Annotated in this window: 39 protein-coding genes and 1 pseudogene (1 of these 40 running past the window's edge); 22 read left to right on the top strand and 18 right to left on the bottom strand. The window is 68.8% G+C overall.

The features are described from left to right. From ACZ5IK_RS17330 to ACZ5IK_RS17320, 3 genes are all read left to right on the top strand, one after another. A protein-coding gene (locus ACZ5IK_RS17330; protein ID WP_465488588.1) for a WXG100-like domain-containing protein crosses the window boundary here: on the top strand, positions 1-8,279 show its 3' portion. 6,226 nt of this gene lie to the left of the window's left edge; the window shows 8,279 of its 14,505 coding nt (coding positions 6,227-14,505); its start codon lies beyond the left edge, outside the window; its stop codon occupies positions 8,277-8,279. Between the two features lie 110 nt (positions 8,280-8,389). After that, on the top strand, positions 8,390-8,815 hold the full coding sequence (locus tag ACZ5IK_RS17325) for a hypothetical protein (RefSeq protein ID WP_465488587.1): 426 nt from the start codon (positions 8,390-8,392) through the stop codon (positions 8,813-8,815). Between the two features lie 66 nt (positions 8,816-8,881). After that, positions 8,882-9,130, top strand: coding sequence for a hypothetical protein (locus ACZ5IK_RS17320; RefSeq protein WP_465488586.1), 249 nt, complete (start codon positions 8,882-8,884; stop codon positions 9,128-9,130). A gap of 10 nt (positions 9,131-9,140) precedes the next feature. Here the strand turns inward: ACZ5IK_RS17320 and ACZ5IK_RS17315 are convergent, their stop codons facing one another. Both ACZ5IK_RS17315 and ACZ5IK_RS17310 read right to left on the bottom strand, forming a co-directional pair. Next, positions 9,141-11,582, bottom strand: a complete 2,442-nt coding sequence (locus ACZ5IK_RS17315; RefSeq protein WP_465488585.1) for an ATP-binding protein — start codon at positions 11,580-11,582, stop codon at positions 9,141-9,143. A gap of 140 nt (positions 11,583-11,722) precedes the next feature. Next, positions 11,723-12,841, bottom strand: coding sequence for a BTAD domain-containing putative transcriptional regulator (locus ACZ5IK_RS17310; protein WP_465488584.1), 1,119 nt, complete (start codon positions 12,839-12,841; stop codon positions 11,723-11,725). Positions 12,842-12,911: 70 nt separating this feature from the next. Here ACZ5IK_RS17310 and ACZ5IK_RS17305 point away from each other — a divergent pair, with 70 nt between their 5' ends. Continuing rightward, the gene (locus tag ACZ5IK_RS17305; protein ID WP_465488583.1) at positions 12,912-13,937 is read left to right on the top strand and encodes a hypothetical protein; all 1,026 of its coding nucleotides are present in this window, start codon (positions 12,912-12,914) and stop codon (positions 13,935-13,937) included. Further along, positions 13,937-15,163, top strand: coding sequence for a hypothetical protein (locus ACZ5IK_RS17300; RefSeq protein WP_465488582.1), 1,227 nt, complete (start codon positions 13,937-13,939; stop codon positions 15,161-15,163). The genes ACZ5IK_RS17305 and ACZ5IK_RS17300 overlap by 1 nt, the downstream gene beginning before the upstream one ends. Position 15,164: 1 nt before the next feature. Here the strand turns inward: ACZ5IK_RS17300 and ACZ5IK_RS17295 are convergent, their stop codons facing one another. From ACZ5IK_RS17295 to ACZ5IK_RS17280, 4 genes are all read right to left on the bottom strand, one after another. After that, positions 15,165-16,547: a serine/threonine-protein kinase gene (locus ACZ5IK_RS17295; RefSeq protein ID WP_465488581.1), complete on the bottom strand. Its 1,383-nt coding sequence runs from the start codon at positions 16,545-16,547 to the stop codon at positions 15,165-15,167. A 27-nt stretch (positions 16,548-16,574) separates the two neighbouring features. Beyond that, positions 16,575-17,189: a DUF2238 domain-containing protein gene (locus tag ACZ5IK_RS17290; RefSeq protein WP_465488580.1), complete on the bottom strand. Its 615-nt coding sequence runs from the start codon at positions 17,187-17,189 to the stop codon at positions 16,575-16,577. Positions 17,190-17,623: 434 nt separating this feature from the next. Beyond that, positions 17,624-18,544: an SMP-30/gluconolactonase/LRE family protein gene (locus ACZ5IK_RS17285; RefSeq protein WP_465488579.1), complete on the bottom strand. Its 921-nt coding sequence runs from the start codon at positions 18,542-18,544 to the stop codon at positions 17,624-17,626. A 53-nt stretch (positions 18,545-18,597) separates the two neighbouring features. Continuing rightward, entirely contained in the window at positions 18,598-19,239 is a 642-nt protein-coding gene (locus tag ACZ5IK_RS17280; RefSeq protein ID WP_465488578.1) for a TetR/AcrR family transcriptional regulator, read from the bottom strand. Between the two features lie 76 nt (positions 19,240-19,315). Between ACZ5IK_RS17280 and ACZ5IK_RS17275 the strand changes: the two genes are divergently transcribed. The 4 genes from ACZ5IK_RS17275 (at position 19,316) to ACZ5IK_RS17260 (ending at position 24,327) form a co-directional block, all read left to right on the top strand. Continuing rightward, positions 19,316-21,082, top strand: a complete 1,767-nt coding sequence (locus ACZ5IK_RS17275) for an AMP-dependent synthetase/ligase (protein WP_465488577.1) — start codon at positions 19,316-19,318, stop codon at positions 21,080-21,082. Between the two features lie 64 nt (positions 21,083-21,146). Then, entirely contained in the window at positions 21,147-21,626 is a 480-nt protein-coding gene (locus tag ACZ5IK_RS17270; protein WP_465488576.1) for a MarR family winged helix-turn-helix transcriptional regulator, read from the top strand. A gap of 74 nt (positions 21,627-21,700) precedes the next feature. Then, positions 21,701-23,146, top strand: coding sequence for an MFS transporter (locus ACZ5IK_RS17265; RefSeq protein ID WP_465488575.1), 1,446 nt, complete (start codon positions 21,701-21,703; stop codon positions 23,144-23,146). After that, a complete protein-coding gene (locus ACZ5IK_RS17260; protein ID WP_465488574.1) occupies positions 23,143-24,327 on the top strand; it encodes an FAD-dependent monooxygenase in 1,185 nt (394 codons plus the stop codon). The genes ACZ5IK_RS17265 and ACZ5IK_RS17260 overlap by 4 nt, the downstream gene beginning before the upstream one ends. Here ACZ5IK_RS17260 and ACZ5IK_RS17255 read toward each other — a convergent pair. Continuing rightward, entirely contained in the window at positions 24,320-25,099 is a 780-nt protein-coding gene (locus ACZ5IK_RS17255) for an isocitrate lyase/PEP mutase family protein (protein ID WP_465488573.1), read from the bottom strand. The genes ACZ5IK_RS17260 and ACZ5IK_RS17255 overlap by 8 nt on opposite strands. Positions 25,100-26,026: 927 nt before the next feature. Beyond that, positions 26,027-27,832, bottom strand: coding sequence for a glycoside hydrolase family 76 protein (locus ACZ5IK_RS17250; RefSeq protein ID WP_465488572.1), 1,806 nt, complete (start codon positions 27,830-27,832; stop codon positions 26,027-26,029). 172 nt (positions 27,833-28,004) lie between these two features. On the opposite strand from ACZ5IK_RS17250, the gene ACZ5IK_RS17245 reads away from it, so the two are divergent. Next, complete coding sequence (locus tag ACZ5IK_RS17245) at positions 28,005-28,337, top strand: effector-associated constant component EACC1 (RefSeq protein WP_465488571.1); 333 nt, start codon at positions 28,005-28,007, stop codon at positions 28,335-28,337. A 133-nt stretch (positions 28,338-28,470) separates the two neighbouring features. Continuing rightward, a complete protein-coding gene (locus tag ACZ5IK_RS17240) occupies positions 28,471-31,026 on the top strand; it encodes an ABC transporter substrate-binding protein (protein ID WP_465488570.1) in 2,556 nt (851 codons plus the stop codon). A gap of 16 nt (positions 31,027-31,042) precedes the next feature. Here ACZ5IK_RS17240 and ACZ5IK_RS17235 read toward each other — a convergent pair whose 3' ends face one another. Continuing rightward, a complete protein-coding gene (locus ACZ5IK_RS17235) occupies positions 31,043-32,287 on the bottom strand; it encodes a PucR family transcriptional regulator (RefSeq protein ID WP_465488569.1) in 1,245 nt (414 codons plus the stop codon). 89 nt (positions 32,288-32,376) lie between these two features. On the opposite strand from ACZ5IK_RS17235, the gene ACZ5IK_RS17230 reads away from it, so the two are divergent. The 3 genes from ACZ5IK_RS17230 to ACZ5IK_RS17220 are packed head-to-tail and all read left to right on the top strand — an operon-like array spanning position 32,377 to position 35,614. Continuing rightward, positions 32,377-33,870, top strand: a complete 1,494-nt coding sequence (locus tag ACZ5IK_RS17230; RefSeq protein WP_465488568.1) for a flavin-containing monooxygenase — start codon at positions 32,377-32,379, stop codon at positions 33,868-33,870. After that, positions 33,867-34,766, top strand: a complete 900-nt coding sequence (locus ACZ5IK_RS17225) for an alpha/beta fold hydrolase (protein WP_465488567.1) — start codon at positions 33,867-33,869, stop codon at positions 34,764-34,766. Before ACZ5IK_RS17230 ends, ACZ5IK_RS17225 begins: the two co-directional genes overlap by 4 nt. After that, positions 34,763-35,614 carry an SDR family NAD(P)-dependent oxidoreductase gene (locus ACZ5IK_RS17220; RefSeq protein WP_465488566.1) on the top strand — a complete coding sequence of 284 codons (852 nt, stop codon included), beginning with the start codon at positions 34,763-34,765 and terminating at the stop codon, positions 35,612-35,614. The genes ACZ5IK_RS17225 and ACZ5IK_RS17220 overlap by 4 nt, the downstream gene beginning before the upstream one ends. Here ACZ5IK_RS17220 and ACZ5IK_RS17215 read toward each other — a convergent pair whose 3' ends face one another. Together ACZ5IK_RS17215 and ACZ5IK_RS17210 are read right to left on the bottom strand one after the other, a co-directional pair. Then, a complete protein-coding gene (locus ACZ5IK_RS17215) occupies positions 35,615-36,259 on the bottom strand; it encodes a TetR/AcrR family transcriptional regulator (protein ID WP_465488565.1) in 645 nt (214 codons plus the stop codon). A gap of 90 nt (positions 36,260-36,349) precedes the next feature. Continuing rightward, the gene (locus ACZ5IK_RS17210) at positions 36,350-37,660 is read right to left on the bottom strand and encodes a lipase family protein (protein WP_465488564.1); all 1,311 of its coding nucleotides are present in this window, start codon (positions 37,658-37,660) and stop codon (positions 36,350-36,352) included. Between the two features lie 278 nt (positions 37,661-37,938). On the opposite strand from ACZ5IK_RS17210, the gene ACZ5IK_RS17205 reads away from it, so the two are divergent. Beyond that, the gene (locus tag ACZ5IK_RS17205; protein ID WP_465488563.1) at positions 37,939-38,307 is read left to right on the top strand and encodes a helix-turn-helix domain-containing protein; all 369 of its coding nucleotides are present in this window, start codon (positions 37,939-37,941) and stop codon (positions 38,305-38,307) included. A 324-nt stretch (positions 38,308-38,631) separates the two neighbouring features. Here ACZ5IK_RS17205 and ACZ5IK_RS17200 read toward each other — a convergent pair whose 3' ends face one another. Continuing rightward, positions 38,632-41,715 (bottom strand): AfsR/SARP family transcriptional regulator, encoded by a 3,084-nt coding sequence (locus ACZ5IK_RS17200; RefSeq protein ID WP_465488562.1) that lies wholly within the window; start codon positions 41,713-41,715, stop codon positions 38,632-38,634. Between the two features lie 157 nt (positions 41,716-41,872). Between ACZ5IK_RS17200 and ACZ5IK_RS17195 the strand changes: the two genes are divergently transcribed. Next, a complete protein-coding gene (locus ACZ5IK_RS17195) occupies positions 41,873-43,084 on the top strand; it encodes a hypothetical protein (RefSeq protein ID WP_465488561.1) in 1,212 nt (403 codons plus the stop codon). A 325-nt stretch (positions 43,085-43,409) separates the two neighbouring features. On the opposite strand, the gene ACZ5IK_RS17190 is transcribed toward ACZ5IK_RS17195, so the two are convergent. Further along, the gene (locus tag ACZ5IK_RS17190; protein WP_465488560.1) at positions 43,410-45,413 is read right to left on the bottom strand and encodes a tetratricopeptide repeat protein; all 2,004 of its coding nucleotides are present in this window, start codon (positions 45,411-45,413) and stop codon (positions 43,410-43,412) included. A 258-nt stretch (positions 45,414-45,671) separates the two neighbouring features. Next, positions 45,672-46,791: pseudogene (locus ACZ5IK_RS17185) on the bottom strand (MFS transporter). 54 nt (positions 46,792-46,845) lie between these two features. Between ACZ5IK_RS17185 and ACZ5IK_RS17180 the strand changes: the two are divergent. Further along, positions 46,846-47,589, top strand: a complete 744-nt coding sequence (locus ACZ5IK_RS17180) for an AraC family transcriptional regulator (RefSeq protein ID WP_465488559.1) — start codon at positions 46,846-46,848, stop codon at positions 47,587-47,589. A 125-nt stretch (positions 47,590-47,714) separates the two neighbouring features. Here the strand turns inward: ACZ5IK_RS17180 and ACZ5IK_RS17175 are convergent, their stop codons facing one another. Then, positions 47,715-48,872, bottom strand: a complete 1,158-nt coding sequence (locus tag ACZ5IK_RS17175; protein WP_465488558.1) for a thioester domain-containing protein — start codon at positions 48,870-48,872, stop codon at positions 47,715-47,717. A gap of 325 nt (positions 48,873-49,197) precedes the next feature. Here ACZ5IK_RS17175 and ACZ5IK_RS17170 point away from each other — a divergent pair, with 325 nt between their 5' ends. Then, positions 49,198-50,382 (top strand): PQQ-dependent sugar dehydrogenase, encoded by a 1,185-nt coding sequence (locus ACZ5IK_RS17170; protein ID WP_465488557.1) that lies wholly within the window; start codon positions 49,198-49,200, stop codon positions 50,380-50,382. 41 nt (positions 50,383-50,423) lie between these two features. On the opposite strand, the gene ACZ5IK_RS17165 is transcribed toward ACZ5IK_RS17170, so the two are convergent. Further along, positions 50,424-51,575: a sensor histidine kinase gene (locus ACZ5IK_RS17165; RefSeq protein WP_465488556.1), complete on the bottom strand. Its 1,152-nt coding sequence runs from the start codon at positions 51,573-51,575 to the stop codon at positions 50,424-50,426. A 120-nt stretch (positions 51,576-51,695) separates the two neighbouring features. On the opposite strand from ACZ5IK_RS17165, the gene ACZ5IK_RS17160 reads away from it, so the two are divergent. The 3 genes from ACZ5IK_RS17160 to ACZ5IK_RS17150 all read left to right on the top strand — a co-directional run bounded on the left by ACZ5IK_RS17160 (position 51,696) and on the right by ACZ5IK_RS17150 (position 54,274). Next, on the top strand, positions 51,696-52,235 hold the full coding sequence (locus tag ACZ5IK_RS17160) for a DUF1453 domain-containing protein (RefSeq protein WP_101606168.1): 540 nt from the start codon (positions 51,696-51,698) through the stop codon (positions 52,233-52,235). A 14-nt stretch (positions 52,236-52,249) separates the two neighbouring features. Next, a complete protein-coding gene (locus tag ACZ5IK_RS17155) occupies positions 52,250-52,909 on the top strand; it encodes a response regulator (protein WP_465488555.1) in 660 nt (219 codons plus the stop codon). A gap of 72 nt (positions 52,910-52,981) precedes the next feature. Next, positions 52,982-54,274, top strand: a complete 1,293-nt coding sequence (locus tag ACZ5IK_RS17150; RefSeq protein ID WP_465488554.1) for an SON protein — start codon at positions 52,982-52,984, stop codon at positions 54,272-54,274. 9 nt (positions 54,275-54,283) lie between these two features. On the opposite strand, the gene ACZ5IK_RS17145 is transcribed toward ACZ5IK_RS17150, so the two are convergent. Then, positions 54,284-54,979: an SDR family oxidoreductase gene (locus ACZ5IK_RS17145; RefSeq protein WP_465488553.1), complete on the bottom strand. Its 696-nt coding sequence runs from the start codon at positions 54,977-54,979 to the stop codon at positions 54,284-54,286. Positions 54,980-55,082: 103 nt separating this feature from the next. On the opposite strand from ACZ5IK_RS17145, the gene ACZ5IK_RS17140 reads away from it, so the two are divergent. Then, a complete protein-coding gene (locus tag ACZ5IK_RS17140; RefSeq protein ID WP_465488552.1) occupies positions 55,083-55,778 on the top strand; it encodes an MmyB family transcriptional regulator in 696 nt (231 codons plus the stop codon). A gap of 86 nt (positions 55,779-55,864) precedes the next feature. Here ACZ5IK_RS17140 and argG read toward each other — a convergent pair whose 3' ends face one another. After that, positions 55,865-57,313 carry an argininosuccinate synthase gene (gene argG, locus ACZ5IK_RS17135; RefSeq protein ID WP_101606174.1) on the bottom strand — a complete coding sequence of 483 codons (1,449 nt, stop codon included), beginning with the start codon at positions 57,311-57,313 and terminating at the stop codon, positions 55,865-55,867. Between the last annotated feature and the right edge of the window lie 358 nt (positions 57,314-57,671).

The raw sequence follows: 57,671 nt of genomic DNA, 5'->3' as shown, positions 1-57,671 counted from the left end.
CGACCGGCGGGACGGCCGTGTCCGCCGCCGCGAACCTCAAACCGGCCGGGCGGACCGCGCTGGTGCGGTTCGACGTGGACTACCGGGTCGTGGTCAAGGTCGGCGGCCGCACCGAGGTCGTCGATCTTTCGCTGCCCGCCTCGGCGGACGTGCGGATGCCGGTCGGCGATCTGACGGAGTTCACCGGCCAGAAGCTTTCCCGCACGCTGAAAGCACGGCAGGGAAGGGTCGCCAGGACGGCGAAGTCGTGGCGGGAGGCCGAGACCGGAGCGGAGCGTCACCGTCTCCAGGCTCAAGCCCTGGTGCGGGAACTGGGTGTCGGCATCGACTGGCGGGCCACGGTCGCCGCGGCACGGGCGGAGCGTCCCGGCACCCTCGCGGAACGGCACCACAGGTACGCGCGCTCGACCGAACAAACCTTGCGGGACGCCGAAAACGTCGCCGAGGCCGCGCGGACCCGGTTCGACCAGCTGACGAACACCACGGACACGCTGCAAGCCGAACTGGAGGCCATGGCGGCCGAGAACGACGACCCCGAGCAGCAGACGGCGGTGGTCGAAGCGTGGGAAACCGTGGTGGAGGCCCGGGTCCAGCGTGACACCGCGGCCGAAGAGGTGGCCAGGACCCAAGCGCTGGTGCAGGCCGCGTGGCTGGACTTCGCCGAGTCCAAACAGGACGCTTGGTGGCTGGCGAAAGACGCGCTGGACCACGAATTCACCCGGCTGGCGGCGCAGCCGAAATCGTCTGAAGACGAGGCATGGCGGCACAGCCGGGCCACCGACGCGCCGTGGTTCACGGTGACGGATCCGCTCGACCCGGAGCAGTGGGAGCCGATGCGGGCGAAGACGCCGAGGCGGGCTGTGGCCACCGAGACCGCCGACGTGCTCACCACGCTGCTCACCGGGAAGGACAAGCGCTACGACGGCGTGATCCGGTACGGCGTCAGCAGGTTCAAGGTCGGCGACCGCCAGGTCACCGAGTTCACCGTGCCGATCAACCTCGTGCCCGGCCCCGGCGTCACCGACGAGCAGCTCACGCGGTTGCGCGAACGGGCGCGGACGGGCATCGAAACCCTGATCAACAAACGGCACGGCCTGCCGAACGGCGACCAGTTGCACGTCCGCGTCGAGTTCACCGATGACAGGCTGCCCAGTGCGAACGGCGAACCCCGGTACCGCGCGTACGACGTGGTCGCCCGCGACGACGAGCGCACCACCCAGACCACCTGGCGGCCGGACGCCACCCAGGAAGAGCTGGCCCACGAACTGCTCCACTACCTCGGCGCGCCCGACGAGGAGCACGATCCGGACCGCGTGTTCCTGAGCAAGGAAGACGACGGCACGTCCGGCGTCGTCACCGGCGACGGCGGCATCATGGGCGCGGGCGTGGTCGCACCGGGGAAGGCGCCGAAGCTGCTGCCGCGACACGCCTGGCAGATCCAGCACGTGCTGGAAAGCCAGCTCGGGGTGGAAAGCCGGGTCGACGACCCCGGCCAGGACGACCTTCCGGGAGCGCCGCGGTCCCCGCTCACCGACCTCCAGCGGACGATCCTGACCCGGGACCGGCGCGAGGTCTTCACGGTCGGCGGCGACACGCTGCAGGCGAACCTGATCGAGGCGATCGCCAGGACCCTGGCGCCCGATGCGCCTTCGCGCCAGGCGGAACTGCGGGAGCTGGGTGCCTCGCTGCGGCACGCGACCCCGAAGGAGGTCGCGCGGGCGCTGAACGTCCGGTTGCGGCTGCTGACCGAACGCGGAACGACCGTCTTCCTCGGCCCCGCCCACGGCGAGCCGGTGCGCGTGGTCCTTTCGTCCTCGGCCGACTTCCTGGCCACCCGCCGCATCCCGGCGGAGGCCGAGACGAGGACGCCGACGAGGCAGGCTCCGGTGAACCACACGTTCGGCGAGTCGGACGGCGGCGGCCAGGCCGAAACCACCGGCCTCGGTGACGAGGACGTCGAGCCCGCGTTGCCCGGCACGGACGAGTACGCGGCGCGCTACGAGACCGTCTTCGCCGGATTGCCGAACCTGGTGACCGCCGACACCGGACTCGGCGGGCTGTCGCGGATCGCCGCGGGCGGACGGCTCGAGAATCACATCGACGCCGTCCTCGGCTCGGACGAGATTTCCGGCTTGCTGGGCCGGATCGACGCGGGCCTGACCGATCCGGACGTCCGCGCGCGGGTGCGGTCGCTGGTCAACGACGCCGTGCTGGTGACGTCGCTGATGCCGTCGCGGGAGCGGGACGTCCGGGACAATTCCCGGCTCGGCCTGGGAACCGTGCGCGATCGCCGGGTCGTGCAGCCGCTGTCGATCGACAGGCTGCGGCAGGTGCTCGGCGACCTCGCGGTGAACCTGGAGGCAGGCCGCGACCCGTTCACCGTCGAAGGATCGACGGTGCGGGGGATCGACTACCGGCCCGAGGAGGAACTGCCGTCCCGTCTGGCCCGGCTGGGACTCACCAACGTCGCACCGGAGTCACGGGCCACACTGCGGGACAGCCCGCTCTTCGAGGCGCTGCTGGCCGATCCCGCCGCGATGACCGAGGCGCTGTTCGCCACCACCGGTCACGACGAGCAGCACTTCATGAACACCTGCGAAGCGGCGGCCACGAACACCGACCTCCGGAGCACGGTCCCGACCATCGCGGGCCTGATCCTGGTGGGCCGTGGCGTCGCCGACGCGGTCCGGGAGCAGTTGCGCACGGTCCCGAGGGATCAGCTGGACAAGAAGGACCGGCCGTTCGGCAGAACCATCGGCGACCTGGCGGCGAAGCGGATCGCCGATGCCGAGAACCGGTTCGACGCCCTTGAGCGACAGGCGCTCCGGCTCGCGACTGCGGACGCCTCCGATCCCGACGTCCGCAAGGAATGGGCCCGGCTCACCACGCAATGGGGCCGGACCCTGCAGAAGCTCGCCGGGGTGGTCCGGCTCGACCGGCGCGACGGTTCTTCCGTGCCCATCCTGACGAAGAAGATCATTCCCGGCGCGTGGGCACTGAGTGCTCCGCTCCTGCTGCCGCTCGCCGTGGATCAGCCGATGCGGCGCGCGACCGGACTCGACGACAACCCGTTCCGTGCCGCCGTCTCCCGGCATCTCGCGCTCGCTCCCCGCGAGCGTTACGAAGGCCAGCTGCGAAACGAGCCGGAGGTGTCGTTTTCGTCGCGGCTCGGGGATCCCGATTCGTTCTGGCAGTGGCTCCGGTCCGGTACCGGCGTCCGGGTCGGCACGGAGTCCCATCAGATGTTCCTCAAGGCGGCCGAGGTCGGCGGCGAGCGGATGTTCGTCCTCGGTGATCCGAAGAAGTCCCAGTACGACTACCTGTCGGTCGACGGGTTCGTACGCTGGGCCAGGCGCAACGACCTCGTGGTCGGCCGTGACGTACTGCAGGATCGCGCCGTCGTGGTGCCTTCGCAGCCGGATGCGGTGCAGGCCGAGCCGCTCGCTCCGGAGACCCCCGAGGCGCCCGAGCCCGAACCCGCGGACAGGCTGGCCGCCGACGTGCTGGCCGAAGCGGAGCGACAAGGCTCCGGCATCTGGCTCACCGACCCGTCGGCCACCGCGACCGCGACCGAGGCGCAGCGGACCGCGTTCCGCACCCTCCGCGAGGATCCGCGGTTCTTCACCGTGGTCGCGCACGTCGGCCCCGAGGGTGTCCCGGAGTTCGGCGGGCGGCCGATCACCCCGGAGGTGATGACCGCTCTGCTGGCGCGGCTCGCCGAGGACGGAACGTGGACCGACGGCAGGACCCTGCGGTTCGTCGCCTGTGGACTCGGTTCGCCGGACATCCAGGGCTACGTGTCCACCGTGTTGCACGGACTCGCCGAAGAGGGCATCGAGACCGACGCCCTCGCGGGCGACACGGCGGTCTGGTCCACGCCCGATCAGGAAACCGTGACCGGGCCGGGCGAAGTGGTGGTGGCGAGCAGGATCGGCTTCCGCGCGGACGGCAGCCCGGTGGTCACCGGCGACGGTCACTGGCTGCGTTTCCGGTTCGCCGGGAACGCCGAAATCGAGGTGACGGAGCACGGCGCGTACCTGGTCGCCGGCGACGACGACCCGCCCGTCTTCCGGCAGGCGCCAGGAGGTTTCGACGTCGTGCCGTCTGACGGCGGCGACCTGATCGAGAGGTCCATCCCGGGCTCCATGCCGTTCGGGGACGAAGACGACGACGGGGCCGGAGCCGGGAACCCGGAGACCGTGTTGTCGAACCTGGCCGAGTTCTCGGAGGTGGTCGCCGCCCAGCCGGTCCCGCCGCTGGTGGAAGTGCGCGGGCGGGCGGACGATCCGCGGGTCTCGACGATCGCCCAGGAATTGCGGTCCACCCTGCCCGAAGACACCCCGCTGACGACGATCGCCTCCGACACGGAACAGGACGTCCTCGTCTCCACGGTCGTCCCGCGCGAGGGAACCGGCCCGGTGAAGTTCGAGATCCATTTCGACCAGGGCGGAAAGCACTTTCCCGTGTCGGGACGCTCCACTTTGGACGAAGCGGCGAATCTCGTGGTGTCGGCGGTCCACAACGGCCGTCCCACCGTGAGCGTCGTCGGATACGGCAACGGCGGTTTCCTGGACAAGGCCAGGGCGACGAGGACGGGGCAGGAACGCGCCGAAACGGTCGAGAAGGAACTGCGCGCCGCTGTCGGCGGCAAGATGCCGGTTGACTCGCCGATTCCCGCGTCGGACATCGACATCGTCCCGATGTCACGAGGGCGTGATCTCGGCGACGAGCCGTTACCGAAGAACCTCACCCAGAAGCAGGCTCGCCGTCGCGCGGTGATCTCCGTCGATCTCCACCCCGCCGCGGCCGTGCCGCCGAGGCCGTCGCCCGGAAGCCGGAACCCGTCCGGGATGTCTTCGAAGTCGGCGGTCACCGTCAACTCCGTCGTGATCAACGACCCGTATCCGGGCATGATGCTGTCTCGCGACGTCGTGTCCGGGGAGCAGCGCCGGGTACTGGGCATCCACGGTATGGAAACGATCCTGGTCGAGGAAGACGCTCCGCATGACGCCTTCCGTGAAGCGATCGCGGCCAGCCTGTCGGAAAGGGCGCCACTCGAGTACGAGCGCATCACCCGCAAGCTGAAGGACTTCGCGGAAGAGCACCCCGAAGACACCGATTTCGACCGGATCGCCGACCACGCCGGGGTCCACGTGCACGTTCTCGCCCCGGACGGCACGTGGACGAGCCACGGTGAGAACAACGGACGGATCGTGCACATCCTGCGAGCGGACATCGACGGCGAGGAGGCTTACCTCGGCACCAGGGAGAACGTCCACATCGGACGGCCGTACGTGAGCTACCCCGGCTCCTCGGTGCTCGTGACCGGCGACGAGCGCAAGGTCGTGCATCGCGGCGAATTCGAGGTCGAGACCGTCAAGGGAGAGCATCACGTCCGCCTCTACACGGCGGTTCTGGCGCCCGCCAAGAAGGGAACGGAGTTCAAGGACGTCCACCAGGACGCGAAAGGCAAGGTCGAGCCTTTCAGCGGTCAGGGTCGCGAGGGCGACAAGGAGGTCTTCTGGGTCGGTGGCGGACGCCCCCTCCGAGCGGTGCAATGGATCTCCAAGTACGAGACGGACGCCCATCGCGTGCCCGGCGTGCCGTCGGCTCTGCGGTCGTTCCTGGTCCCGCTCGACACCTTCTTGGAAGCCAGCCGTCAGGCCACCGTCGAGTCGAAGTCCGACGGCAACAAACTCTCGATGAACGTCGACCAGAACGGTGACACCAACCAGTTCGGGTTGCGCGGTGGCGACTTCGCCCGGTTGAAGGAGCTGGCGCTCGACGGCTCACTCATCACCTATACGCACGGCGCGTCCGAGAAATCGATGCCGGAGGTCGCCGGCCGCCAGGAGGACATCGCCGATCTGTATTCCCGGCTCGGTCTCCGCCCGGACTTCCGGTCCGACCGGCTGGGCCGGAAGAACGACCCGTGGTTCACCTGGTCGGCGGACGGCCGCAAGTACTTCCGCAACGATCCGGTCGCCTTGCGGAGCTTGGCGAGGACGCTCGGCAATCACTACCACACGAGGAACAAGTCACCCGAGGTCTTCTTCGGCCCGGCGGCCGACGCCATCCCGGGGACCGAAGCCGACAAGACCGCGGACAACGCGACCCGCCGCGAGGAGGAGATGAACGCCTTCCTCAACACCGAAGGTCCCGGCAAAGCGGCCGTCGATCAGCTGAAGTCGAAGATCGGCGAAGCGATCGACGCCGCCGTCACACGGCACGCCCCCGACGGTGTGCCGGTGGGCCCGGCGGAGTTCAAGGAAACCGTCCTGAACCAGGTCAAGGCCACCTTGCAGGTGCCACAGTACGTTCTGGTCGAGGCGATGCAAGCCGTGGTGGGAGACACCGTGCGACCCGGAAACCTGGAGAAGATCCGTGACGCGCTGCTCGACCATCCGGAAATACCGGTGCGGGCGGCCGGGATCGTGACCAAGGCCGTGGAAGAAACCCTCGAAGTCCATCTCGGACAGAAGGCGATCCGCGAAGAGTTCACTCAAGTGGTCCTCGGCGCCGTCCACGAGTCCGTGCACACCCAGTTCGTGCGGATGGCGTCCGGCTGGGGCGAGCAACTGGACGCGGTGGCACCGGCGAAGCGCGGGTATCTCAGCGGTGCCCGCGGTGAGGCGTTCACCAAGAGCGTCGTCGACAGACTCGGCGTCGCCCTCAGAACGCAGTTCGCGGCCCCGGAACTGCGGATCTCCCGGGAGGCCTTCGCGGCACAGCTCAAAGAGCACGTCGTGCCCAAGGCCATCCGCCCGGTCACCAAGAACAAGCTGGTCGGTCTCGAGCCCAAAGCACTGAAGGAGCTCTTCGAGGCCAAACTGGGGGAGGTCGCGACCGAACTGACCAAGGAGATGAAGGGCAAGAACGCCGGCAGACTCGCCGGTTCGGCGTCCAGGGCCGCCGTCTCGGCCTCGGTCACCCCGGTGGTGCGAACGCTGGAACTGGACGAGAAAACGTTCGACATGGTGAGCGAAGAACAAGCCGACGAGTTCATGGACCTGCTTCCGGAATACGCGACGCAGGCGGAGATCGGTTCCCTCATCGCCACCGACGAACGCCGGATCAAGGTCGACTTCAACACCCGTCAAACGCGGCTCGAAAACGGCCGGATCCAAGGTGATCCGTTCTCGAACGACTACGGCCACTGGCTGGAGCGGCAGGACGACGGCTTCACCCAAAAACACGATCGAGACGTGTTCGCCGCACACCAGCGGATCGGCGGTGAGCTCGCCGTGGCGATCGACACCGAACTGAGAAGGCCGGACGACCGCTCCGCCAAGAGGATCCTCGACCTGCTTATCAGGGAGGTGGATGCGGGAGTCACCGACCCGTTCGCCAAGCTGTCGCGCAAATTCGCCGAGACGGTCAAGGCGGGCGCCGGTCCCGCCCGCGCCGACGGCGAAGACACCCCGAACAGCTTCGGTGAGCACGCGCAGATGGTGATCAACCAGTACCTCAAGATCACCAGTGGCCATCACGACGGCGCCCGCTTCGTGCCGAGGAGCGCGATCGTCAAGGCGATCCTGTTCCACGACATGGAAAAGGTGAACTCCAAGAACCTGTACGGCGACGCGCAGGTCCGGCACGACAAGGAGCCGGAGCACCGAGGCGCCATCGAACAGATGCGCCGCCACGAGGGCCTCTGGACCGACGAACGCGAATTCGCCCTGGCCTGCCGGTTCGTCGACTCCGATCCGTTCGGCTACTACTTCCGCGACATCGGCGCCGAGAAGAAGGGCAAAGAGAAGAAGGGAAAGGAGAAGAAGGACGGGGGCAAGGCCGGCGAGGACAAGACGGCCATGGACAAGCACGCCGTGTACCGCTTCGTGCGGGATCTCGCGCACTGGGCGAAGCGGCCCGACGGCACGGCCCCGGACGCCCGCGACGTCCGGGAGCTGTTCCGCGAGTTCCACCAGTACTACCAGGCGGACTTCTCGTCCTACAGCGCTCAGGCGAAGTTCGTCCACGACCGTGAAAACAAAGTGTGGAACGGCTACGACAAGCTGATCGGCATGGAGGTCGTGGACGAAGCGCACGTGCTGGTGCCCGAGGAGCACCGGCTGGCGTACTCCAGCGCCGACCGTGGGAACGGCAAGCTCCCGTACGAAACGAAGTACCGGGAACTGGCGGACCTGTTCGACGAGGCCGTCGCCGTCGAGGACGCATCGCGCCCCCGGCCCCGGCCGGACACCACGCCGGACGAGGAGTCCGGTAGGGAGTTCAGCTCCGACGACGTGTTCGGCGCGCTGGTCCCGTCGGGCCACTGACCCGCGGCCGGGAACTGCCGGAAGGTTCTGCCGCTCCTCCTGCATGGTGCCCGGCGCCCCGATCCGGTGTGCTGATGAGGTCGAGTTCGCACCCACGGTAGGAGAAGCCGGTGACCACAACGGAGGAGTTCACCCTGGCCAGGGTGTTCGACCTGGTCGATCCCGAGTCCGGCCCCGCCTTCGCGCCCGGCCACCCGCGTGTCGACGACGAGGACGAACGCCGCGCCCTGGTCGAGTACCTGGTGGCCGGTACCCCGGTCCTGGCCACGCCGATGGTGATGGACGACGTCGTCGACCCGGCCCGGACGGCGGTCGTGCCGGCGAACTTCCTGACCGACGGCGAATGGATCTGGACCGACACCGTCACCTACTACCTGGAGCACCACGGCCTGGCACCCGATCCGGGGTTGCTGAGCCGGATCCGGGCGCGGGGGAGGGGGGCGGACCGGGTGCCGCCGGAGGTCGTGCGGCGTGCCGCCGGGTTCGTGCTCGAACCGCCGTCGCCCGGGCGCCGTCCGGTGTGGAGCCAGGGCTGAGCCCCGATCTTCCTTCCGGTCCTTCTGCCGGTCGTTCTTCAGAACCGCTCAACCAGAGGAGTCGACGTGTCGCTACGAATCCACGGTCTCACCGGTCGCCCCGCCAGCGCGGACGAGGACATGGTGGCCGTTTACGTGTCCCGTGACGAAATCCGCGGCATGGACGCGAGTGAGCTCGGCGTCCGGATCGCCGCGGCCGCCGGTCGTCCGGAGTGGACCACCATCGCCGAATTCGAACCCGCGCCCCGTTACACCATCCAGGACGTGCTGCTCGGGAACATCACCTGGGAGGAACTGACCCGTTCGTCGGCCTGACCGGGCGCGGTCACGACGCGTTGGGATGCCCGGCGAGCCTTTCGCGCAGTTTGGCGGCTTCGGAGCGGCCCAGACTGTCGCAAAGGGACAGTGCGTGTGCCCGCGAGTCGCGGGCGGACGCCGGGTCGCCCACTTCCTCGGAGAGGGCCGTCAGATCGCACAGAGTGTCCACTTGGGACTGTGGTTGCCCGACGCGCTCGAACAGCGAAAGGGCCTCGGTCAGCCTGTCGCGCGCGGTCGCGTGCTCTCCCTGCCGGTGCAGAAGCCTGCCGCTGGCCTGGAGCGCGCGTGCCTTGCCCATGATCGCGCCGTGGCTGCGGAACAGCTCGAGTGCTTCTTCGCATTGGCCGAGCGCCGTGCCGAAAGCGTTGAGCGCGGCCAGGTTCTTCGCCGAGCGCAACAAAAGATACGAGTAATTGGTGTCGTCGACGGGCGTGCGGGGGCTTTCTTGAGGCTGCCTGAAGTAGCGGACACAGAGGTCGAATTCCGTGGCCGCTTCGTCGAAGTCCCCGCTCGCGTGCCGGTACGTGGCCCGCATCGACCGCGCCACGTGCAGCCCGAGCGGGTAATCGGCCTCGGCGAACAACGTGATCGCTTCGTCGAACGGCCCCCGCGACTCCGGCGGACTGCCGCCTTGAAGCCGTGCGTTCGCCAGATAGACCCGCGCCCAGCCCTGTTCACGCAGGTCGCCCGCGTCCACCGCGGCTTCCCACGCGAGCTGGGCCATCCGGACAGCGTCGTTCGTGTGCCCCATGAGGGTGGACAGCACCCAGGCCAGATAGTTGCGCTGCACGGCTTCGTCGCGTTTGCTGCCGATCGCGAGCGCCGATTTCAGGGCGAGGCCGAACACCTCGTGCCAGGTGGCGGCGTTGCCGCCGATCTCCGAGTACCAGTGCATGGACTCGGCCAGTTCGAGAACCTGCCGGTGTTCACCGCGCGCGGCGACGCTCCTCAGGGCGGCGGACCAGTTCTTCGTTTCGACCTCGAGCCAGCGGCCCGCGCCGGCGTGGCCGTCGAACGACGAGGTCGACACCGCGGGCGCGTTCATCTCGTCGGACGGCTGGAAGTAGCGGCCCGCGGCCGTCGCCGTCCGCACCAGCCAGCGGTTGAGCCGGTCCTCGGCCTCCTGCACCGCTTCGGGGGACTCTTCCCGGGTGAGCCGTTCCGTCGCGAAGACCCTGAGGAGGTCGTGGAACTGGTATCGGCCGTCGTGGAACGACGTCTGCAGCAGACTGGCGTCGGCCAGCTCCTCCAGGAAGATCGCCGCCTCGTCCTCGTCCGGCGCGTCGACGAGTTCCTTCGCCGCACCCACCGAGAAGTCGGCGGCAGGGACGAGGGAGACCCGGCGGAAGACCTTGGCCGCGGTCGGGGTGAGCTGGCGGTAGGACAGTTCGAACACGCTGCGGACGTCGAGGTCGCCCGCGGTGAGCGTGGTCAGCCGCCTGCCCCGGTCCCGCAGCTGGTCGACGAGCCGGGAAAGCGGCCACACCGGCCGGCTCGCGAGCCGGTTGCCCGCGATGCGGAGTGCGAGCGGCAGTCGTCCGCACAGTTCGACCAGTTCGATCGCCGCCGCGCTTTCCCGCGCCACCCGTGCCTGCCCGATGATGCTGGTCAGTAGCGCGACGGCGTCTTCTCGCTCCAGTACGGCGAGCGGGATCCGGCTGGTCCCTTCGAGGCCGACGAGCATCTGGCGGCTGGTGATCAGCGTGAGACAGCGCCGCCCGCCGACCAGCAGCGGACGGACCTGCGCTTCGTCGGCCGCGTCGTCGAGGACGATCAGGGCGGCGCGTTCCTTCAGTAACGCGCGGCACAGGCTCACCCGGTGGTCGAGCTCGGCCGGGATCTGGACCGCGTCGACGCCCAGTGACCGCAGCGCCAGATGCAGGACGTCCGCCGGTTCGCCCGGCTCGGACGACATCCCGCGCAGCTTCAGGAAGAGCAGGCCGTCGGGGAAATGCCCGGCGAGGTCGTTGGCCGTCCGCACCGCGAGGCTCGTCTTGCCGGTGCCGGGAGGCCCGCTCAGCACCGCCACGTGCCCGGATCGCCGTTTGCCGCCGTCCAGCTCGCCGGCGAGCGCGCGCAGGGCACCGAGATCGTGCTCGCGTCCGGTCAGATCGTCGAGGTCGGGCGGCAGCACACCGGCCGAGGGAGGACCGTAGAGCGGAGCGGGTGCCACGTCGGGCGCCGGCACCGCCGCCCGGGCCCGGCCCTGCTTCGCGACCTTCTGCAGGTGGGTCAGCTCGTCGTCGGTCAGGGCCAACGGGGCCGCGAGAGCTTCTATCGTGCGACGTTGGGGGCTTTTGGCGACGCCGCGCTCCATGTCGCTGATCGCCCGGACGCTGACGCCGGAGCCTTCCGCGAGCTCCTCCTGGGTGAGTCCGGCACGAACGCGGTAGTGGTGCAGGAGTGCCTTGAAGGTGGTGGAACCGTTGCCCAAGGCCGCGTTCGTCATGCCGGAATTATCCATGCGGACGGTGTCCGCTCAAGGACGGCCCGCAGTGATCCCGGACGCTCGAAAAGGTGCGTTAACCCCTTTGGACGATCAAGTTTCGGAGGGGTGAAGAGCGGTTGGCCGAAGCACTGAGCCGCCCTTCACGAGCGGGTCGTCCCGTCCACCGCGCTGACCGGCGCGCCGCCGTTCGTCACCGCCAGGACCGTGTCACCGCAGCGCACGAGGTCGCCGGGGGCGAGCGGGACGGGGCCGGCGATCCGCTCGCCGTTGTGGAAGGTTCCGTTGCGGGAACCGAGATCCTTGAGGACGGTCCCGCCCGCGCCGACGGTGATCTCGGCGTGCTCGCGCGATACGGCCCCGTCGTGGCGCAGCGCCACGTCGGCACCCGCGTCCCGTCCGATGACCAGGCGTCCCGGCGCGGGCAGTTCACGCAGTCGTGCCCGCCCGGCGCCGTCGACCCAGGTCAAGGCCGGTTGCCCGGATCCGGCGGCGCCGGGGGCGGCGACCCGCAGCAGGGTCGCCGTTCCGGCGTGGGCGAGGACCGCCCGTTCCAGTTCCCGCAACGCGGGTCCCGGATCGACGCCCGCTTCCTCGGCCAGCACCCGCCGTGCCTGCCGGAAACGTTCCAGCGCCTCCGTCTGGCGTCCTTCCCGGTAGAGCGCGACCATGAGCTGGCCCCAGAACCGTTCCCGCAGCGGATGGTTCTCGACCAGTTCCTCCAGTTCGCGCACCAGTCCGGGGACGTCGCCCGCGCGCAGGTCCGCGGCGATCCGTGCCTCCAACGCCTCCCAGCGCATTTCCGCGTAGAGAGCGCGCGCGGGGTCGAGAGCGGTGTGGTCGGGCAGGTCGGCGCAGAACGGGCCCCGCCACAGTTCGAGGGCCCGCCGGTAGCCGGCCGCGGCGCCCCCGGTGTCGCGTGCCCGTTCGGCGGCCCTCGCCCGGCCTATCCGGTCCTCCGCCTCGCGGATGTCGGCGCGGACGCCGAGAAGCCGGTAGCCCGCCGTCCCGTGCTGCAGCGATTCCCCGTGCGGGCCGAGGGTTTGCCTCAGGTTGTGCACGTGGACCTGGACGGTGCCGCGGGACGCGGGCCTGCCGGTGTCGGAGTAGATCGCCTCCGCCAGTTTGGCCGCGTTCACCGGCGCCCCGCCGGAGGCGGCCAGCACGGCGAGCACCGCGCGAGGCCGCACGCCACCTGGGGTGACGGGCACGCCGTCGACGGCCAGCTCCACCGGCCCCAGCAACCGCACCTCCACCGTCACGGGGCGATCATCCCAGGTTCCTCCGGTTGCTTGAAGCGAGCTTGAAGCGGGATGGGCTTAACTGACCGTCATGACCACATTGACCGCACTCGAGGACGTGGTGGACCGGCACGGGCGCGACGCGCTGTCCGATCCGATCGTGCTCACCGGTGCTCTGCGCAGTCTTCCCGACCCGCCTCCCGACGCCGAGATCAGCGCGCTCGCCGCGGCGGCCGGCGCGGGCGCGGCCGAACGGATGCGCGCCGTCCTCGAAGGCGGTGGCAGCCCGGCCGAAGCCCTCCAGGCGGCGACGGCCGCTTGTGGCGCCGGTGCGGAATGGGCGTGCGGGCAACTCGGCGCGGCACTCGGCTATCTCCCCAGGGACACCGCGGCCGACGAGCCGACCACCGCGTTGACCACCGTGCTGTCCGGGGAGAAGCCGAAGCGCGGCAAGCGGATCGCCGTGATCGCGGGTGCCGTCGTCGTGGTGGCCGCGCTCGCCGCGACAGGAGTGACGTTCGCGCTCAGCGGTGGCGACGAGCCGCGCGCCGCGGACGCGCCACCGTCCACCCAGCCGTCTTCGTCCGCGCCCTCCGCGGGACCGCTGGGGTCGGCGCCGCAGGCGGAACCGTCCCCGGCGCCGGTTCCCGAGGAAGCGATCGCCGCCTTCGAGGATCCCGATTTGCTCGCCGCAGCGAAGCCGTACCTCGACCGCCCCGACGTCCGCTGCAAACGAGCCGAATCCATCGTGAGTGTCCGCGAAACCGTCAACTGCGACCTGGGCTCCGGGATCATCGCCAGCTTCCGCGTGCTGTTCTTCCCGAAGCAGCTCACCTCGCTGCGCAAGGTGCTGCAGACCGACAACGACGGCGCCCGGCCCGGTTCGATCCGGACGCTGCGCTGGGAGCACGTGCCGGGGCGGCCGGGAATCCGCGCCGGTATCCCGGTCGGCACCCCGCGAACCGGCGACGGCACGCGGATCCGTTTCCTGGAGCCGGAAAACGGCTACGCCCGGCTCTACTTCGACGAGGACTCCACCGGGGTCGCCGTCTACATGCAGGCGGGCACCGACGATCAGCAGGTGCTCCGCAAGTTCTGGGCGGACCCGGACGCGTGATGGACGACCGTGATCCCCGGCTCGCCGAAGTCGCACGCCGCTTCGGACGCCACGCGCTGACCGATCCGGTGGCGCTCCGCTCCGCGCTGGCGCAGTCCGGAAACGCCTTCAGCCCAGCCGAAATCGACGCTCTCGTAGCCGCGCTGGAAGCTTCGGGGACGTTGGAAGCGGCTCTGCCTCACGATCCCGAACCGACGGGGCCGCCGCTGAACCCGACGCTCGCGGAGAACCGCCTCACCTGGGAAGGCCGTCAGAACGGCCCGACCCGGCAGATGCCTTCGCGCGGGCGAAGGTGGTGGCTCGTCGGCGGGGCGGTCCTGCTGGTGGCCGCGATCGCGGCCGGAGTGGTGCTCTTCTCGCGGGGCAAGGAGGAGACCGCGGCACCGCCGCCGGACCGGTACGCGCTCGACCAGGTCGCCGGCCGGTACCGGGCACTCGGTGCCCGGTTGCTCGACGGCGCGGTCCGCTGCGCGCAGCAGCCCGCGAAGCCCGGCGAGACGGAGAGAGTCGGCTGCGACGCCGGGTTGTACGCGCTCACCCTGGTCACCTACGACGTGCCGGGCAGGCTCACCGAGTCACGGAAACTCGCGGACGCCGCCGGCGCGCTGCGCTCGGCGAGCAGCGCCGGCTCGGGCGCGGCGTTCGCGATGCGGGAACTGGCCTCCGGTGAATCGACGATCTACTGGGACGTCGACAGCCCTCGCGCGGTCAGCGCGACGTTGACCGCGCGCAAGACGGGGCTCCCGGCCTTGGCGGAGTTCTACGACGCGCGCCAGTTCGGAGTGCTGAAACGTCCCGAGGTCCCCGGGGCCGCGTTCTCCTCCGGAAAGCTGTGGGAGCTCGCGCAGGCGCACGTCCTCAACGAGCGGTCGGCGGACTGCAAGGCGGTGCCCGCCACCACCGGCACGGCCGAGACGGTCAAGTGCCCGCTGGCCGACGGCGCGATGCTGGTGTTCAGCACCGCGTCCGATCACCAGGCGCTGATCGACCTGCGCGCGGAGAACTCGGCCAACGGCGGGGTGGTGCCCGGCACCCTCGAGGTGAGTACCTGGAACCGGCTCGGCGGCCCGGTCATCGGTCAGTTCATCCGGTTCGTCACGGCGGACGACCGCAGCCCGGCCCTCTATTTCGACGACGACGCGAAACTGGCCTACGGCTATTACTTCGGCGCACCGGGTTCTTCTCCGGAGGCGCTGCTGGAGCGCTGGCAGCGCGGCTCGCGGTGACTCAGCCGAAGCGGAGCGCCGCGAAGAAGTCCTCGACGGCACGCAGATCGGCGGGGTAGGGCGTGCCGACCCGGCCGTCGAGCACCGAGACGGTCGCGTGCTCGTCGTCGGTCCAGGCGTACCGGGTGGTCGTGCCGAGCACCGTGCACACGAGCGTGCCTTGGTGCCCGTCACGCGACCAGGACTGCTTGGCGGGCAGGTCGCCGGGACATTTTCCGGCGGTGAGCCCGGCCGGATCCGTTCCCGCGCCGGTGCGCAGGTAGGCGGTGGCCGCGTCGGCGTCGTCCAGCGCGGCGATCCGGAGCTCGCCGGTCTCGCCGCCGGTCGGGCAGACGACCTGCGCACGGACACCCTCGTCGGCCGCCTGCACCGGCGCGCACGTGAGCCCGGTGGGGGTGCTGCGGCTGACGCGGTCGGCGGCGGGCACTCCCGACGGCACCAGGAAGATCGCCGCGAGGACGATCGCGACCACCAGCGCGGCACCGGCTACCAGGCCCGCGACCAAACCGGTCCGAGGGCGGCGGGACGGCTCGACGGCGACGGCCGCCGCCGGTGCGTCGGCGCGGATCGCGCGGATGCGGTCGCGTACCTCGCGCACGGTCGGGCGGTCACGAGGATTCTTGGCCAGCAACGACTTCAGCAGATCGTTGACCGTCACGGTGCGCGGATCGTCAACCGTGAGCTGGGGGATCGGCGCCCTGTCGTGCGCGACGATCACCTCGGCCTGACCGCCGCGATAGGGGAGTTCGCCGGTCAAGGCCACCCACAGCAGGCAACCCACCGCGTAGACGTCCGAAGCGGCGGTGGCGGGCTCGCCGCGAAGGCGTTCGGGCGCCATGTAACCGACGGTGCCGATCACCCCGCTGGTCTCGGCGCCTTGGTCGATTTCGGCGGACCGCGCGATGCCGAAGTCGCACAGATAGGCGAAGTCCTCATCGTGGTGCGCGGCTCGGGGCCGCAGCAGGACGTTGCCGGATTTGACGTCACGGTGCACGACGCCGATGGCGTGCGCGTCGCCGAGCGCGGAGACCACCTGGTCCACCACCGCCAGCGCCCGGTCCGGGTTCATCGGTCCGGCTTCGAGCACCTTGGCCAGATCGGGCCCGTCGACCAACTGCATCGCCAGGTACAGGCAGCCGTCCACCTCGCCGTGGTCGTAGATCGCCACGACGTGCGGCGAGTCGAGCCGGGCCAGCGCCGCCGCCTCGCGGCCGAAACGCTCGCGATAGACCGGGTCCTCGGCGTAGTGGGGAGGCAGGACCTTCAACGCCACCGGCCGCCGCATGCGATGCTGCCACGCGCGATAGACCACGCCCATCCCGCCGCGGCCGATGATCCCGTCGATCCGGAATCCGCCGAAGTCTTCACCGACCCGCGGCGTCATAAGGTTCCCCCAGTCACGCGAGCCACTCTAACCCGCGGCGAGGTGCCGATCGTGCACCCGGCGCCAGACCAGCAGGGACAGCACCGCGCCGCACAGGCAGAGGAACATGTCCCACTGCGTGTCCCAGACATCTCCTTGGGTGGCGAGGAAATCGTCCGCGCCGGACCCGGCGATGAGCGCGCTGAACCATTCCACGAACTCGAAACCGGCGGCGATCGCCAGGCAGACGCACACCGTCAGGAAGGCGACCCAGCCGCCAGGCCGCAGCGGCGTCCGGCGCAGGAGCACTTCGCGGACGGCGATCGCGGGAACGAACCCTTGAATGACGTGGGCGAACCGGTCGTAGTTGTTCCGCTGGGTGCCCAGCAGTTGCTGGGCCCATTCCCCGGCGGGCGTTTCCGCGTAGGTGTACTGCCCGCCGTAACACAGCACGATCGCGTGCAGCACCAGCAGCCAGCAGAGCAACCGGGTCAGGGGGAAGCGTTTGCGCAGTGCCAGAACCAGCGGCAGCCCGATCAGCACCCAGACGACTTCCAGCAGCCAGGTGCCGGGCGACCTGGCCTGGACCCCGGTCGCCACCAGGACGGCGAGCACCACGCCGGCCAGCAGGATCCCTTCGGTCCGGCCGACTCCGCGCACCATGGGAAAACCCTACAGCGGGGTGAGCCCTGCCGCCGGTTCGTCAGCCTCGTGGGGAGGATTCCGGACGTTCAACGTCCGGAATCCTCCCCACTCACACACGTCACCGGCACGAGCCTCAGGGAAAACCGAGACAAAACCGGGCTCCAATGGGTAAGCAAACACCGATCCGCCCTAACCGTCCTTACCACTCACGAGACCCACGGCGCTGTTCCTGATCCCTGTTCCCAATGTCGCATTTGAGTCGCTCAGCGACTCAAATGCGACATTGGGAACAGGGATCGCTGAGAGACCACGCGACTCGCCACTCACGATCCGCCCGCTGGCCACTCGACATGGCTGGCGCGCACGGGTCCACACACCCCTCGCGTTCCCGGACCGGTCACGCGGGGGTGTGTGGTCTGACATTCCAAAATCGACACAGTCGGTGTCCGGGTTCAGGCCGGTGGGACCAGTCGCCGTACAGTGCCGTCGAATCCGGTGCTGTACAGGCTTTCCGGGTCCCAGCCCGGTCCCGCCCCGAATCGCACGGACGAGCCGAGGTGGACGCCCGTGGCGATCGCGCAGGTCGCGCCGGAGTCCGGGTCGACGCGGTACACGATGCCGTGCTCGCCCGCGGTGTAGAGCCGGCCGTCGGTGCCGAGGGCCAGGTCGTCGATGATGTTCAGCGGCCACGGCGCCTGAAGCCGGATCTTCTTCGCGGGCGCGGACGGGTTCGCGAGGTCGATCGCGGCGATCTGGAAGTCCGGGCCGCCGGTGTTGGCCACGTACAGGGTGCGCCCGTCGTTGCCGACGACCATCCCGTTGGGACCGAGCAGCTCGGGTCCGTACCGTTCCGGCGCCGACGGATTCTCCTTGCGTACCAGCCAGAGTCCGCGCTTCGGGCCGATCAGGGTGCTGATCACGGCGTCGCCGTTCGGCAGCACCGTGCCGCCGTCGGGCATCGTGAGGCCGGTGGCCCAGGTCCGCCGCGACCCGGTGTCGAGGTCGAAGATGTCGATGGTGCCGGTCTTCAGGCCGAGTGTCCCGTCGAGCGTCTTGTGCCCGGTGTTGACGTACAACTCGTTGCCGCGCACCGTGAGCGCGCCCGGACCGGACACCGGCAGCAGGGTGCTCACCGCGCCGTCCGGGGTCACGCGTTCGACGGATCCGTTGCCCGCGAACAGGGTCTTCGAGACGAGCAGCCCGCCTCGTCCGTCGAAGGCGAGGTTTTCCAGCGGGAGGCCGAGTCCGGTCGCGACGGTGCGCACCTGCCACGGCGCGCAGCCCGGTGCGGCCGCCGCTGTCGCGGCCGGGGCGGTGAAGGCCGCCGCCATCACGATCGTCGTGGCGATGACACCGCGAACGCGTCCGGTCATAGAGGCCTCCCCATCACTGAACTAGTACAGGTGTATCAATTATGGGGAGCGTGTCAATCGGCGAGCGGGACGCTGGTCTGCCGTCGCAGGTCGTCGGCGTCCATGGCGAAGGCGAGAAAGAGGCCTTGCAGCGAGCGTTTCGTGAGCTCGACGTCCTCTTCGACCGGCTGTGGGCTGGCCAGCCGGTGCAGTGCCAGGCCGTCCAGCAGGGCCATGAAGGCCTTGGCCGCGCGCCGGGAATCGGCGATGCCGAGGGAGGCGAGCAGGGGGGCGGCGGACGCTTCGAAAGCACCCATCGCCTCGTCGACCACGGCCCGCATGGCCGGGTTCCTGGCGGCTTCCATGTACAGCTCGTACTGGGCGACGGTCACGCCGAACTTACCCGCCACCAGTGCCTGGGTGAGCCGTTCGCCGACTTCCAGCACGGACTCCGCGTCACGCAGGACGTCGGTGAGCAGTTCGCGCACGACCTCGATCCGCTCGTGGATGTGGAACCGCAGGGCCTCGGCGATGAGTTCCTCGCTGGTCGCGAAGTAGTAGCCCGCCGCGGCCTGCGGCAGCCCGGCGCTGGCGGAGACCGCGCGATGGGTGACCGCCTTGACGCCGCTGTCGCAGATCAGCCGCATCGCGGCCCGGAGCAGCAGTTCCCGGCGCTCCCGGCTCCGTGCCTGCTGTTTGCCGCGACTACCGGTCATTGACTTCCCCTTCGGTCGAACCGATACTAACGTCTCACTCTTAATTGATACGTTTGTATTAATCTTAGGAGAGCGGATGAGCGTCGGCGCGGCCGAACTGCGGGAGATCTCCAGCCTGTGCCAGGTTTTCCAGCGCACGGTCGCGGAGTCCGGCGACGTCGTCGCGCTGCGGACGCCGGACGACGCGGTGTCGCTGACCTGGCGGCAGTACGGCACGCGAGTGCGGCGGCTGGCCGAGGGGCTGCACTCGCTCGGCGTCCGGCGCGGGGACACCGTGGCGCTGATGCTGACCAACCGGCCCGAGTTCCATCTCGTCGACGTGGCGGCGATCCATCTGGGCGCGATCCCGTTCTCGATCTACAACACCAGTTCCACCGAACAGATCGAGTACCTGTTCGCGAACGCGGGCAACCGCGTCGTGGTCTGCGAGGAGCAGTTCCTCCCGCGCGTGCGGAACGTGGACCGCGTCGTCTGCGTGGACGGCGCCCCCGAGGGCACGATTTCCTTGGCGGAGCTGGAAAACGGCGAGTCGTCGGAGTTCGACTTCGATGCCGCGTGGCAAGCCGTCGGGCCCGACGACGTGCTGACGCTGATCTACACCTCCGGCACCACCGGGCCGCCGAAGGGTGTCGAACTCACGCATCGCAACCTCACCTACAGCATGGGCGCGGCACTGGAGTCGCCCGACATCGCCGACGCCGTCCACAAGGGACGCGTGCTCTCGTTCCTGCCCGACGCGCATCTGGCCAACCGGTACTTCGCGCACTACTTCCCGATCGTCTCCGCGGCGACGGTCACCTGTGTCGCGGACCCCAAGGCCGTGGTGGCCACGCTGCCCGCCGTCCGGCCGACGGTGTTCCTCGGCGTGCCCATGCTCTGGTACAAGATCAAGGCGGGGATCGAGCAGGCCCTCGCGGCGCAAACCGGCCTCCGGCGGACGATCGCGGGCTGGGCGCTCGCCGTCGGACTGTCCACAGTGAACGGTCCGGATCGGCACTCGCCCTGGCGGCACCGGCTGGCGCGACGGCTCGTCCTCGACCGGGTGCTCGCCAGGGTGGGACTGGACGCCTGCGTGATCCCGATCAGCGGCGCCGCCCCGATCGCGGTGGACACGCTGGACTTCCTGATGGCCGTCGGGCTGCCGATCTGCGAGGGCTGGGCGATGTCGGAGACCTCGGTCCACGGCACGATCAACCCGCGGCACGCCATCCGTCCGGGCACGGTCGGTCAGGCCCAGTACGGCGCGGAACTGCGGCTCGCCGACGACGGGGAGCTGCTGATGCGCAGTCCCGCGCTGATGCGCGGCTACCGGAACGACCCCGAGCGGACCGCCGAGGCGATCGACGCCGACGGCTGGCTGCACACCGGCGACATCGCCACCATCGACGCGGACGGCTACGTGTCCATCGTGGATCGCAAGAAGGAACTGATCATCAACGCGGCGGGCAAGAACATGTCGCCGTCCAACATCGAGAACATGCTGAAATCGGCGGGCGCGCTGATCGGCTCGGCCGTCGCGATCGGCGACCGGCGGCCTTGTGTGGTCGCCCTGATCACTCTCGACCCGGACGCGGCCGCGGCGTTCGCCGAGCGTCACGGGCTTCCGGCCGAGCCCGCCGCCCTCGCCGGGAACGCGGTCCTCCGTCGGGAGGTCGCCGCCGTGGTCGAACAGGCCAACGGCAGGCTTTCGCGCGTCGAACAGATCAAGGACTTCACCATCCTGCCGGTCTGCTGGGAGCCGGGCGGTGTCGAACTGACTCCGACGATGAAGCTCAAGCGGGCCGCCATCGCGAAGACCTATGCCGCCGAGATCGACGCGCTGTACGGGGGCGCCGCGCGGTAGACGGTGTCGACCGCCACAGTATTTCGCTAACCTAGTTAGTGACTTATCTAGTAAGCTTCCCGGCATGACGTCAGCAGACTCGTGGCAGGTCGACTCCCCAGGCGTGGGCAACTCCGTGATGGAGCGCCTGCAAGAGGTCGGGACGCTCACGCGGGTGATCGAGAAGCGCCTGAGCGGGGCACTGGGGATCAACTCCACCGACCTGTCGGCGATGGAGCACCTCACCAGCGAGGGGCCGCTGACCGCGAAGGAACTCGCGGATCGGCTGCGGGTCTCGACGGCGGCGAGCACCCATATCGTCGACAGACTCGAGAAGGCCGGGCACATCCTCCGCAAGCCACACGCCACCGACCGGCGCAAGGTGCTGGTCGAGCCGGTGCAGGAGTCGATGGCCAGGATCTTCGAGCTGCTTCATCCGCTGCTCAGTGGCCTGGAAGAGCTCGTCGAGGCACTGAGCCCCGGAGACCGTGACGTCGTCGAGAACTTCCTGACCGGTGTCGTGCGGCTCTACACCGGCACCGCGGATTCCCTGCCGGAAAGCTGACCTTCCCCGCCCAAGACCGGAGCGCCCGTGCGCCCCGGCGTACGAACGCGCCCAGGATTCGGAGTGAACGAACCATGTCGGTACCCGAAGAAAAGACGTCTCCACGAGCGGTCTGGTGGCTGCTGGCCACGGTGCTCGTCGTCGAATTGATGGACCTGCTCGACTCGACGATCGTCAACGTGGCCGGCCCGTCGCTGGAACGATCGCTGGGCATGAGCCCGGTCGGCCTGCAGTGGGTGATCGGCGGGTACGCCCTCACTCTCGGTGCGGGCCTCGTGCTGGGCGGGCGGCTCGGCGACCGCTACGGCCGCCGCCCGATGTTCCTGTTCGGGCTCGTGGCCTTCACCCTCGCGTCCCTGCTGTGCGCGATCGCGCCGAGTGCCGGTCTGCTGATCACCTTCCGCCTGGTCCAGGGCGTGGCGGGGGCGATGATGCTGCCGCAGGGACTCGGCATCCTCCGGGACAACCTCGCCCCTCGCGACCTCACCAAGGCGCTCGCCGTCTTCGGGCCGGTGCTGGGGCTCGGCGGCGTGCTGGGGCCGGTGCTGGGCGGCGCGCTGGTCGACTGGGATCTGTTCGGCCTCGGCTGGCGGCTGGTGTTCCTGGTCAACGTTCCGGTCGGGCTCGTCGCGCTGGTCCTGGCCCGGCGGCTCGTTCCCCGAGGTACCGGAACGCCGGGGCTGCGCGTGGACATCGCCGGAGCCGTGCTCGTCGCGGCCGCCTCGGCGCTGCTGGTCCTCCCGCTCAACGAGGGACAGGCGGCGGGATGGCCACTGTGGACCTGGCTCTCGCTGACGGCCGCGGCGCTCGGCTACGTGGTTTTCGCGTTGTGGCAGCGCCGGATCGCCCGTTTCGGCCGGGCTCCGCTGGTCACCCCCGCCCTGTTCGGCAAGCCCGCCTTCACCGTCGGGCTGGCCGCGGTCGCGCTGTTCTTCGGCGGGATGATCGGCACCCAGCTGGTGCTGACGTTCTTCCTCCAGATCGGCCAGGGCTTCACCGCGGGACAGGCCGGGCTGGGCAACCTCCCGGTCGCGCTCGGCACCGCCGTCGGCGGCGGCATCAGCGGGGGACTGCTCGCCGCCAAACTCGGCAGGACCGTCCTGCAGACGGGAGCCGTCGTCCAGCTCGCCGGTGTCGCGTGGCTGTGGATCTCCTTGTCCGGCACCGGTGAGTTCACGATCTGGCGGATCGTGCCCGGTGGCGTCGTCGCGGGGATCGGCGCGGGCATCGTGATCGCGGCGGTGTTCAACACCGTGCTCGGCGCCGTCGCCGACGACGAGGTCGGTTCCGCGTCCGGAGTGCTCACCGCCGTCCAGGCGATCGGGGGCTCGGTCGGGGTCGCGGTGTTCAGCACGGTGTTCTTCGCCGACATCACCCATCCCACCGAGGGGTTCCGCGACGCGCTGGTGGTCCAGACGGTGGTCATCGGGCTGTTCCTGCTGATCTCCCCGCTGTTCCCGCGCCGGGCCCGGCCCGAGGAAACCGAGGCCGTCGTCGTGGCGCAGGCCGGTGCGCGATGAGGAACGTCCTGATCTCCGGCGCGGGCATCGCCGGACCCGCGCTCGCGTTCTGGCTACGGCGGCACGGCATGAACCCGACCGTGGTCGAACGCGCGCCGGAGCCACGTCTCGGCGGGCAGACCGTCGATCTGCGTGGCGCGGGCCGCACCGTCGTCGAACGCATGGGTCTCGAACAGGCCGCTCGCGATCGCATCACCCACGAGAAGGGACTGCGGTTCATCGACCGTCGCGGCCGCGTCCGGGCGTCGTTCGGCACGGATTCCCTCGACGGCGACGGGTTCGTCACGGAACTGGAACTCCTGCGCGGTGAACTCGCCGACCTGCTCCACCGCAGCACCCGCGACGACGCCGAGTACATCTTCGGCGACGAGATCACCGGCCTGACCGAAACCGGCGACGGCGTGGAGGCCACCTTCCGCAGCGGTATCGAACGGCGTTTCGACCTCGTCGTCCTCGCCGACGGCCTGCGGTCGCGGACCCGCGATCTCGTTTTCGCCGACCTCGCCCGCATCCGGTCGTTCGGTCTTTACACGGCCTACTTCACCGTCCCGCGCGAGGAATCCGACGGCCGGTGGGCCCGCTGGTACAACGCCCCCGGCCGACGGGTAGTCCTCCTGCGCCCCGACAACCAGGGCACCACGCGTGCCTCACTGTCGTTCCTGCTCCCGCGTCCTGGCCTCGAACGGCTGGATCTCCCCGCACAGCACGAATTCCTGCGCCGTCACTACGCCGGCGTCGGCTGGGAGGCCCCGCGCGTACTCGACGAGCTGGGCGGCTCACCCGACTACTTCTTCGAATCGGTCGGCCAACTGCGCCTGGAACAGTGGTCACGCGGCCGGATCGCCGTCGTCGGGGACGCCGCCTATTGCGCGTCGCCGCTCAGCGGCATGGGCACCAGCCTCGCCCTCGTCGGCGCGTACGTGCTCGCCGGAGAACTCGGCCGTCACGCCGGACACGGTGACGCCTTCCGTTCCTACGAGACGATCATGCGTCCTTACGTGGCGCAGGCGCAGAAGGTCCCGTGGATCGCGCCGCGGCTGGCAGCTCCGAAGAGTCGCGCCGGTATCAGCCTGCTTCACGCTCTCGCAGGTCTCGCGGCGGGTCCGAGGGCCGGTCGTGTCGCTGCTCGCTTCACCAACCCGCCCTCGGACGCCATCGATCTTCCCGTTTACGTCAGTTGAGTTTGCGCATGTCGGCGGGCAGGCCGCCGCCGGCGTAGACGTCCTCGGCGAGCTTCGCCAGCGCGGTGAGCGCGACGTTCTGGGCGAACGGCCCGTAGGACACCCGGGAGACGCCGAGTTCTTGTGCGGTGGCCAACGAGATCGAGCCCGGGACGCCGATCAGGTTCACCTTGCGGTCGCCCAGCGCCTCGACCAGCCTGGAGACCTGAGTCTCGTCGAGCTTGCCGGGTACGAAGACGTTCGACGCGCCCGCGTCCAGGTACGCGCGGCCCCGGGCGATCGCGTCGGCCAGCACCTCTTCGGGGTCACGGTCGCCCGCCCTGAGGAAGGCGTCGGTGCGGGCGTTGAGCACGAAGTCGACACCGGCGGACTGAGCGGCGGCGACCGCGGCCTCGACGGCCTTGACGGACTCGTCCAGCGGCTTCATCTGGTCTTCGAGGTTGCAGCCGACCGCGCCGACCTCGATCGCCCGGGCGACCGTGCCGCCCGGGTCGCCGTAGCCCGCTTCCAGGTCCGCGGTGACCGGCAGATCGCCCGCGGTCCGGACGATCAGGGCGACCTCGGCGATCATCTCGTCGCGGGGGATCACCTCGCCGTCGGGGTAACCGCGGGCGGCGGCGATGCCGTGACTCGGGGTGGCGAGCGCTTGCGTGCCGGGTGTTTCGGCGACGACCTTCGCGGTGATCGCGTCCCAGACGTTGACGACGAGCAGCAGTTCGGGGGCGGCGTGCAGCTCCTGCAGCCGGGTGGCCTTCTCGGCGATGGAAACCATGCCTTCAATCTAGAGGTTGCGGAGGGGTGGGCGGGGGATGCGGCGGCAGGCGGTCGGTACAGGTGGTCGTGAGTGGCGATTCGGGTTATTGAGGAGGAGGGCAAAGGTGGAGTGTTCGGGCGGGTTGGGCGTTCGCGCGTGATCGGGTGGCGATCGCGTGTGATTGGAGCCGGATCTCGCGTGATTGGGCGACGTTCGCGGAGTTCGGCTTCTGATCACGTGAGATCCGGCTTCAATCACGCGAGTCACGCCCTCGATCACCTTGGGTGCGGACACGACGCCACCTTTGCGTTACCCCTCAATAACCCGAATCGCCACTCACGACCACCCGCCGCGTGGAGGCTCGCTCGCCGATGCGCCGGTATCGGGTGTCGCGAAAGCCACTTTCGGGACATCAGGTGTCCCGAAAGTGGCTTTCGCGACATCAGCGCTTCGTCCCGACTCGCCTGTCGTAGGTACCCAGAACGCTGTCGGGGCCGATGCGAAAGCCACGTTCGCAAACTTCAACGTTGCGAACGTGGCTTTCGCATCGGCGCCTTCCGTGCTGGCAGGTACCTGAGACGCGCCGGGTTCTCTGTGACAGGTAAGGCAAAGGTGGTGTGCCTGGGCACGTTGGTCGTGAGTGACGATTCGGGTTCTATTTGAGCCGAAGGGTAAACGTGGCGTGTCGGATGGCGTGTCCGTGAAGGCCTCCTTGAGGGACCCTGGGTCCCTCAAGGAGGCCTTCACGGACTTGGGAGCCGGGCAGTGGTGTCACAGTGGTACCAGTGTCACCAGGGATCACATCGGCGGGTAGTGAAGGAGGCCTTCACGGACAGCCGAGCGCGTACACGACAGAGCAACCCCGCGCCACCTTTGCCTTACCCTCAATAGAACCCGAATCGCCACTCACGACCACCCCGACCCGCGCCTCACCGCGCGCGGCACTCAAGAAGCCGCGGTGAGCGCCCCCAGCCCGCTGGCTTGGGTCCGCCAGTCGGCCTGGTTCGGCGTCCCGCCCGCCCAGCGCTGCCCGATCCGGTTCAGCGGGTCGCGATCGGACACCCAGAGCGAGTCGGCCTGCCGTCGCGCGAAGTCCCGGTAGGCCGTGGAGTTCGTCGCGTTCGCCAAATCGGCGAGGAAGCGCATGAAGATACCCTTGAACTGCTTTTGGTTGTCGTCACAGGAGTTCTGGCCGACGTCGCAGGATTCGGTGAGCACGCCGTTCCTGGTCAGCACCGGGCCGGTCACCGCGGCGTCGGCCAGCCGCCGGGCGGCGTCGAGCCAGCGGGTTTCGCCGGTGGCACGCCAGACCTCGACGAGACCGCCGATGCCGAGGCCCTGGTTGTACGTCCAGACCGTCTGGCCGTTGTTGCGGCAGTCGCGGGTCAGGCCGTCGTTGACCAGTCCGGCCGCGTTGATCATCCCGCTGGCCAGGTACCAGTCCGCGGCGGTCCGGGATCGTTGCAGCCAAAGCGAATCACCCGGCGTCCGGCGGTGCACGGAAGCCGCGAGCCGCAGGTACAGACCACTGGTGACGGCGTTCTTGTAGGTCCGTTCCCGGTCCCACCAGACACCGCCGCCGCAGGATCCCGTGTCCCAGTACTGGTGCACGTAGGCGGCGATCCTGGTCGCCATGGCGAGGTAACGGGGATCGCCGGTGTGGTCGTAGGCGGCCACCCACGCCAAGCCCCACCAGGCGCTGTCGTCGATGGCACGGCTCTCGAAATTCCCTTCGATGGCGTCGGAACTGCGCTCACCGGCGGGGAAAACGCCGCGGTTCCGCTCGAAGGTGCGCGCGATGACCCAGTCGTGGCGGCGATCCCCGTGGTCGATGACCGCCGTCAGCGTCGCCGCCGAATTCCACCAGCTGCTCGGCCACCAGCCCGGATACGGATCGTAGGAGTACAAGAGCGCGTCGGCCGCCGCCTGCGCGCGCGACGGCGCCGGGCGCGCCCACGCCGTACAGGATCCTTCCTGGTGCCCGGCTTCCCTGCCGCACGCGCGGACGGCGCCGCCGTAGTGACGGCCACGGGGATCGCGGGTCGCGAACAACGCCGTCCCGCCGGTACTCGCGCCCGCGGTGACCGACGTCCGGCCGAGAGACGAACCTCCCGCCCAGCCAGCCCCCGCGTCCCAGGAGCGATCCAGCCAGATCTCGTCGCCCCGCGCACCGGATTCGATGGTGCCCCAAGCCATCGCGTTCCGGTCGACGTGCAGGCGGATCGTGCGCCCGGACAACATCGTCGGAGGAACCGGCTGGGTGTCGCCGTTCGCCTGGGTCGTGCCGTCGCAGACGACATCGCAGACCTTCGGGTGAATCCATTCCGTACAGGTGACACCGGCGGCGTCGCCGCACGCGCGGATCAGGCCGCGCCGGTGCTTGCCGGGGTCGGTCACGTTGTACATCAAGGTTCTCGTGCCGGTCCACGAGCCGGGGATGCTCGCCTTGCCCAGCAATCCTTCCCAGGACGCGCCCCCGTCCCAAGACCGGTCGAGCCAGACCGAGTCGCCCGTCGTGCCGCGATCGATGCTGCCCCAGGCCATCCCGTCGGCATCGGAGACGTGCAGCCGAATCTGGCGCCCGTTGAGCAGTTTGTCCGGAACCGGGAACGTGTCTTGCTGTGCGTGAGAAGGGTCCAGCGTGTCGCAGGAGAGCACGCAGACCGTCGCCGCGGAAGTGACCGGTTCCGCCGCCGGTACGGGAATCGCTGTCAGGATCAGGGAAAGCGCGAGATGGAGCAGCGGTGACATCGTTGTCCGCCCTCGGGATCGGCCAAGCACCGGATCTGGGATGGCTTTCATGATCCGCGTTTGATCACCGGCCGGTCAACGGGAACCACCGGTCAGGTCTCAGGACAGAATTCCTGTTACGCGCCGAGGCCGGGACACGATGTCTAGGGATGTCACTTCGAGTGGAGGTCCCGTGGAGCTGACGATCAACGCCGCAGGCGACGAACAAGCGCTGAAAGAGTTCTACGACTGGCTTCGCGCCGACGCCGACGTGCTCCGATCCGCGACGATCAGCACCGCGGAGTCGCCGGACTTGGGTCACCTGGGGGCCTTCGAGGCCATCTTCATGTCCATCGGCTCCTTGACCGGGCTGGCCAACCTCGGCATCGCGTGGGGCAATTTTCTCCACTCCCGCAAGGACACACCCCCGTTCACCATCACGATCGAAGGTGAACCGACCGGCGAACAACGTGCCATGCTCCGGAACCTGGATCTCCCGCTGGCCCGTCCGGAGGACGTCGAGTGACCGTGTCGCCGTCCACTGTGGATGGCCGTCGAGGCGTGTCACCGGATCAGGGGATGGAGGCTTCTCGATCGGGTAGCCGAGCGCTGCCTACTGTCGGTTCGCCAGTGAACCGACAGTCCCGGAGGTCCGTCCCGTGCCGGAGAGGCCCGACACCGCGGTCACGCTGACCCACCAGGCGGCCAGGCTCGCCGAATCGGATCCCGCGCGGGCCCGTGAACTGCTGGGCGCCGCGCTCGCGACGGACTACGACTACGAACCCGCGTGGCGCTGGCTCGCCGACCTGGTCACCGACCACGGCGAACGGAAGTTCTGCCTCGACAGGGCGTACGCGATCAAGGTCGACCCGGCGACCGCCCGTGCCCGCAAGGCGCTGGCCGCCGTGCCGTCCACGCCGCCCGCCGAGATCGCCGACCTGATCGACCCGTCGCCGCCCGCCGCACCCGCGCCCGGCCGTCGCCGAACCGCGCGGTGGGTCGCGATGGGCGCGGCCGCGGTCGTCCTGCTCTCGGTGCTCGGGGTGTGGTCGGCGGCGGGGGACGATCGCGGCGAGCCCGTCCAGATCGCGCTGGTGGCGGGGATGACCGGACCCAACGCGGTGGCCGCGTCGCATATGGAGCGCGCGGTGCGCATGCATCTCGACACCGTGAACGCCGCGGGTGGTGTCGACGGGCATCCGGTGGAACTGCTCGTTCACGACGACGAAGACACCGTGGACAAGGCGGTCGACATCGCGCGGCGGATCGTCCGCGAGAACAAGGCGATGTTCGTCATCGGGCACGCCGGCAGCGACACCGCGCTCGCGGCGGCGCCGATCTACCAGCGGGCCAGGATCCCGGCCATCACCCCGTCCGCGGGCGCGTCGCGGATCACCGACGGCAGCGACTGGTACTTCCGCAGCATGTTCGGGAACCGGACCCAGAGCGACTTCCTCTCCGTCTACATCTCGCGTGTCCTGGGCTCGGCCACCGCGGCCGTCGTCCACGAGGAGGACGAGGACGGCCGATCCGGCAGGGAGACGTTCCTGGAGTCGTTCGGCGAGTTCGGCCGGGTGACCGCCGATCTGCCGATCGCGCGGCGGCCGGAATCGCACGCGGCGTCGGTCCAGGCCGCGGTCGCCGAGCTGAGGACCCACGATCCGGGTGAGCCGATCCTGCTCGCCGTGAAGGAAAAGAGCGGCCTCGAGCTGATCGAAGGGCTGCGTTCCGCCGGCGTCACCGCGCCCATCGTCGGGGTCTCGTCGCTGAGTTCTCGGGCCTTTCACGCTTCTCTGGTCGAAGCGGAACGGAAGCTCGGCCGTCCGGGTTCGCTCACCGGGAACCTGTTCATGGGGACGCCGATGGCCCACGACTCGCTGTCGGGCACCGCCCAGGTCTGGGCCGACGCCTACGAACGGCGATACGGGGAACGCCCGCAATGGCAGGCCGCGACGGCCAGGCAGGCCGTCAACGTCGGCCTGCACGCGATGCGGACCGGTGGTCTCGACTTCGACGAGGACCACCGCGAGCGGGACCGCGGGCGCGTGCGCGACACGATGGCGTCGTTGAAGGACAAGAAGAACTCCTTCCCGGCCCTGCTGGGACCGCTGTATTTCACGGCGAGCGGGTCGGCGCAGATGGCGGTGTCCATCGTGACCAGCGACGGGGCCCGGTTCGTCTCGGCGCCGACGCAGTTCACGATCCACGAGCCGATGACCGAGGAAGCTTTGAAGGCCGACGTGGCGGAGGGGAACGTCATCGCGGTCAAGAACCGGTATTTGAGCCGCCGTCAGGTGGTGGCCACCGGGATCAACTTCAACGAGATCCGCGAGCTGGACACCGCGGCGGGCACCTACTTCGTCGACTTCTTCGTCTGGTTGAAGTACACCGGAAGTCATGGCGCGGCCGACGTGCAGTTCGTCAACGCGGTTCGCCCCGATCTGGCGTTAGGGGCGCCTTTGCGCGACGTCACCGAGAACGGGCGAACCTATCGCCTCTACCGGGTCGCGGACCGGTTCAAGAGCAGCCTGGAGTTCCGCGACTTCCCGTTCGACCGCCAGCGGCTCACCGTCCTGCTGCAGAACCGGACCCAGACCGCCGACCAGGTGTCGTACGTGACCGACAAGGAGATCCTCGACCAGGATCCCCGGGTCTACCTGCGCAGCGGCGCCGACGCGACCGCCGACATCAACCAGGTCCCGAACTGGGTCGCCTCGTCGGTCCGGTTCTACCGGCAGACCGTCGGCAGCAGCGACGCGCTGGGCGACGGCCAGGCCACGGGAGCCGCGGCGGGCATCCACTACAGCCAGTACGCGGGCGAGATCGAACTCAAGCGGGACACCCTGCCGTTCCTGATCAAGAACCTGCTGCCGCTGGTCTTGCTGATCAGCGTCACTTTCCTGTGTCTGTTCTTCAAACCGGCCGACGACCGGGCGGCCGTGTCGATGGGCGTCACCGCGATCCTGAGCACCGCGGTCCTGCTCAACAACGTGACCTCGCAGCTTCCCTCGGTCAGCTACATCGTGGCGCTGGAATGGGGTTATTACTCGTTCATCCTGCTCGCCGGGATCTGCGTCGGGATCACCATGCTGCGCAAACGCCTCGCCACGACGAAACGCGACAACGCCGAGCAGGCCCTGAGCCGGGCCGCCCGCATCGGCTACCCCGTCTACCTCCTGGCGGTCGTGCTCTGTTTCGCGGTCGCTTACGGGTGAGGTCGTCCGCCGTCGTTCACGCGCCGCTTCCCAGCCACCGCAACGTCTCCAGCGCGACGGCCACCGCCACCGCGTTCTCCGCCAACGGTCGTGGAAGCAGCTCGTCGGCCCGCGCCAACCGTCGCACGACGGTGTTCCGGTGGGTGTAGAGCCGCTCCGCGGTCCGCGTCGTGTTGCCCAGTTCGTGGACGTAAGCCCGGACGGTCTCCCGGGTTTCGGCGTCGGCGTGCCGGAGTTCGCCGAGGGTGTCGGCGACGAATTCGCTCGCCTGCGCGGGATCGCCGGTGAGCAGGGCGAGCAGCTGGATGTCCTGGTAGTGCGCGATCTGCTGCGGTGAGGTGAGCCGGGCGAGCATCCGCTGGGTGGCGGCGGCGTCCAGATGACTGCGGCGGAAGCCGTCGATGCCGCTGCCGGGGCGTCCCAAGGCGACCCGGACGTCGGGGTGCGGCGCGAGCTCTTCGGCGAGCCGGTCCGCTCGCGGCGGGGTCCGGCCGGGCAGCCAGACCCACAGGGCGGCGGCGCTGGCGACGACGGTCAGCCGGTGCGAAGCGTCGCTGGCCCGCATGAGCGTTTCGGCGGCGGTTTCGAGCTGCTGGGACGACGGCGTGACCGAGCCGCTCCAGACGATCGCGGCCGTATGCGGGCCGGCGAGCGGGTAGCCCAGTTGCGCCTCGGCCCGCGAACGGCTGATGGGGGCACCTTCCAGCAGCAGGGTGACCGTGGCCCGCCGTTCGGCGTGGGCGCCGCGGGTCAGTTCCGTGCGTTCGGCGGCCATCCGTTCGGACACCGCGGCGACGGTGTCCTCGATGAACGTGGTGATGGACAGCGACGAGACGTTCAGCAGTTCGCGCAGCAGGACGGGGTCCGACGTGAGGTCGAAGCAGATCTCGATCCACCGGCGCCAGGCCACCCCCTGCGCCCGCCGGTAGGCGTCGAGACCGCCGGAATCGAAGCCTCGCCGCACCATGTCGCGGGCGCCGTCGAGCACTTCCTGGTTCAGGTTGGCCGAGACCCGCCTGCCGGGGTGCTGCACATTGGCGGCCGCCCAGTGCAGCAGATTCGCCAGATTCGCGCGCTTCGTCCCTTCGGTCAGGACGGGGTCCTCGGCGACCGCGCGCATGCTGTCGCCGCCGAGGGAGGCTTCGTGCAGCTCCTCGATCCATTCGGCGCGCGGATGCAGGACGATCTCCGCGCCACGGCGGAAGAGATCGCGTGCTTCAGGGGACAGAGCCGGCCATCGCGCTGCGGCACTTTGCACCATGGGTCCATGATGATGGTGCAGATAGTGCTAGCGCAATTCCCCGGCCGACCCGCATGGTGAGGGGAACCGAGACGAGGCTGGAGTACCGCATGACGACGAGCACACCCGTCGAGCACCTCGACGTGGTCATCATCGGTGCCGGGATTTCCGGGATCGGGGCCGCGCGCTACCTCAAGACCGAGCATCCGGGCAAGAAGTTCGCCATCCTGGAGGCCCGCGGCGCGTCCGGCGGCACCTGGGACCTGTTCCGCTACCCGGGCATCCGGTCGGACTCCGACCTCCACACCTTCGGCTACGAGTTCAAGCCGTGGCGGGACAAGCAGTCCATCGCCGACGCGCCCCGGATCCTGTCGTACCTGCGCGAGACGGTCACCGAAAACGGTCTCGAGCCCAGCATCCGCTACCACCACAAGCTGCTCTCGGCCGCCTGGTCGAGCGACGAGGCGCGGTGGCTGCTCGAGATCGAGCGGACCGACACCGGCGAGCGCACCCGGCTGAGCGCGGGCTGGATGTTCAACGCGGGCGGCTACTACCGCTACGACGAGGGCTTCACCCCGCACTTCGAAGGCCGGGACCGCTTCACCGGCACGATCGTGCACCCGCAGCACTGGCCGGAGGACCTCGACTACGCGGGCAAGCGCGTCCTCGTGATCGGCAGCGGCGCCACCGCGGTCACCCTGATCCCGGCGATGGCGCCGACGGCGGCGCATGTGACGATGCTGCAGCGCACCCCCACCTACGTCATGCCGGTGCCGCGCGAGGACAAGATCGCCAACGGCCTGCGCAAGATCCTCGGCGACGAGCGGGCGTACGCGCTCACCCGCCGCAAGAACATCCGCAAAGGCCTCGCGGTCTGGCAGTTCTGCCAGAAGTTCCCCAAACTCGCCCGCTCGCTCATCCGCTACGTCAACAAGAAGCAGCTTCCGAAGGGCTATCCGGTCGACGAGCACTTCAACCCGCCGTACGACCCGTGGGACCAGCGGCTGTGCGCGGTGCCCGGTGGCGACCTGTTCGCCGCCATCCGCAAGGGCAAGGCCGACGTCGTCACCGACAAGATCGCGACCTTCACCGAAAAGGGAGTCCTGCTCGAATCCGGGCGTGAGCTGGAGGCGGACGTCGTCATCACCGCCACCGGCCTGAACCTCCAGGTGTTCGGCGGAGCCACCCTCAGCGTCGACGGCAAACCGGTGATCCTGCCGGAAACCGTCGCGTACAAGGGAATGATGCTTTCGGACGTGCCGAACGCCGCGTTCGCGATCGGCTACACGAACTCCTCGTGGACGCTCAAGATCGGCCTGCTGTGCGAGCATTTCTGCCGCCTGCTGGCGCATATGGACACCCACGGCTACGACGTCTGCCGTCCCGTCCTCGCCGACCCGGACATGCCCACGAAGCCGTTCCTGGACTTCGCCGCCGGGTACGTGCAGCGTGCGCTCGGCCAGCTGCCGCGTCAGGGTGATCGCATGCCGTGGCTGACCTCGATGAGCTACCACTCGGACATCAAGCTGCTGCGCGGGGACGACATCACCGACCCCGAACTGCACTTCTCCCACGCGAAGGTCCGGGAGGCGGTGGGCTCGTGACCGACAGCTTCGCCGACCTGCCCGACGGCCCGCGGATCTGCTACCGCGAGGACGGGCCCGCCGACGGTGTCCCGCTGGTGCTGATCGCCGGGCTCGGCCTGGACCTCACGTCGTGGCCGCGGCCGATGATCGAGGGGTTCACCGGCCGCGGCTTCCGCGTCATCCGGTTCGACAACCGGGACGCGGGCCGCTCGGATCGCATCAAGGCGCCGAATCCCGGCAAGCTGCGGCAACTGCTGGCCCGGCCCCTGCCGGACGCGTACGACCTGGGGGACATGGCGGCGGACACCGTCGGCCTGCTGGACCACCTCGGCGTCGAACAAGCGCATCTGGTCGGCATGTCGATGGGCGGCATGATCGCCCAGACCGTCGCCGCCGGGAATCCCGGCCGGGTCCTGTCGCTGACGTCGATCTTCTCCACCACCGGACATCGCCGGGTCGGGCAACCGGCGCGGTCGACGTTGCTGCGCATGGCGAGGCGTCCCGCGCGGACGGTCGAGGAATCGGTGGTCGGCCACCTGGCGATGATGGGTCACCTCGGCTCGGCCGAGTTCCCGCTGGACAAGGACGTCGAAACGGCCTGGGCCACCGGCCTGTGGGAACGGGCCGGAGGCAGGCGGGCCCGCAGCGGCATCGCCCGCCAGATCGGCGCGATCCAGGCCAGCGGCGACCGGACGGCCGAACTCGGCCGCGTCACCTGTCCGACGATCGTGGTCCACGGGAGCACCGATCGCATGGTCCACCACAGCGGTGGACGGGCGACCGCGAAGGCCGTGAAGGGTGCCCGCTACGTCGAAATCCCCGGAATGGGCCATCACATCGCCCCCGGCCTCGTGGACAGGCTCGTCGAACTCACCGCCGAACTGGCCCTCGACCCGGCAGGAGAATCCCGATGAGCAGCGTTCGCGGCAAGGTCGCCGTCGTCACCGGAGCCGGTTCCGGCATCGGCCGTCAGCTCGCGCTGGAACTCGCGCGGCGCGGCGCCCGGCTCGCGGTGTCCGATGTGGACGAAACGGGGCTGGCCGAGACGGTCGCCGAGGTCAAGGCCCTCGGCGCGGAAGTGCAGGGCGCCACGCTGGATGTCAGCGACCGAGCGGCCGTCCAAGAGTACGCGATCACGGTCGCGGGGCAGTTCGGTGTGGTGCACCAGATCTACAACAACGCGGGGGTCGCCGGTGGCGGGCAGACCGTCCTCGACGCCGAGTGGGAGCTCTACGACCGCACGCTCGCGGTCAACCTCTTCGGCGTCATCAACGGCACCAAGGCCTTCCTGCCGCACCTGATCGACTCCGGCGACGGCCAGGTCGTCAACGTCTCCAGCCTCAACGGGTTCATGGCCCAGCCGACCCTCAGTGCCTACTGTGCCAGCAAGTTCGGTGTCCGCGGCTTCACCGAGGCCCTGCGCACCGAGATGATCGCGGGCAGGCATCCGGTGCGCGTGACGGTCGTCCACCCGGGCGGGGTCAAGACCGGCATCGCCTCGTCGGCGTTGAAGGAAGCTCAGGCCCGCGGCATCGAGCCCACCGCCGAGCAGGTCGAACGCGTCCGGCTGTACAACGAAAAGCTGCTGAAGATGCCGGCCGATCAGGCCGCCCGCATCATCGTCGACGGGGTCGAGGCCGGGAAACCGCGCGTGCTCGTCGGAAACGACGCGAAACTGGTCGACAGGCTCGTCCGGCTGCTCCCGCGTCTCTACCCGAAGCTGATCGTCGACTTCGAACGGCGGCGTTTCACCCGCAAGTGATCAGGCGTCGACGCTCCGGTGCCCGAACAAGCCGAGCAGCCAGGTGTAGCGGACGGCTTCGCGCGCCTGGCCGTAGGCGTCTTCGGTGCCGTTCCAGATGGCCTGCGTGATCAGCTCGATCGTGGCGGCGACGACCGTCCGCGCGGTGAACGGCGGCGGCGGCGGCAGCGCGGGATCGGTGGCACGCAGCCATTTCGCCGTCCGGTCGAAGACGTCTTCCCCGGCGCGCAAGGTGTTCTCCCGCGCTTCGAGCCCCGCGTCGCCGAGCGCATAGATCTCCAGCAGGACTGCGCGGACGGCCGTGGGCCGGCGGTGCACGTAGTCGACGAGGAAGTCGCAGCAGGCGGCGACGGCGTCCAGCGGGGTCGCGGCCTCGGCCCCCGCGGCGACGCCTTGCGCGATGAACTCGGTGGTGATCTCGCGATAAGCGGCGAGGAACGCGTCCTGCTTGTCGGCGAACTGCTGGTAGAACGAGGTCCGTGACACGCCCGCCGTGGCGGTGATGTGGCCGACGGTGGTGCCGACGTAGCCGCGCGTGCCGGTGTTCTCGAGTACCGCGTCGATCAGCCGGGCCCGCTGGGTTCCGGCGACCTCGTCACGGCTGAGGTTGTGCGGCCCCTTCGGCAGCTTGCGGTGCTCGGTCACGTGCAGCACCGTACCGGTCCAGACAACCGTGAAGGCCTCCTTCCCTACTGTCACAGTAGGGAAGGAGGCCTTCACGGCCGGACCGTCGTTCTAGCTGACCGGCACCTCCGGGGCCAGCGAGTTGCCGGGTGCGATCTTTCCGCAGGTGGACGGCGCGGGCTTGCCCGCGAACCGGTCGTTGAGCCAGCCGATGGCCTGCGGCGCCCAGGCGACCGCCGCCCCGACGTGGCTCAGCGTGTTGTACTGGTCGTACTTGATCGACTTGTTGCCGGTGTCGCAGTACTGCCGGGCGAGCGCGCGCACGTCGCCGGCGACCATCACCCCGTCACCGGTCCCGATCCCCGGCGGGTTGCCGAAAGTGCCTTCCACGACGCCGTTGTTGCCCTGCGCGATGTAGCCGGGCACGGTGGGCGTCGGCGCGGAGCCGAGGTTGATCTTGTTCACGGCCTCGACGTACGGCAGCACCTTGTTCGGGTTGGTGTACTCGGGCTTGACGAACTTCTCCCAGGTCAGCCCGGGATAGCGGCCGAGCGCGTCGGCGATCGACGCGTTTTCCATGTCCTTGAGCACCTTGAGGCCGTAAGAATTCGCGTACGGCTTGAGGTCGATCCCGAAGGATCGCGAGACCCCGATGAGAGCCATCGGAATGACGCCGGTCCAGGCGATGCTTCCGTTGACGTACTTGAGATTGTGCGACGGTTTGACGAGCACTCCGCCTTCGGTGAATCCGACCAGATTCTTGTTGACCTCGGGCGCGTAAGTCGGCGCGAGCGCGGCGGCCCAGCCGGTCGCGATGGCACCACCCGAATAGCCGATGAGACCGAACTTGGTCTTGTCGTTCATTCCCGTTTCCGGCGCCCGCGTCGCGGCGCGGACCGAATCCAGGGTGTTCGTTCCGTATTCCGGACCGGCCGCGAAGTTCGCCTTCTGGCCCTCGGTGTCGGGAATGACGACGTTGTAGCCCAGCAGCAGCGCGGGCGCGACGAACAGTGCCTCCGCGTTGGCGATCAGTCCGCCGAACGAGACGTCACCGGCGATCGCCCTCGACGGGCCGTGCTCGGGGTTGAGCGAGTCGTAGAACGATTGGTACGAAACGGCTTTGGTGTTGTCACCGGTGAGGCTGCGCACCACCGAAGTGACGTTGGCGGACGGTTTCCCCAGCGCGTCGGTGGTCCGGTAGAGCAACTGGGTGACCTTGAGCGGCGTGGAAATGCCGATCACGTGGTAATTCAGCGTCCGGGTCTTCAAGACTGTTCCGGGGCTGTACGACGACAGCGGTTCGCTGCCGCTGTAGCTGTAGAACGGATCGGTCGCGGGGGCGGCGGAGGCTGCGGGCGCGGCGGCGAAAGAGACGACGAGAGCGATCGCGACGGCCAGCAGGCGGGCGGGCTTTCGGGTCATGACTCCCCTTTGAATCATGAAGTGGATCACGTTTTCGGATGCGCTGAAGCTACCAGTGGGTAACCTGTGATGTACAGAGGCGTACATGATTTTTTCGCGCTTTTTATGCGGCGCCGCGCATGAATACTGCCTGTCTTGCAAGGGGACTCAGAGTGATCGAAGCAGCGTCGCCGCGTCCGGCGTGCGGGGGAATTACCCGACAGAAACTGGATTTCCTGGCTCGCAAGGGCGACTGTTGTGAGAGGTAGCCGTACCACGAGCGGGGTGGTGGCCTTGAGATGACGGACCCGGGCGATTCCGAAGCCTGTGGAGGGGATCCAGAACTCGAGGTCGACGCCGATTTGGTGCGGGCGTACGAAAGTGGCGCCACTATCACGGAACTCGCCGCCCGTTTCGGGATGACCTACTACGGAACGCGCACTGCTCTTCTCGCGGCCGGGGTGACGTTGAGGCAGGCGGGGCCGACTGGCGCGTCGGCCCCGCCTGGCCTGGTCGAGGCTTATCTGGCGGGGGTGAGCATTCAAGATCTGGCGACAAGATTCGAGTTGAGCTTCGGTGTCGCCAGGCGAATGCTGCTGCAGAATGGAGTGAGGCTCAGGCCCCAAGGTGGCGTCCCGAGGAGGGACGCCACCGGTGGTTCGACGTGATTCCCCGGGCTGCGTCCGCGGCAGCCCATCCGGCTGATCAGTAAGGGCGCCACCAGTCGCCGATCGTCGCCACGGAAACCACGGCGAACATCGTGAACATGATGAACGACTTTGAGTGCAGCAGCTTTTTCAACGTGCTCCTCAGGCATTGGGTGGGTGCATCCCAGGGTCAATAAACCCTGATGGACGATGCGCTGAGGACGATAGGGGGATGGCGGTCAGCCGTCAACGCTCTCGTTGCGATCTGGCACCATGTTGCCGTGCTCGTAACGTCCGGAGCAGCAAAAATCCGCTCCGCAAGCAAGTGCGGGAGCGCAAATTTCACTACTTAGAGTGAAAGTGCCCGGCGCGTCGGGGTGGTGGAAGCATGGCTACTGTGTCCTCGTTCCCGGTCCGTGTCCTCGGGATCTCGGGTGCGCGGTCGGCGAGTTCGGCGATCAAAGGTTCGAGTTCGGCCGCCTTGGTGAGCCGCCCTCGGTCTCGGTAGAGCCCAGCGGCTTCTTCGAAAACCTCTCGTGCTCCGGAGAAGTTGCCGTGTTCGGCGAGCACACGACCGAGTGCGACTCTGGCGCGGGCCAAGCCCGTTGCGTGATGACTGCGAAGTGCGAGCCCGGTCGCAAAATCAGCGTAACGGAGCGCATCGCCGTCCCTGAGCCGCGCGTGCGCGAGTTCTGACAGGACGGTGTACAGCTTCATTGTTGCAGGGAGATGGGGTTCGCCGGCCAGTGTCAGCGCCCTGCCGCACTGAAGTTCGGCCTCGTCGAATCGGCCTGCCCGTGTCAGCACAGTCGCCATCGCCGAGTGCACGGCCAGTTGCCCTGAGGCGTCCCCTGTTTCCTGTTTGACCTGTAGAGCGCGGCGGTAGTGTTCCAGCGCTTCATCATGCTCACCGGCCGCCGCCAGCGCGTCGCCCAGCCGGTACTCGGTGACTCCGAGGTGGCCGGGATGCCGCACCATCCGAGCCAAGACCAGGCATTCGCGATACCTGGCGACGGCTTCGGCCGTCCGGCCTGCGTGATGGTGTTGCCGCGCCCGGTTGAGCATGATGGTGAGCCTGCCGAATTCGTAGCCCTGGTCCTGGACGAGGTCGTACGCGCTCGTGAGGTAGAGGTCCGCTTCACGGTCGTTTCCGATGATCATGTGGATCTGCCCGAGGTCGTTCAGGGTGGCGGCCTCGGCGACCCGATCGCCCGCCGCCGCCGCCGATCGCGCGGCGATCGCCAGGCCGTTCACGATGTCGTCGTAGAACCCATACTGGTCGTAAATGTCGGTGGTGGCGTGGGGGATGCGCCAGGCGTACTCATGCAGTTCGTGCCGGTGAGCTTCTTCGACGAGCGCGTTGAGATTGGTTCTCTCCCGGAGACACCACTGACGACCAGCGGCAGGCGAGTCGAAATCCAACGGCGTCACGCCGGGTTCGACCGGGATCATCGGCGGTCGCGGTTTGTGTGGGTGCACCGTCGCGTGCGCGTTGAAGGCCGTGTGCAGGTAGAACGACAACAGCCGCCTTCGGGGCCCGTCACCGTCGCTCTCGCGGTCCGCGAGGGTCGCCGCGTACCGGTGCAGGATGTCGTGCATGCGGAAGCGGTCGAGGTCACCGGGGTGCTGGACCAGGTGCGCGGCGAAGAGCGCGTCGAGGGATCTTCGCGCGGCGGAGACGCTGATCGCACCGGCGGCGGCGAGTGCCGCCGGGCTCATCTCCGTACCGGGATGTAGGCCGAGCAGTCGGAACATGCGTTGTTCGGCCTCTTCCAGAGCGTTGTAGGACCACGAGTACGCGGACTGGAGATGGATTCCGGAGCCGTCCCCGTCGTCGCCGATCGTCAGGAGGGTGTCCGCGTCCTTCAACTGCTCGGCGAGCGTGCGCAGGCGCAACCCGCCGCGGCTCGCCGCGCGATCGGCCACGATGCTCAAGACGAGCGGCATGCACTCGCACAAGCGTGCGAGAGTTTCGAGGACTTCGGGTTCATCCTGCCCGCGATTACGCATGCGATGCGCCAGCAGTTCGCACGATTCGGCGGGTGACAACGGATCGAGCGCGACCGCCGGGACGTTGTGCAGGGCCGTCAGCGGAGTCATGCGCCGCCGCGAGGTGAGGATCACCGTGCACGGGGCCAGCACGTCCAGCAGCGGCTGGACGTGGGCGAAGTTCTCCACGTTGTCCAGCACGACGAGCACCGGGCGCTGGGAAAGGAGAGCGGCCAGTTTCGCCATCCTCCCGGCAGGGCTGACGATCCGGTCGACGCGGAAATCGAGCGCGGAAAGCAGGACGTCGACGACGTCGGTGGCCTCGAGGCGTGGAGTCCGGCTGAATCCGTGCAGATCGATCATGATCACGCCATGGGTGAACCTCCCGGCTGTGCGGTGAGCCCAGTGGCCGATGGTCGTCGTCTTGCCGACACCGGGCGGGCCGGTCACGCACACGATCGTCGCCAGGGGAGTGCCGGTCGCGCCGATGGTCAAGGAGTCGAGTCTCGCCAGGACGTTCTCGCGGCCCACGAAACGATCGATGTCGCGGGGTAACCGTCGCAGTGGGACGACGCTTTCCTGGACTTGCTTCGGCTTTCTGTCTGCGATCCCGGTGCCGAGCTGAATGGATTTCGAAGTTCGCTCCGTGAGTTCTCGCTGGAATTCACGGAGTTCGTCGGCAGCCTGCCCGTCCCCCTCGGCGCGGAAAGCTTGATACTTTCTCAGATAGAAGGCCGTTGTTTCACCTCCGCGACCCGCTGAGATCAGTGCCCTCAAGCGGATTTTGGCGAAGTTCAGTTCGTCCGGATGGTCGCGATCGAGTTCGTCCAGCCGCTGCAAAGCGGCGAGCGATTGTCCGGTGGCGATCAGTTCGTCGAGCAGGAAAGTGTTCGCGGGTATCCAATCCGATTGGATGAACGATGTGCGCCAGTCTTCCGCCAAGCGGGTCGTGAGATCGGCCAGTGGCTGCTCCCGCCAGAGTCCTATCGCCATCGCGGCGGCCTCGCACGCGCGCAGGTGTTCATCACTGTCGCCGAAAGCCCTGGCGTCCTTCATGGTCTTACGGAAGGCGACGTAGTCGATCAGCGAAGGGTCGACTTCGAGGGTGTAACGGCCGTTCGCGGTGACCAGTGCCGCGGGTGCGTGTGTCTCCCGGAAAAGCTGGCGGAGCCGAGTGATATATTGGTACATCGTAGCCCGCGGGTCGCGTGGCCGTTGTTCCTGTTCGTCCCAAACCCATTCGACTACGTTTTCGATGGAAAGGCGTCTTCCGGGACGTGTCAGCAGTGCCGCGAGGATGCCCTCTTCGCGGCGCCGTCCCCAATTCACGGTCAAATTCCCGTGCATGCGCACTGTAGTCTGCCCGAGAACTCCAAAGGCAACTTCCATGGCAGGCCCCTTCCCATCGGCAGTGTCGCTGCCGCCCCTCGCCTCGCTCACCAGTTTCACATTCTTTTGTGTTCAGAACCAGCGTGACCAGTGTCGACCGGAGAAGAAGTGATCCTTTGTCAGGAACGTCAACCACGGTACGAAAGGACCGTGTCAGATGGACAGGCCACTCTCGTGCCCACATTCGGCGGACGAGAGGGGACCACTCATGAGCGGGGAGATGTGGATCAGGGGACCGGTGGGGCCCGGAGCGGAGGCCCGGGTGACCCGGGCCGGGTGCCGGACGGCGCTCGTCGTCGTCCCGACGATGACCGCGGGCACCCGGCTGCTGGACATCGTGCCGCTGCTCGAATCGGATCATCGGGTCCAGGTGCTGTTCACCGTTCCGCACACCACGGACCACTGGCCGGGCGTGGAGGAGTTCGTCCGGGCGCAGCACGGTCTCCTGCTGCCGTGGGAGCAAGCGGTCCAGCACACGTTCGACCTCGTCCTGGCGGCCAGCCATCGCCATCTCGAACAACTCCGGGGCCCGATCCTGCTGATCGGGCACGGTGCGGGGACGATGAAGTCGCATCTGTACAGCCGGAAGGCGGAGGCACCGGCGCTTCCGGCCACCGGCCTCGACCGTGAACTCCTGACCTATCGCGGCCGGATCCTTCCTTCGGCCCTCGCCTTGGCCACCGAAGAGGAGCGGACGGCGCTCGGGACCCTGTGCCCGGAAGCGCTGCCGGTCTCGGTCGTGGCCGGCGACATCTGCCTGGACCGGATGGCCGACGGTGACCCGTTTCGCGAGCACTACCGGCAGGCGCTGGGGGTGAACCCTCGGCAGCGGCTGGTGACGATCAGTTCGACGTGGTCGACCGACTCGATCTTCGGCAGGGTCCCGAGTCTCTGCCGCGCGGTCCTCGACGCCCTCCCGCCGTCACGGTATTCGGTCGCGGCGGTGCTGCATCCCAACGTGTGGACCGTACACGGGCGCAGGCAAGTGACGGCATGGCTGTCCGATTGCGTCGACGCGGGCCTGCGGCTCATCCCGCCGGATCGCGGTTGGCAGGCGACCATGATCGCGTCGGACTGGGTGATCGGGGATCACGGGTCGACCACCGCGTACGCCGCCGCGATCGGCCGCCCGGTCACGATGGCAGACGGACCGGGTGACCGGTTGCGCCCCGGAAGCATCGCCGACCTCGTCCGGCAGAACGCTCCGCTCCTGGAGTCGGGACCACTGCCCGCCCAGGAAGCCGAAGCGATCCGGCGCCGGGAACACCTTTCCCGGGTCGCCGCCGACGCGATCAGTTCCATGCCGGGCCAGGCGGCGGCGATCCTGCGTTCGGCGATGTACCGGCTCTTGGGGATACCGGAACCGGACTGCGCGCCGTCGGTCCCGATGCTGCCCGCACCTTTCCCGATCGAGGTTTGACGACATGGACATCGTGTACGCTGTCCAGTCCCCCGCAGCGGGGGTGGCCCGGATCCACCTGACGATCGACGGCTTGGAAGGCGACGTCCTCGTTGTCGCGGTCGACACCGTTCCGCGGGCCTGGGCAGTGGCGGGAGACGTGCTGCTCCGAGAAGACAGCCGGACGGCGGGCCAGGCACGGATCGCCGCCGAGATCGCGTTGAGCCGTCATCCCGGCGCGACCGCCGTGATCGCGGCCCACCCGCACGGTTATGTCATCTCCACCCGCACGGGGACGTCGATGGTGGCGGCGAAGCCACGCGGGCGCGAAGGGGACGACTGGAGTTCACGCTTGAGAGCCGTCTGCGGACTCTCCTGCGCGGGGATCACCCGATTCGGTGTAGAGAGCCTGAGCTTCGGCGAGATGGCCGGTGCCTTCCTCCTCACGGCCGCAGCGCAGTTCGATCCGGCCGAGGGCGGTGAGGAGCTCGGCGGTGTAGAAGGGGGAATCGAGCGCTCGCACCATGCGCAGTGAGTCGGTCAGCCTGGCGATCGCGTCTTCGGCACGGCCTTCCGCGGCCTGGATGCCCGCCAGCGCCATGACCGAGCGAGCGTGCTGGGCGGGATCACCGAGTTCGGCCATCACCGTCGCCGCGGCGGCCAGTTCGATCATGGCTTCGCTGTACCGGCCGAGCTTCGCGAGCACCTCGCCCTGGCGACGGCGGCACAACGCCACACCACGGGGGATCCCCAGCCGCTCCTGCAGATCGGCGGCCTGGCGGTAGAAGTCCAGGGCGCCTTCGAGATCCCCCTGCCCTCGGGCGGATCTGCCGAGCTGGGAGAGCGCCGTCGCCTGTGTCGGGCCATGGTTCTCCTGTTGTCCCAAGCGAAGCGCGACGATGTTCTCCTCGGCGGCCTTGTCGTACCAGCCGAGTTTGGCGTAAGCGAAGCCGAGCTGGGACCTCAACCGTGCTTCCACCAAGGGCAGGTTCGCGCGGGTCGCGGCCAAGACGCCCTGCTCGTTCATTGCGATCCACGGCAGGTAGTCCCGATGATGCAGGAAGAAACCCCAAGACGCTTCGCAGAACTGCCACACGATGTCGTCCCACTCGTGGTCCGCGGCCGAGGTGAACACGGCCCGGATCACGGACAGGTGGTCGCGCCACCAGGCGAGGCCCTCGGCACGTTCGGCGAAGTCCTTGGAGCGTCTTTCGCGGGTGGCGTACCGGGCTCGATGCGGGTGGATCACCTCATCTGCGGCCAGGACCCGGTCGAGGTACCACCCGGCGAACGCGTGGGCCAGCCTGTCCCGCTCGTCCCCCGGCAGCGCCGCGGCGGCCCGTGTGCGCGCGTCGCTGCGTAACACCATGTGCTGGACGAATCGGTCTTCGCCCGCCTCGGTCAGGAGGTTCGCTTCGATCAACTCGTCGACGTCGTCCTCGATGGCACTGACCGGGCGGCCCAGAGCTGCGGCCAAGGGTTCGGAGGACAGGAATGGCCCGGGATGCACCCCGCACGCCAGATAGACCCGTGCCGCGCTCTGCGGCAGCCCTTCGTAGACGACTTCGAAGATCGCGTTCAACGAGAGCGTCTTGTCGGCGGAACCGCCACCTTCGGACGTCCAGCGTCCGTAGGCCGCGGCTTCACGAGCGAGGGTTCGTTGCGGCCGGGTTCTCAACCGCGCCGCCGCCACCGACAGCGCGAGGGGGATGCCTCCGCACGAGGACACGATCTCCGAAGCGGCGGGCGGGTCCGAACGAATGCGTTCAGTACCTGTGTACCGCTCGAACAACGCCTGCGCCTGGGCTTGGGTGAGGGGTGGCAGATCGACGAAATGCGCCCCGTCGATACCGAGATCGGTGAGCCGCCACCGGCTGGTGACGAAGACGACCGCCGCCTGCCCGGCGGGCAGGAGCGGGCGGACCTGGGCGACGGAAGCGGCGTCGTCGAGAAGGACGGCCATCCGTCGCGCCGCGGTGGCCGTGCGGAAGGCCGCGGCCCGCTGGTCGAGGCTTGTCGGGATCTCGTCGGGTGAGCTGCCCAGTGCCGTCAGGAATCCGTGCAGGACCTCACCGGGATCCTCCGGCGGTTGCTCGCGTGCGCCGCCCAGGTCGCTGTACAGGATGCCTTGCGGAAACTCGTCCGCATTGTCGTAGAGCCAATCCAGCGCGAGCGAGGTCTTGCCGACGCCGCCCACCCCGCTCACCACCAGTAGCCTGCGTCCGGTGCCTTCGGTCCAGAACCGGTCGAGATCGGCGCTGAACCGTTCCCGTTCTTGGAACACCGAGGGTGCCGCGGGGATCTGCCAAGGCCGATCCGCGGGAGCACCGAGGCCGGCCGGGGCGGTCATGATCTGCCCCCACCGCTCTTCCCGCCGGCTTCAGGCTGGTGCGAGTGCCGTCCCAGGTCGTCCATGCGGTGCCCCCCCGTTATGGTTTCCAATGATCCGGTGTCTTCGATAATAAAGCGATTGCGGTCGAGGAATTCTGCGGAAATTATCACACGAAAAGACAAATCTTCTGCACGTGCGTCTGCACGGGCGTTTCGCCTCGTCCTGCCGGGAAGGGGGCAATGGTCCACAGTGGACGGATGATTTCTCGCCGTGATATCAGGTCCTGTGGTCCGTGAGTTTCATGCCGGTGAGTACTTTCTGCTCGGCAGCGGCTCCCGGCTCCGGCAGCGAGCGGGTGGTGATCCAGCACAAAAGCGGCAAGGCGATCAACGGCGTCAAGGCCGTCCGCAAGGACGTGTGATCCGCGATGGCGCCGATGACGGGACTAGCGAGGCCGCCGATGCTGACCGTCAGCCCGAGGGTGACACCGCTGGCGGTGCCGACGCGGGTGGGCAGGTAGTCCTGGGAGAGCGTGATCTGCAGTGAGAACGGGATGTACAGGCCCACGGCGGTTAGCAGGACGAACGGCAAGAACGCCGGACCGGGCGCGACACGACCCCGGCGACAGCACCGATGGTGACCAGGTACGACCGGCGCACCACGGTGACGCGGTCCCGGCGTCCGGCCAGCCTGCTGCCCAGCAGCGTGCCCGCGGCACCGCCGAGATAGAGCAGGAACAGTGCGGCGCTGCCCGTCGCGGTACCGCCGCCGACTCGCTGCTGGGCATAGAGCGAGACGAAGGTGCTCAGCCCGACGAACACGATCGACCGGAAGACGACGGCCACCGATAGCCTCGCGAACGACCTCCAGTCGTCGACACCCGCGACGTCTGCTGACGAGCCGTTGATGTGGGCAGTCCTGGTCAGCGCGCGCAGCACGGGCAGGCAGAGCGCTGAGCCGGCCAGTGCGGGCACGACGAGCAGCGGCGACATCCGGAGACCGCCGAAGGTCATCACCGCGGCGATGAGCACGGGAGCGGCCGCGAAGCCGATGTTGCCGCCGAGGGAGAACCAGCCTATGGCCGTATGCCTGCCGCCTCCAGCGATTCTCGCGAGCCGGGCGGCCTCGGGATGGTAGGCCGCCACACCGATCCCCGACACGGCGACGAAAGCGAGCGTGAGCGCATAGGAGTCGACGAGTCCACCGAGGCCGATGCCGAGCCCGCCGAGGAGCGTGGCCGACGGCAGCAGCCACGGCATCGCCCACCGGTCGGTCAGCGCGCCGAACAACGGCTGCGCCACCGACGACAGCAGCGAAGCGCGGCCACCGAACCCTGGTACACGTCCACACACGCGTGCCCTGCCGACAACAGGATGATCGCTTTGTTCCTTGACACCCCGTCATGCTCTTCGCGGCCAGGGATGTCGCGCTTCCGATAAAATGACAAACAATGACGGAAATCCGCCACCTGCCCGCGCCGCCGGCCCAGATCCGGTCCCTGGCCTCCGGCACGACGATCGACGCGCACCGCCACGTCGATCACCAAGTCGTCTACGCGGCCCGCGGTGTCCTGGCCATCACCACCGGCAGAGGCTCCTGGGTCGCGCCCGCCACCCGGGCCATCTGGGTGCCCGCGGGGACCGTGCACGCCCATCAAGCGCACGGCGACCTCGAACTCCGCTTGGTCGGGTTGCCCGCCGCCGTCAACCCGCTGCGGCTGAACGCGCCGAGCGTGCTGGCGGTCGGCCCCCTCCTGCGTGAACTGATCCGCGCCTACACCGATCCGCCCCACGACGACACCCCGGAACGCCGGCGGCTGCGCGGTGTCCTGCTCGATCAGCTGCGCGTCTCGCCGCAGCAGTCTCTGCACCTGCCGACGCCGGAAGATCCGCGGCTGCGCGCCCTGTGCGAGATCCTGAGCACCGATCCGGCCGACAGTCGGACGCTGGCCGCCCTCGGTGCCCGGGTCGGGGCGAGTGACCGCACCCTGGCCCGGCTCTTCAAGGCCGACCTCGGCATGACGTTCCCGCAATGGCGCACGCAGCTGCGGCTCTGTCGCGCGCTGGTCCTCCTGGCCGAGAACACCCCGGTGACCGCGGTGGCGCATGCCTGCGGCTGGTCGTCCACCAGCGCGTTCATCGACGTCTTCCGGCGCGCCTTCGGGCATACGCCGGGCACGCACTACGACCGGTGACCGAAAGGCCTCGTGAGTGGTAGGGGCGGTTCTAACCGTCCTTACCACTCACGAGACCCTCCGCCTTCGGTAACGAAAAAGCGGGGCCGGTCCACAATGGACCGGCCCCGCTTCGGGTTCGTTTCTTACGCCTGGCTACGGCGACGACGGACCAGCAGCACCATCAGCACACCCGCGCCGAGGAGCGAGCCGCCGATGACCAGCGGCAGGGTCGCGGAAGCACCGGTGTTCGCCAGCTCGTCACCGCCACCCGACTCGGCACCACCGGGAGTGGTGGGGGCCGGGGTCTCGGTGGCGGGCGCGCCGCCCTGCTTCCAGCTCGCGGTGGCGTTCGCGGTGACCGAGGTCTTCTCGGAGTCCGCGACGATCAGCGACTGGGCGGGGACCTTGGCGTAGTTCTCGCCCACGAACAGGCGGCCGGTGTCGAGGTGGCCGCTGACCTTCAGCGAGAACGAGCCGTTGCCGTCCTTGGCGTCCTTGGGGACGTCGATGAAGACCTTGGTGCCGTCCTTGATGGCGGCGGCCTTGATCTCCTTGCCGTCGGCGTCGACGACCTTCGCACCCTCGGGCAGCTTGCTGGTCAGCTCGGTGATGTCACCGGTGGTGGCGACGCTGAACGGGCCGATCTTGCTGCCGGTCGCACCGGAGGCCTTGGCCGGGCCGATGTCGAGGGTCGGCTTCGGCTGCGCGCTGATGCCGACGTTGTCCTTGCCGGTGAGGTAGTCGTAGAGGGCGAGCACGTCGGCCGACGACTTGGCGTCCGCGTCCATCAGCGGCTTGTCGCGGTCGAAGTCCTTGCCGTCGCTGAAGTGCCAGACGGCCGCCTGAGTGGCGGTGACGGCCTCGCCGGTGGACAGACCATCGTTGAACTTGACCGACTTCTTGCCGAGCGTGCCCTCGATGGCCTTCACGCCGACCGACGGGTAGCCGTGGTGCAGCACCCAGTTGATCTTCGCGTTGTTCTTGTTGAACGGCGACGAGGCATCCGGGTACTTGTTCCACGGGCGCTCGATCATGTCCTGGTCGGTGCGCATGTCGACTTCGATCTGGACGCAGTACATCTTGAGCTTGCTGCCGTCGGAGAGCTTCAGCTCGAACAGCTCCGGGACGTAGTGCTTGGGGTCCCCGAAGTTGACGCTGTAGCCCCGCTCGCCGGCCTTGTCGATGACCCGGCCCCGTGCCGCGCCGTCCTCGGCGAGTGCGGCCGGAGCGGCCATCGTCATCGCGACGGCCGCGGAAGCGACCGCGATCCCGCCGCGAACCAGAACTGACCTGCCGTGCATGTGTCTCCCATCCGATACGGACCACGAATGCCAGTGCCGCGTGCGACCACAGGCCCCGACCGCAACGGCTCGCCCACATGGGGGATCAGTAATCCCATCGAGCGAGAGCGGAGCATACAGAGGCCACACATGTGGCTACTCCGGGGTATGGCTGATGTCCGAATTGCCCCGAAAGAAGAGTGAACGGCGCGAAAACGATCTTGGTCGAGTAGAGAACGGCTTCAAGGCGGAAACAAACCGACGAAAAGCTCGCGGATGGAGGTACCGCCGCTGCTCCGACCGCTGTTGAATTGGACCAGACCATTCATCGGTGATTGGAGTCCACATGACGCGACGGCACCTACGCCGGGGGTTGTCCCTGGTGGCCGGGCTCGCCTTGGCCGGAGCGCTGCTCCCGGCCGCGAGCAGCGCGGAAACCCGGGAAGCGCGGGGTGTTCCGCTCGGCGAGCTGACCGCCACGGCGACCCAGGTCGCGTCCGGCCTGGTGAACCCCACCGCGATCACGGCGCTCAACGACGGGAGCGGCCGGATCCTCGTCGTGGAGAAGAGAGGCGTCGTCCGCGCCTACCATCCCAAGACCGGGCTCGCCGCCAAACCGTTCCTGGACATCAGCGGCAAGGTGAACGGCGCGGACGTCGAACGCGGGCTGCTCGGGCTGGCGATCGCCAGGGACAAACGGGTCTACGTCGCGTACACCCGCAAGGCCGACAGCGCGGTGACCCTGTCGCGGGTCCGGCCGGACACCGGCGAGCTCACCGAGCTGATCACCCAGCCGCATTCCGAGTTCCCCAACCACAACGGCGGCCAGCTGGCGTTCGGCCCCGACGGGTACCTGTACTGGGGGATCGGCGACGGTGGCGGCGGGGGCGATCCGCTGGCCAGCGGGCAGCGGCTGGACACGCTGCTGGGCAAGATCCTGCGCGTCGACGTCAACCGCGCGTGCCGTCCGCTGCGGTACTGCGTCCCGGCGGGTAACCCGTTCGCCGGGGTCGCGGGCGCGCGGGCGGAGATCTGGTCGTACGGGCTGCGCAACCCGTGGCGCTTCTCCTTCGACCCGGCCGACGGCTCGCTGTGGATCGGCGACGTCGGGCAGGGCCGGTTCGAGGAGGTCGACCACCTCGCCGCGGGCAAGGGCGGCGCGAATTTCGGCTGGTCCTGCAAGGAGGGGCCGGTCGTGTTCGATCAGACACGATGCAAGGACGGCGTCACCTACACCGAGCCGGTCTTCCACTACATCTCCGGCGCGGAGGGCTGCGCGGTGATCGGCGGGCACGTCTACCGCGGCAAGAAGTACGCCTCACTGGCGGGCGGCACCTACCTCGCCACCGACTTCTGCCAGGGCACGGCGTGGGCCGTCCGCAAGAAGACCGACGGCACCTACGAAAGCGCCCGGATCGGCGAGTTCCCGCTCGACGCCACCACGTTCGGCACCGACCAGTACGGCGAGCTGTACCTGGCCGACGAAACGCCGGGCGGGCTGCACCGGATCTCGTTCGCCCGCAAGAGCTGACCCCGGGTCCTCGGCCGCGTCCGCCCGGCGCGGCCGGGGGCTCACCCCATGCGGGGCAGCCGGATTTCGACCGTCCAGCCGCCGTCCGGCGCCGGGCCCGCCTGCGCCGACCCGCCCAGCGCGGTCGCCCGTTCCCGCATCCCGACCAGTCCCATCCCACCGCCGGTGTCCGGCGCCACGCGTCGTCCGGCGGGGCCGTTCGTGACGACGAGCGTGACCGTTTCCGGTGAGAACACGAGTTTCACCGCGCGTCCGGTGCCGGGCGCGTGTTTCGCCGCGTTCGTCAGCGCCTCCTGCGCCGCGCGGACCAGGGTGTGCGCGACGCCGCCGCCGAGCGGTCCGGCGGAGCCTTCGACCTCGAACGGCACCAGTTCTCCCGCGCACAAGGCGGCCAGGGTGTCCTCCAGCGGCAGGGCGCCCTCGCGCAGTTCGTGCACCGCCTGCCGCATCCGCCCGATACCGTCCACCGCCAGCGACCGCGCGCGGCGCACGGCCTCGCCGGCTTCCTCGTCCCTGCCCTTCGTGCCGAGGGCGTCGGCCATGTCGAGTTGCAGGGCGATCCCGGTCAGCGAGTGGCCGAGGACGTCGTGCAGTTCCCGCGCGATCCGCGTCCGCTCCAGCAACGCGGCTTCCCGCGACTCGGAGGCGGCGGCCCGCCGGGCTTCGGAGGCGGCCCGTTCGGCGTTGAAGAGCGCGTTACGCCGGTCTCGGCGGGCGATACCCAGCAGCACCGGCAGGCCCACCGAAAGCGCGAGCCACCACGGCCATTCGTCCGTGGCCGAAGTCACCGCGCCGACCACGGCGACCGCCACGGCACAGCAGACGGCGTCGAGCACCGCGATCCAGATCGCCGCGGTGCGGGAGCCGAGTTTGATCCCGGCGACCGCGGCGGCGAGGTAGGCGAACATCGGCGCGAAGGCATGCGGGGCCAAGGCGAAGAGTACGGCCGCGGAGACGGCGTAGCCGCTCGCGAGCGTGACCTGCGTCCGCACCGGAATCCGGTCCCACGGCAGGAACGAGAACACGGCGAAGAGCGAGACAAGGAAGAAGAGGGCCGTCGTCAAGGGTCGGAAATGGACTTCCCGGGTGAAGATCCCGACCCCGGACACGCCGATCGCCGCCGTGATCAGGACGGGCCGGACGAGCCTGTCGGCGATCCATTCGCGGCGTAGCACGGTCGCGCTTCCGGTCATCGATGCTCCTGAGGGTGGAGACGGTTCTCCACCCGAAGATACGGCCGCCGCCGCACGACTTCCCGCGTTCACCGCCTTAGCGTCGGAGTGTCTTCGAAAACCGGCCCGAGGGGGTAAACCATGAGCACACCTGTCGAAATAGTCCTGATCGTCGCCGCCGTCGGATACATCCTGATCCGGCGGCTGGCCGGGGACGTCGCCGAGGCCAAGCGGATGCTGCTGCTGCCCGCGATCCTCGCCGTGATCGGGTTGTCCGATGTGGACGACAGCGTGAAGTCCGCGACCGCGGTGGTGTTCCTGGTCGTCACTCTCGCGGTGAGTGTCCTGTTCGGAGTGCTGCGGGGCGTGAGCATCCGGCTCTACCGGCAAGACGGTGTCGCGCACATGCGCTACACCTGGCTCACGATCGTGCTGTGGGCGCTGAACGTGGCCGCCAAGGTCGGCGCGAACCTGCTGCTGGGCCTGATCACCGGGGTCCCCTCCGGCGGCAACAGTGTCATGCTGACCATCGGCGTGGGGATGCTCGTGGAGGGTGTCGTGGTGCTCGCCAGGGCGATGCGCACCGACAGCCGTATCGTCTGGAAGAAGGGCGAGGACGGCAAGGCGCACACCACCTCCCCGTTCCTCGACGATCTGCAGGCCAGGATGACCCGACGTTGAACGGAGGTGCCGAGGTGACCGTGTCGCTCGTCGTCGTCGACGACCAGGCGTCCGTGCGGGAAGCCCTCGCGGTGATGCTCGACCTCGCCGACGGCCTCACCGTCGTCGCGACAGCCACCAACGGCGAGGAGGCCCTTGCCGCGGTCTCCCGGCACACGCCGGACGTCGTGCTGATGGACCTCCACATGCCGGTGCTGAACGGCGTCGAGGCGACCGGCCGGATCAAGGCCGCGGCGCCGGAAGTCCAGGTCGTGGTGCTGACCAGTCTCGACGACGACGAATCGATCCTCGCCGCGCTCGAAGCCGGTGCGAGCGGGTACCTGACCAAGGAAGCCGACCGGGCGAAGATCGAACAGGCCGTGCGCACCGCCGCCGACGGGCAGGTCGTGCTCGCCCCGGAGGTCCAGCGACGGCTCCTCACCCTCGCGTCACGCCGTGCCCGCGCGGCGGACGAGGGCGACCGGTTCGGGTTCACCTCGCGAGAGAAGGAGATTCTCGAGCTGATCGGTGAGGGCCTGCGCAATCCGGAGATCGCCGCGCGGCTGGTGATCAGCGAGGCCACCGTCAAGACCCACATCAACAACCTGTTCGCGAAGGCGGGCTTCCACTCGCGCGCCGAAGCCGTCCGGTACGCGCTGAGCACCCCGGCTCCCGCGCCCTACCGGTTCACCTGATCGCGTTTCATCAAGTTTTCATCATCCCTCCCTAGCGTGACGTCGTCTGGTGATTTCAGCGATGGAGGCGACGTGGAGCACTCATTCCCACCCCAAGGCGCGCAGTGGCCGCCGCCGCAGGGGTGGGTACCCCAACCGGCCCCGGCGCCGCCCGCCCGGAAACCCCGGCGGTGGCTGCTGTTCGGCGGGATCGCGGGGCTGGTGCTGGTACTCCTCGCCGGACTGACCACCTGGCTGCTGTGGCCCTCGAAAGCCGGTCGCGAGCCCTTCGAGCAGGCGCTGGCCGCGCTGTCCTCGGCGCCGGCGGTCCGGAACAGCACCTCCGCGGTCGGCGGGATGATCAAGACGGACGTCAAGACCACCGCGTTCGGCGAGACGTCCGGCACGATGTCCTTCCAGGGCAGGAAGATCGAGATCCTGGTCGTCGGCGGCAAGGTCTACTTCAAGGCTCCCGACGGCATGCTGCCCGGGTCGCGAGCGGACTCGTCGGGGGCCGAGGATCTCAAGGACCGGTGGATCACCGGCGAGGACGCGTTGTTCGGCCCGGTTCTGCAGCAGTTCGAGTCCCCGGAGAAACTCGCCGGCCGCCTGCGCGAGGCGCTGGAGCGGGCGAAGGAGATCACGGACGACCAGAACGAGACCGTCCGTGACGTCCCGGCGATCAAGGCGAGCACGCCCGCCGGTGACCTGTACGTCTCGAAGGAAGCGCCGCATCGGCTGCTCCGCTACTCCGTGAGCGTGCCCGGCGGGACGCCGTCCGTCCCGAAGCTCCCGACGATGCCCGACGCGGAGTCACGGCCCCAGATGCCTTCCGGCGCCGCCCTCGGTGAGTCCGATGTGGACGCTTTGTCGCCCGAAGAGACCGACGCCGTCTACGAAGACCTGACGTCGAACACCAAGAAACTGTCCAACGCCGTCGACACCGGTGTCCGGTTCGACATGGACGGCGCGGCCACGGTCGCGTGCAGCGCCTCGGGCTGCACGGTGACCGCGAACGTGTCCAACTCCGCGTCGGCGAACAGCGGCGGGAAGGTCACCGGCCAGGTCAACGCCACGATGACCGCGAACGTGACCATCGGCGGCCGCTCGGCGGGCAGTTGCCGGAACACGGCGACCCTGCCGCTGAACGGCTCGGGCTCGATCAGCTGCGTCAACGGCGGGGCGGGCGGGGTCTTCGCGTCCGTCGAAGCGGAGAAGAAGGCGGACGCGGAAGCGCAGTCGCGGGCCTCGGGTGGGGTACCGGTCCAGTACCGGATCGAGAGCATCGCGTCGGTTTCCGTGGTGGCCGAAGCGATCGGGCAGGTTGAGATCACCCGGCTCGTCGACGAGCTGACGGAGCGGCGGTCGAAGCTCGGCGGCAAATGACACCGGGATTCACCAGGGGAGCGGCCCCGAGACGTCGAAGTAGCCGCCGGTCGGGCCGTCCGGTCCGAGCGAGGCCATCCGGACGATGATCTCGGCGCCCTCCTCGACGGCCTGATGTCCCGACTGTCCATTGAGGTCGGTCGCGGTGTAGCCCGGCTCGACGGCGTTGATCCGCATCCCGGGGAACGCCTTGGCGTACTGGATGGTGAGCACGTTGACCGCGGCCTTCGACGCCGGGTACGCCACTCCCGGATAGGCGTACGACGGCGAGTCGGGCATGGTCAGTCCGGTGAGGGAGGCGAGGCCGCTGCTGACGTTGACCACCACGGGTGCGGCGGAGCGCCGCAGCAGCGGCAGGAAGGCGTGCGTCACCCGCGCGGTGCCGTACACATTGGCCTCGAAGGTCGTGCGCAACTCGTCCGCCGTCAGGTCGGCGGCGCCGAGCATGGGCCGGTTTTCCACGCCCGCGTTGTTGACCAGGACGTCCAGTCCGCCCTCGGCTTCGATGGTCTTCGCGGCGGCCTCGACGGACGCGTCGTCGGTGACGTCGAGCAGGATCAGGCGCGCGCCCAGTTCTTCGGCGGCGAGGCGGCCGCGTTCGGCGTCGCGGCTGCCCAGGTAGACGGTGTGGCCGTCGGCGATGAGGCGACGGGCGGTCTCGCGGCCGAGGCCCTTGTTGGCCCCGGTGATCAGTGTCGTGGTCATGGGATCAGCGTCGTCCCGGCGAGACCCGGACAGCCAGTCGACCGATCTTCCTGGGACTCGCGGTACCAGGCACCTCCCGGGGGATCGGGGCAGACTGGCGGGCATGGCGGCGACGGAATTCGGGCGGGCGGTACGGCGCTGGCGTGACCGCGTCTCGCCGTCGGACGTCGGCCTGCCCGAAGGTGGTCAGCGGCGCGCGGCCGGGCTACGCCGCGAGGAACTGGCCATGCTGGCGGGGCCAGGACCGGACGTCGCCTCCGCGTACCTCACACCCGGTGTCCAACGGCTGATCGACCGGATGACCGGGATCCCCGTCGCGGTGTTCGACGCCACCTGGACGCTCCTGTCGGCAAACGCGCCGTACGCGGCGCTGATGGGTGATCCGTCCCAGGCGCGCGGATTCGAGCGCAACGCGGTCTGGCGGCATTTCCTCGGCGAGGGCGCGCGTGCCCGGCACACCCCGGAATCCCTACGGGCCTTCGAAGCGGTCCTCGTCGCGGACCTGCGCTCGGCGGCCGCCCGCTACTCGGCCGATCAGCGGCTCACCCGGCTGATCGCGGAGCTGCGCGGCGGGAGCCCGCGGTTCGCGCGGCTGTGGGATTCCGGCGCCGTCGGACGGCACGAGTCCGCCCGCAAGGTCATCGACCATCCGTCGGTCGGGCCGGTCGAACTCGATTGCGACGTCCTGACCGTCGAAGGCTGCGACCTGCACATCATGGTCTACACGGCCGAACCCGGTTCCGAAGCCGCCGAGCGGCTCGCGCTGCTCACCGTGCTCGGGACGCAATCCCTGGCTTGATGAAAAAACAGCGCCGGGCGAACGGCTTCGATGCCGCGCGCCCGGCGCTTTCGCGTCCCGTTTTGTTCGGGTCAGTCTGTGTTGATTCAGTCCGTGCCGTACTCGATCGCGGCGTGGTCGAGCAGCTCGTCGTCGCCCGAAGCCTTGCCGCGCGAGGCGATCACCTGCGCGCCGCCCGCGTCCATCGCGCCGATCAGCCCGGTCGACGCGGCCTGCGCGGCGCCGATCAGCGTCGGGTGCCCGCCGCCGACCATGCCGAGCCCGGCGTACTGCTCGAGCTTGGCGCGCGAGTCGGCGATGTCGAGGTTCCGCATGGTGAGCTGGCCGATCCGGTCCACCGGGCCGAACGCCGAGTCCTCGGTGCGCTCCATCGACAGCTTGTCCGGGTGGTAGCTGAAGAAAGGACCGTTGGTGTCGAGGATCGAGTAGTCCTCGCCGCGCCGCAGCCGCAGGGTGACCTCGCCGGTGACGGCCGCGCCGACCCAGCGCTGCAGCGACTCGCGCAGCATCATGGCCTGCGGGTCCAGCCAGCGGCCTTCGTACATCAGCCTGCCGAGACGACGGCCTTCGTTGTGGTAGCTGGCGAGGGTGTCCTCGTTGTGGATCGCGTTGACGAGCCGCTCGTACGCCGCGTGCAGCAGCGCCATGCCCGGCGCCTCGTAGATCCCGCGGCTCTTGGCCTCGATGATCCGGTTCTCGATCTGGTCGGACATGCCGAGCCCGTGCCGCCCGCCGATGGCGTTGGCCTCCAGGACCAGGTCGACCGCGGTGGCGAACTCCTTGCCGTTGATCGTCACCGGGCGGCCCTGCTCGAAGCCGATCGTGACGTCCTCGGGCGCGATCTCGACCTCGGGGTCCCAGAACCGGACGCCCATGATCGGGTTGACGATCTCGATACCGGTGTCGAGGTGTTCGAGCGACTTGGCCTCGTGGGTCGCGCCCCAGATGTTCGCGTCCGTCGAGTAGGCCTTCTCGGTGCTGTCCCGGTAGGGGAGCCCGTGGCCCTGCAGCCACTCGGACATCTCCTTGCGGCCGCCGAGCTCGCTGACGAACGCGGCGTCCAGCCATGGCTTGTAGATCCGCAGGGACGGGTTCGCGAGCAGGCCGTAGCGGTAGAACCGCTCGATGTCGTTGCCCTTGAAGGTGGACCCGTCGCCCCAGATCTGGACGTCGTCCTCGAGCATCGCGCGCACCAGCAGCGTGCCGGTGACCGCGCGGCCGAGCGGGGTCGTGTTGAAGTAGGTGCGGCCGCCGTTGCGGATGTGGAAGGCGCCGCAGGCCAGCGCCGCGAGCCCTTCCTCGACCAGCGCGGCCTTGCAGTCGACGGCCCGTGCGATCTCGGCGCCGTAGGCCTTCGCCCGGCCCGGGACCGACGCGATGTCGGGTTCGTCGTATTGGCCGATGTCAGCGGTGTAGGTGCACGGCACCGCACCCTTCTCGCGCATCCACGCGACCGCTACGGAGGTGTCGAGGCCGCCGGAGAAGGCGATCCCGACGCGTTCGCCGACAGGCAGAGAGGTGAGTACCTTGGACATGATGGAAGTATATGCATAGGAGTGTATGACCATGCAAGCCGGGGTGAGCAGGGCAACTCGGGTGGGTGGTCCCGGATGCGCGTGAAGAGTGCGGTCGGCGAGGAGTCACCCGGTTCACGTGGCCACCTGACCAGTACGGGGTGGCGGCTCACGCGTGTGCGGGGGTGTTGACGATGAATGAATTGGGACGTTGAACGGACCGACGTCCTCACTCTTGTCCCGTGGCCCTCCGTGCAGGTGTCGGGGGGGGGGGGGGGGGGGGAGAGAAAAACAAAAAAGGAGGGTTGGTGTCGAGACCAAAAGAGAGAGGGGGCGGGGGGGGGAACACACCCCCCAACATGCACAAAGGAAAAGCTCC

The sequence above is a fragment of the Amycolatopsis sp. NPDC031561 genome, assembly GCF_055580625.1.
Note: the sequence above shows the minus strand (reverse complement) of the source record. Positions and strands in the feature narration are given on the sequence as shown.

Excerpts from the sequence above, each read along its gene's own strand:
- ACZ5IK_RS17285 (WP_465488579.1), bottom strand. The coding sequence starts at position 18,544 with ATGACCGGACGCGTTCGCGGTGTCATCGCCACGACGATCGTGATGGCG.
- ACZ5IK_RS17170 (WP_465488557.1), top strand. The coding sequence starts at position 49,198 with ATGACGCGACGGCACCTACGCCGGGGGTTGTCCCTGGTGGCCGGGCTC.
- ACZ5IK_RS17305 (WP_465488583.1), top strand. The coding sequence starts at position 12,912 with ATGACCACATTGACCGCACTCGAGGACGTGGTGGACCGGCACGGGCGC.
- ACZ5IK_RS17235 (WP_465488569.1), bottom strand. The coding sequence starts at position 32,287 with ATGGTGCAAAGTGCCGCAGCGCGATGGCCGGCTCTGTCCCCTGAAGCA.
- ACZ5IK_RS17190 (WP_465488560.1), bottom strand. The coding sequence starts at position 45,413 with ATGACCGCCCCGGCCGGCCTCGGTGCTCCCGCGGATCGGCCTTGGCAG.
- ACZ5IK_RS17140 (WP_465488552.1), top strand. The coding sequence starts at position 55,083 with ATGGCGGCGACGGAATTCGGGCGGGCGGTACGGCGCTGGCGTGACCGC.
- argG (WP_101606174.1), bottom strand. The coding sequence starts at position 57,313 with ATGTCCAAGGTACTCACCTCTCTGCCTGTCGGCGAACGCGTCGGGATC.
- ACZ5IK_RS17175 (WP_465488558.1), bottom strand. The coding sequence starts at position 48,872 with ATGCACGGCAGGTCAGTTCTGGTTCGCGGCGGGATCGCGGTCGCTTCC.
- ACZ5IK_RS17255 (WP_465488573.1), bottom strand. The coding sequence starts at position 25,099 with ATGGTTTCCATCGCCGAGAAGGCCACCCGGCTGCAGGAGCTGCACGCC.
- ACZ5IK_RS17270 (WP_465488576.1), top strand. The coding sequence starts at position 21,147 with ATGACGTCAGCAGACTCGTGGCAGGTCGACTCCCCAGGCGTGGGCAAC.
- ACZ5IK_RS17205 (WP_465488563.1), top strand. The coding sequence starts at position 37,939 with ATGACGGACCCGGGCGATTCCGAAGCCTGTGGAGGGGATCCAGAACTC.
- ACZ5IK_RS17300 (WP_465488582.1), top strand. The coding sequence starts at position 13,937 with ATGGACGACCGTGATCCCCGGCTCGCCGAAGTCGCACGCCGCTTCGGA.
- ACZ5IK_RS17315 (WP_465488585.1), bottom strand. The coding sequence starts at position 11,582 with ATGACGAACGCGGCCTTGGGCAACGGTTCCACCACCTTCAAGGCACTC.
- ACZ5IK_RS17275 (WP_465488577.1), top strand. The coding sequence starts at position 19,316 with ATGAGCGTCGGCGCGGCCGAACTGCGGGAGATCTCCAGCCTGTGCCAG.
- ACZ5IK_RS17145 (WP_465488553.1), bottom strand. The coding sequence starts at position 54,979 with ATGACCACGACACTGATCACCGGGGCCAACAAGGGCCTCGGCCGCGAG.
- ACZ5IK_RS17195 (WP_465488561.1), top strand. The coding sequence starts at position 41,873 with ATGAGCGGGGAGATGTGGATCAGGGGACCGGTGGGGCCCGGAGCGGAG.
- ACZ5IK_RS17280 (WP_465488578.1), bottom strand. The coding sequence starts at position 19,239 with ATGACCGGTAGTCGCGGCAAACAGCAGGCACGGAGCCGGGAGCGCCGG.
- ACZ5IK_RS17265 (WP_465488575.1), top strand. The coding sequence starts at position 21,701 with ATGTCGGTACCCGAAGAAAAGACGTCTCCACGAGCGGTCTGGTGGCTG.
- ACZ5IK_RS17180 (WP_465488559.1), top strand. The coding sequence starts at position 46,846 with ATGACGGAAATCCGCCACCTGCCCGCGCCGCCGGCCCAGATCCGGTCC.
- ACZ5IK_RS17165 (WP_465488556.1), bottom strand. The coding sequence starts at position 51,575 with ATGACCGGAAGCGCGACCGTGCTACGCCGCGAATGGATCGCCGACAGG.
- ACZ5IK_RS17260 (WP_465488574.1), top strand. The coding sequence starts at position 23,143 with ATGAGGAACGTCCTGATCTCCGGCGCGGGCATCGCCGGACCCGCGCTC.
- ACZ5IK_RS17220 (WP_465488566.1), top strand. The coding sequence starts at position 34,763 with ATGAGCAGCGTTCGCGGCAAGGTCGCCGTCGTCACCGGAGCCGGTTCC.
- ACZ5IK_RS17290 (WP_465488580.1), bottom strand. The coding sequence starts at position 17,189 with ATGGTGCGCGGAGTCGGCCGGACCGAAGGGATCCTGCTGGCCGGCGTG.
- ACZ5IK_RS17250 (WP_465488572.1), bottom strand. The coding sequence starts at position 27,832 with ATGTCACCGCTGCTCCATCTCGCGCTTTCCCTGATCCTGACAGCGATT.
- ACZ5IK_RS17230 (WP_465488568.1), top strand. The coding sequence starts at position 32,377 with ATGACGACGAGCACACCCGTCGAGCACCTCGACGTGGTCATCATCGGT.
- ACZ5IK_RS17160 (WP_101606168.1), top strand. The coding sequence starts at position 51,696 with ATGAGCACACCTGTCGAAATAGTCCTGATCGTCGCCGCCGTCGGATAC.
- ACZ5IK_RS17295 (WP_465488581.1), bottom strand. The coding sequence starts at position 16,547 with ATGACGCCGCGGGTCGGTGAAGACTTCGGCGGATTCCGGATCGACGGG.
- ACZ5IK_RS17210 (WP_465488564.1), bottom strand. The coding sequence starts at position 37,660 with ATGACCCGAAAGCCCGCCCGCCTGCTGGCCGTCGCGATCGCTCTCGTC.